The sequence below is a fragment of the Arthrobacter sp. 05T410 genome, assembly GCF_056396505.1.
On record NZ_JBFTLP010000002.1, the window covers coordinates 399,904 to 455,200 of the forward strand.

Here is a 55,297-nt window from a genome sequence, read left to right on the forward strand (position 1 = left end):
GACGTGCCCGACGGCGGCAGGGAACTGCGTGTCGTCGCGCCCGTCCCGGCCGGAGCCACACCGGCGGAACTGGCCGCCGGCACGGCCGCCCCGATCATGACCGGCGCGATGATGCCGGCCGGGGCCGACGCCGTCGTTCCCATCGAGCAGGCCGTGCCCGATTCCTTCCCGGTGCCGGGGGAGCCCGCCACGGTCCACTTGCCGGCCGCCGCCGCCGGAACGTTCGTGCGCGACGCCGGCAGCGACATCCGCTCCGGCGAGCTCGCCCTCAGCGCGGGGACCTTCCTCGGCCCCGGCCAGCTGGGACTGCTGGCGGCGATGGGCTACACGGAGGTGCCCGTCCGTCCCTCCCTCCGGGTCCTCCTGGTCACCACCGGCGACGAGGTGGTGGAACCGGGCAGCCCGCTCGGACCGGGCAAGATCTTCGACTCCAACGGCACGCTGCTCGAGTCCTCCATGCGCCAGGCCGGGCTCCAGGTCACACGGACCGGCGTCTCCACGGACCAGCCGGATGAGCTCGCCGCGTTGCTGCGCCGGCACGCCCCCGCCGCGGACCTGATCGTCACCACCGGCGGCGTCAGCAAAGGTGCCTACGAGGTGGTCCGGCAGGCAATGGCCGGACACGACGTCGAATTCGGCGCCGTGGCGATGCAGCCGGGCGGCCCGCAGGGGATCGGCAGCTTCGACGGCGTCCCTGTGCTGGGGTTCCCGGGCAATCCGGTGAGCTGCCTGGTGTCCTTTGAAATGTTCCTGCGCCCGGTCCTCACGGAACTGTTCGGCGCCCCGGCGCCCCGGCCCGCCGTCCGCGCGCGCCTCGCCGAACCGCTGACCTCCCCGGCGGGCAAGCACCAGGTGCGGCGCGGCACGCTGGCTCCGGACGGCACGGTCAGGCTGGAGGGCGGCGCGGGCTCCCACTTGGTCCATGCCTTGGCCCGTTCCAACGCCCTCGTCCACGTGCCAGAGGGAACAGCGGCGCTCGCAGCGGGCGACGAAGTGGAAGTATGGATCCTGTGAATGATGTAGAAAACCCTGAAGCGGATGCCGCACCGGCGGACAACGGCGAAGCGGGCAACGGCGAAGCGGACAAAAGAGCCGTGGGCAACACCCGCCTGACCCACCTCCGCCACGACGGCACGGCCCAGATGGTGGATGTGTCCAACAAGGCGCAGTCCACCCGGGAAGCCACGGCCACCGCGACCGTCCGCAGCACGCCCGAGGTCCTGTCCCTCCTCGGCGGCGGTGAGCTCCCGAAGGGCGACGCCCTGGCCGTGGCCCGCATCGCCGGGATCATGGCGGCCAAGAAGACGCCGGACCTGATCCCGCTCTGCCACCCGCTCCCGATCGCCAAGGTCACCATCGACTTTGAGCTCGACACCGACGCCGTGACAATTTTCGCCACGGTCAAGACACGCGGCGTCACCGGGGTCGAGATGGAAGCCCTGACTGCGGCGACGGTCGCGGCACTGAGCGTGTACGACATGATCAAGGCCGTGGACAAGCACGCGGTCCTGACCGATATCAAGGTGCTCGCCAAAAGCGGCGGCAAGAGCGGGGACTGGACCCTATGAACATGCCCGAACCCCACCGCCACGGCGAAGCCACGGGCCGCAAGGCCGGTGTCGTGATCGCCTCCACCCGGGCGGCCTCCGGCGTCTATGAGGACCTCACGGGCCCTGTCATCATCGATTGGCTCACCGAGCACGGCTTCGAGCCGTTCCCCGCCATGGTGGTGCCGGACGGGGCGCCGGTCGGGGCCGCGCTGAGGGCCCTGCTGAGCCAGCAGCCGGCCGTCATAATCACCAGCGGCGGCACCGGGCTGAGCCCCACCGACGCAACGCCGGAGCAGACGCTGCCCCTGCTGGACCGGGAAATCCCGGGCATCATGGAGGGCATCCGGAACGCCGGAACGGCCAAGACTCCGATGGCCATGCTCAGCCGGGGCCACGCGGGCGCAGCCGGACAGACGTTCATCGTGAACCTGCCCGGATCCCCGAAGGGTGTGATGGACGGCCTGGCCGTGCTGGATCCCATCGTTGGACACCTTTGCGACCAACTGGAAGGCAGCCATGGGCACTGATACCGGATTTGAAATCGTGCACGCCGTGCTGAGCGCCGAACCCATCTCGGTGGAGCAGGCCATCGCGGCGGTGGAGTCGGACACGGCAGGAGCGGTGGTCAGCTTCAGCGGCGTCGTCCGCAACCACGACGGCGGCAAGCAGGTCTCCCGGCTCAGCTACAGCGCCCACCCGACGGCGCACCAAGTGATGGCCGACGTCGTCGCCGGGCTTGTGGCGGAGCACTCGGTCCCGGCCGGGAGTGCCGCGCCCGGCGGATCTCCGGAGGAAGCCGCCGGCGGCGCCGGCGCCACCCGGGACGGGCGGCAGCCGGTGCGGATCTGGGCGGCCCACAGGATCGGCATGCTGGAGATCGGCGATCCGGCCCTGGTGTGCGCCGTCTCGGCGGCCCACCGCGGCCAGGCCTTCGCCGTATGTGCAGAACTCGTCGACCGGATCAAGGCCCAAGTGCCGATCTGGAAGGAACAGTTTTTCGCCGACGGCACCGTGGAGTGGGTCGGCGCCGGCGAGTAGACGCCGTGGTGACCGGCAGGAAGCCGGCTCCGGATCAGGAGGAAATAACCCTGCGCCGGACCCCCGCCCGGTCGACCCCCAGTTCCTTGAGCAGCACGGCTGCCGGATCGTGTTCCTGGCAGTCCAGCAGCGACAGCAGCAGATTCGCGGTGGTGATCTGTCGTGACTTCTGGTCCATGGCATACCGAAGCATGCCTTCCATTACCGACCGGGCGCCCGAGCTGAAGGGCGGCTTCTTCCCCCGGCTGGGCATGGGGACGCGCTCAAAGCCGTGGGCATCTATACCGATTGATGCGAGTGCCGTGCGGTCAAGCCTCGCCGCCGCGGCCCGTGCCTGATCGAGCGTGACACCCAGAAGGGCGGCGGGAGCAGGATCGTGGAGCGCCCCCAACAGCAGATGATCCGTGCCCAGCCGCTTGTCGCCGCTGCAGCGGGTCTCGTCCATGGCGAAGCCAACGATCTTTCGGGTGTCGTCGGCAAATCGTTCAAACATGGCTTGATCTCACTCTCGGTATTTTGCGTGGACGGACTGCCGCGAGACGCCCAGGGCGTCGCCGATCTGCTCCCAGGTCCATCCCCGCTGTCGGGCAGCTCTGACCTGCGCTGCCTCGACCTGTTCTGCCAGGCGATGGAGGGCTCCGACCGCCCGCAGGCCGACGGCGGGGTCGAGTGAATGAATATGCGCGGACAGGTCATCAGTCTCCATGCCTGTCAGTTTAGATTGACAGGCATAAGGGCGTCAATCCAGCCTGACAGGCCTGGGTCGGCGTGTGACCCATCGAGCCGGCGGGCCGGGCCTTGCGGAACGTTGCTCACGCCGCGTGGCCGTCAGGCTGTCGCCCCCGGCGGCGGCCCTGTAACCAAGCGCCGCCGGTTCCGGAACGCAGCGGCCCCGGCGGTAGGGTTGATGGCATGACCGAACAACTCTCCGTCGCCGTGCTGGGCGCCAGCGGGCGCATGGGCGCAGAGGCCGTGAAGGCCATCGACGCCGCCGCGGACCTGACGCTCGTCGCGGCCCTTGGCCGCAACGACCCCCTCGACTCCCTTGTCAGCTCCGGCGCGCAGGTCGTGGTGGACCTGACCGTCCCCGAAAGCACCGAGGCGAACGTTCGCTTCGCCGTCGAGCACGGCATGCACGCCGTGGTCGGCACCACCGGCTGGGATGCCGGCCGGCTCGCGGGGCTGGAAGAACTCCTCGCCAACCGGCCCGGCGTCGGCGTCCTGATCGCCCCGAACTTCGCCCTCGGCTCCGTCCTGGCCTCCGCCTTCGCCGCCAAGGCGTCCAAGTACTTCGAATCCGTTGAAATTATTGAGCTTCACCACCCGGACAAGGTCGACGCGCCCTCCGGCACGGCCGTGCGCACGGCACAGCTGATCTCGGCCGAGCGCACCGAGGCTGGCGTGCCGTCCAGCCCGGACGCCACCACCTCGGAACTCGCCGGTGCCCGCGGCACCGACGTCGACGGCATCCGGGTCCACAGTGTCCGGCTGGCCGGTCTTGTCGCGCACCAGGAGGTCCTGCTGGGCGGGCCGGGGGAGCAGCTGACCATCCGCCACGACTCCTTCGACCGTGCGTCCTTCATGCCCGGGGTGCTGCTGGGGATCCGCAGCGTCGCCGCTCACCCCGGTCTCACCGTGGGACTCGACGGCTACCTGGACCTGGGACTCTGAGTCAGATGTCCGCTGCCTTGACAGCCCTGAAAGCGAACCGCACCAAGATCTGGGTGGGGGCCGTCACCCTGCTGCTCGTGTTTTACCTGGTGGTGTCCCTTCAACGTTCCGTGCTCCTGATGTCCGACCCCAGCCTCGTGGCGAAGGCGATCGGCGTCGCCTACCTGGTGCTGCCGGTCATCGGGGCCTGGGCCCTGATCCGGGAACTGCTGTTTGGTGCCCGCACTGAGCGGTTGGCAAAGATCCTCGAAGCCGAGGGGGGCCTGCCGGAGGACACTCTGCCGCGCACGCCCGCCGGCCGGATCATCCGCGAAGCCGCCGACGCCGAATTTGAGAAGTACCGCGCTGAGGCCGAAGCTGCCCCCGAGGACTGGCGTTCCTGGTTCCGGCTCAGCTGTGCGTACGATGCTGCCGGCGACCGCAAGCGCGCCCGCGCCTCAATGCGCGACGCCGTGCGAATGTTCCGCGCCGGGGAGCAGAAGAACTAGCCGGACACCGTTTGCCGGGCCGCGCCGGGCCCGGCGGCGGAACTTAGTGCACGACCCGGCGGCGGAACTTAGCGTACGCGCCGAGGCCGGCGGACTTGGGCCGGCTGGTGCCGGCCCGCCTGGCTGGCCGCATGGGTCGCCCACTCCAGCGGCCCGCGCCACGCCATGGCCGCGAAGACTCCGCCGGCCACCAGCATCCCGACAGCCTGCGCGAAATACACACCCTCCACGGTCCAGCCCGGCATCAAGGGCTGGTCGTGCAGGGCGGCCATGATGCACAGGTGAGCCGTGTAGAGGCTCAACGTCATGGCCCCGGCTCCGCGCAGCGGCAGCAGCAGATCCAGTTCCAGCCAGTCGCCCAGCCGGCCCAGCAGCAGGCACAGGCCGATCACGGCGGCAGCGGCCCCCGAGGTGTGCAACAGATCCAGCGTGGTGCCGGAGTGCGGTGCACTCGTGGCCAGCCACCACACTGAGCCTGACTGGTCGATGCCGGCCAGGTTGACCTGCAGCAGGCTCTCCAGCGGGTAGGCGGGATCGCCGATGTGCGCCTGAAGGGCCTGCCTGCCGCCCCAGTCCTCCAGCATGAGCGTCCCCAGCCACTTGGACATGACGGCCACCACCGTGCCGGCAGCAACGAGCAGGAACGGCACGGCCGCTTTCCACAGCGCCATCCGGCCGATCGCCAGCCCTATCAGGAGATAAGCGATCCACTGCAGGACAGGGTAGTAGCCCGTGAGAAAGAGGTCGCCCAGCAGCCTGGCCGGGGTGGCCAGATCCTCCCAGCTTGGGTTGTGCCCCAGGCGCAGGGGCGGATCGGCGGACAGCAGCCACGGCCGCAGGAGGTAGGCCAGGGCGGGGGCAGCCAGTATCCAGAGGACCGCGAGTGCGGCCAGGCGTTTCAGCCCAAGCCCGACAAAGGGCAGCACGCACAGGAACAGCAGGGCGTAGTGAACCAGAATTATCGCGATGTTGACTTCCAGCCCGCCCAGGGAGAGCCCGACGGCACCGATTACGAGCGCCCGCAAGGCGATGCCTCTGCGGGCACCCCGCAGTTCGGCGCCCTCAAGCGGCTGCTGTTTCCCCGTGGACAAGGCGAGCCCGACTCCGGCCAGCACGGCGAACAGCGCGGCTGCCCGTCCGGAAAACGCCAGGCCGATCCAGGTGGGCGTGAGCTGCGGGTCCGGCTCAAAGGTTGCCAGCACGTGGGTGGCCATCATGGCCAGCAGGGCCAGGCCGCGCGCGGCGTCGATGCCGGCCAGCCGGACGCCGGGGGGAGTGCCCCGGACGGTCCGGGAAGCCGTAGTCATTCCGCGCGCCGTCATCATCTGATCGTCTCACGATCGGCCCGGTGACCGTCTCATCTTCGGCCTGCCCGCAGCCCCGGTCCTTCTCCGGGCATCCCTTGTATTCGAATATATGTTCGAATACGATGGGCGCATGAACGACGCCCCAGAGCCAGCCTTCCTGAAGCCCGAATTCACCGGCCGGGAATCCACAAGCCGACAATTTCCGGGCCCGGATCCGTCGGGCCCGCAACTGAACAGCGCGACGCCTGGCGGACGGACGAGCGGTGGCGAGGCGGCGGCCGGCGTCCTCAAGGCCATGAGCCCGGGCGTCGTGGACTTCCTCTTCCGGCGCTTGGTCGCCGGGGAGCCGGCCGAGGACGTTCAGTGGGGGAAGGAAGGTGCGGCGCTGGCCGCGGTGCCGCCGGGAGCTGAGCTGGCCCGGCGGCTGGCCGAGACGGACCTCGACGCCCTCACTCCAACCGAACTGTTCGACTACGTGCGGGCGGCCCAGCGTCTAGCCGCCTGGGCAGAGGCCCTTCGCGAAACCGCCGTCGGGCGTTACTGCTCGGCACCTTCGGCTCCCTCCGGCGAAAGACGGGGTGCATAGGATGGCAGGGTGACCACTGGCTCAATCACCGCGCTGACGCTGTCCGCCGTCCAATACCAGGCCCTGGATGGTGGCGTTGCCGCCAACGTGCCCGAGCACATCCGGCTGATCGAAGACGCCGAGTCGCACGGAGCCCGGCTTGTCATCTTTCCCGAACTCTCGCTGACGGGATACCGGCTGGACCTGCTGGACGGACCCGGGGAGTGGCTGAGCGCGGCTGACCGGCGGCTGGACGGCATCCGGGAAATCTGCCGGCGCACCGGAATAACCGCCGTGGTCGGTGCCGCGTTCAAAGACGCGGACGGTACGCCGCGGCTGGCCGCCCTCGCGGTCCATCCAACAGGCTCCATCGAGACCAGCTTCAAAACGCACCTGCACGGACCGGAGCAGGATCTCTTCGTGGCCGGCAGGAATCCAGCGGTCCTGGAGATCGACGGCTGGAAGGTCGCCCTGGCGATCTGCTTCGACGCAGCCCGCCCCGGCCATGCGGAATGGGCCGCGGACGCCGGGGCGGACATCTATGCCGTCTCGGCCCTCTACACGGCCGGCGAAGACCACCGGCTGGCACTGCATCTCGGCGCCCGGGCCATGGACAACCGGATGTTCTCCGTCCTGGCGAACCTGGCGGGCGCCACGCCGCTCGGCCCTTCGTGTGGCCTGAGCGGGTTCTGGGGTCCTGACGGGCTCCCGCTCCGGCAGGCGGCCGGCTCCGGCACCGAGGTGCTGACCGCGAGCCTCCAATACAGTGTGCTGGCGCGGTTTCGGCGGCCCTGAGTCCGGCCGGGCCGCCGAAACGTGACGCACGGCCGCCGAGTTTGACGTTCGTCACACCGCCGCCATTGTCCTAACATGCCGCAGACAAGGTAACGTTTTTCATATGGCTGACTCTGATATTCGCTCTTACACGTTCGGGACCCTCGTGACTGCCATGGTCACGCCTTTCACATCGGACGGTGAGGTCGACTACCGGCAGTCGGCGGAACTGGCGAGCAAGCTCGTAGACGACGGCAATGACGCCCTCGTGATCTCCGGCACCACGGGGGAGACCTCCACGCTCGAGGACGACGAAAAAGAGAAGCTCTTCCGCGTCATCGTCGAGGCCGTGGGCGACCGCGCCAAGGTCATCGCCGGAACCGGGACCAACCACACCTCGCACTCGATCGAGATGGCCAAGCGCGCCGCCAAGGCCGGAGCCCACGGCCAGCTGATCGTCACGCCGTATTACAACAAGCCCAGCCAGGCCGGTATCCAGGCGCACGTCGAGGCCGTGGCCGACGCCGCCGACCTCCCCGTCATGGTCTACGACATCCCCGGCCGCGCCGGCGTGCCCATCCTGCCCGAGACCATGATCCGGCTCGCCGACCACCCCAGGATCGTCGCCCTCAAGGATGCCAAGGCCGACTTCAACGCCCTCACGCGCGTCCTGGCGAACACCGATCTTGATGTCTACTCCGGCGACGACGGCCTCACGCTGCCGTGGATGGCCGCCGGTGCCGTCGGGCTGGTCAGCGTCTCCGCGCACGTCGCGACGCGGCAATTCCGTGCGCTGATCGATGCCGCACTTGCAGGCGATTTTGCTACCGCCCGCACCCTACATTTCGAACTGGACCCCGTGGTCCGCGCAGTGATGACCCACATTCAGGGTGCTGTCGCTGCCAAGCAGGTTCTTAAGTGGCAGGGAGTCCTGCCCAACTCGGTTGTCCGTTTGCCCCTCGTGGAGCCGGGCGAGGCCGAGATCGCAACCATCCGCGAGGATTTGGCGGAAGCGGGGATGGTCTTTTCCTGATCGGGAGCCAATCCTGATGGTTAAGAACCAGCCCGGCTTCAGCCTGGAAAGTAGTGCACTATGACCCAAACCGCCCTTCCCGGCCTTGTCACGCCGCCCCGCCTCCCGAAGAACACCCTGCGGATCGTACCGCTCGGCGGAATCGGGGAAATCGGTCGAAACATGACCGTTTTCGAGATCGATGGCAAGCTCCTCATCGTTGACTGCGGCGTCCTCTTCCCCGAGGAGACCCAGCCCGGCGTCGACCTCATCCTGCCGGACTTCTCCTACATCGAGAACCGTCTCCAGGACATCGTCGCGGTAGTCCTGACCCACGGTCACGAAGACCACATCGGCGCCGTCCCCTACCTCCTGCGCCTGCGCGCCGACATCCCCATCGTCGGTTCACAGCTGACACTGGCCCTCATCGAGGCCAAGCTGCAGGAACACCGGATCAAGCCGAACACGAAGATCGTCGTCGAGGGCCAGGTCGAGAAGTACGGGCCCTTCGAATGCGAGTTCATCGCCGTCAACCACTCCATCCCGGACGCCCTGGCCGTGTTCCTCCGCACCTCGGGCGGCACCGTCCTGCACACCGGTGACTTCAAGATGGACCAGCTGCCGCTGGATGGCCGCATCACCGACCTCCGGCACTTCGCCAAGCTGGGCGAAGAAGGCGTGGACCTGTTCATGTCGGATTCGACCAACGCCGACGTCCCGGGGTTCACCACCGCCGAGAAGGAAATCGGACCCACCCTGGACCGGCTGTTCGGGCAGGCCTCCAAGCGCATCATCGTCGCCTCCTTCTCCTCGCACGTGCACCGCGTCCAGCAGGTTCTCGACGCCGCCGCCAACCACAACCGCAAGGTTGCCTTCGTGGGCCGCTCCATGGTCCGGAACATGGCCATCGCCGCGAAACTGGGCTACCTGGAGGTCCCGGCCGGGATCCTGGTCGACATCAAGAACATCGACAACCTGCCGGACAACCGGGTTGTGCTGATGTCCACCGGCTCCCAGGGTGAGCCCATGGCCGCCCTGTCCCGCATGGCCAACGGCGACCACCGCGTCGTCGTCGGCGAGGGGGACACCGTCATCCTCGCGTCCAGCCTGATCCCGGGCAACGAAAACGCCGTCTTCCGCATCATCAACGGCCTGCTGAAGCTCGGCGCCGACGTCATCCACAAGGGCAACGCCAAGGTGCACGTCTCCGGCCACGCTGCCGCCGGCGAGCTGCTGTACTGCTACAACATCCTTGAGCCGCTCAACGCCATGCCGGTGCACGGCGAAACCCGCCACCTCATCGCCAACGGCAAGATCGCCCTCGAATCCGGAGTGCCGGAGGAAAGCATCCTGCTCGCGGACAACGGCACAGTGATCGATCTTCGCGACCACCAGGCCGACATCGTGGGCCAGGTCGAGGTTGGCTTCGTCTACGTCGACGGCTCCAGCGTCGGCGAGGTCACCGAAGCAGACCTCAAGGACCGTCAGACCCTCGGCGATGAGGGCTTCATCTCCATCATCACGGTCATCCACCGTGCCACCGGCAAGGTGGTGTCCGGGCCGGAAATCCACGCCCGCGGCGTGGCCGAGGACGATTCCGTCTTTGACGAGATCATCCCCAAGATCAATGAGGCCCTCGAAGAAGCCGTGCTGAACCGCACGGACCACACGACGCACCAGCTGCAGCAGGTCGTCCGCCGGGTCGTCGGCACGTGGGTCAACCGCAAGCTCCGCCGCAAGCCCATGATCATCCCGGTGGTCCTTGAGGCGTAGGCCTCAGTTGGTTCGCCGGGCGTAAGCCTCAGGTGGTTCACTGGGCGTAAGCCTCAGGTGGTTCACCGGGCGTAAGCCTCAGTTGGTTCGCCGGGCGTAAGCCTCAGGTGGTTCACCGGGCGTAAGTCCTTCACTCGCACCTGGCGCATGCCTGGTCAACGGCCTTCCCCGCCATCCCGCAGCCTAAGCGCCGCGGGAAGCGGGGGAGGCCGTTCCCGTTGGTGGTGGCGGCAACATGATCCCGGACGCCCGGAAATTCGGGGTTTTCGGTCCGGCATCCGGTACCGTGGCGAGTATGGCGACTCGTACTTCTTCCGCGCCTAGAGGAAACTCAAGCGGCAAATCAGGCAGTTCTCCCGGCCGGGGGTCCCGTCCCGCCGCATCCAAATCCGCCCGGCCGCGGGGAGCCGCAAGTGGGACCGCAGGTAGAAACACAGCCACCGCGCGGACCCGGCAGTCGGCCGTTGTTGAGCCGCACCAGCCCTGGGTGGTGAGGGTGCTGGCCGGTGCCTGGCTGGGCATCGCCCACGTGATCGGCGCCGGCATCCGGCGGGTCGGCCACGACGTCAGCGACCTCGCCCCCGAGGAGCGCCGCGACGGCGCCGCCCTGTTCAACCTGGCCCTGGGAGTCTTCGTTGCCACCTTCGCGTGGTGGGGGTTCCAGGGCTGGCTCCCTGACCTCGTGTTTGCGATCGTCAACGGCACGTTCGGCTGGATGGCCCTGCTGCTGCCGCTCATGCTGTTCGTGTGCGCCTTCCGCCTGTTCCGCCAGCCCGACGACGGCCGCGGCAACAACCGGGTCGGCATCGGTTTCCTCATCATGACGTTCGCCGGTTCCGGGCTGGCCCACATTATTGGCGGCCAGCCGACCGTCGCCGACGGCTTCGACGGCCTGCGCCGGGCCGGCGGCATGCTTGGCTACCTCGCCGCCGCCCCGCTCGCCGCCGTGCACACCGCCGTCCCCGTCGCGGTCTACGGCCTGCTGGCCTTCACCTCGCTGCTGATCGTCACCGCCACGCCCTTCGGCGCGATCCCGGGCCGCCTGCGCGACGCCTACGAGCACCTGATGGGCATCGACCTGCAGGACGACGACGGCGGCGACCGCCACGACCGCAGCTACCTTTACGAGAACGACGCGCCGGCCCCGCCCAGGAAGAAGCGCAAGCGCCTCTTCGGCAAGGACCACGACGACGAGTCCGGCCTGGAAGGCTACGTCGGCGACGAGGCCTTCGAACGCGCCCTCATCGCAGATGACGAAGCAGCGGACGCACCTCCGGCCAAGGGCACGAGGGGCAAGGCGCGCTCTGGCGTCGCAGCCGACGCCGCGCCCGATGTCGCGCCCGGCGTCCGCCGTCCCACCCAGGCCGAGATCGCCGTCGAAAAGATCAAAGCCGCCCAGGGGCTCGGGACGGCAGGATCAGCCGGCGCTGCGGCGGAGTCCAGCGGCGACGCCACCGAGGCCATCCCGCTGGTCACTCCGGGGATGGTGGCCGCGGGATCGCTCAATGCCGCCGCTGCGGCCGCCAAGGTCCCCTCCAACCCGGTCGCGCCCGCACCGCTGCCCACCCCCATTCCGCAGCGCACCGAGCAGCTTTCCCTGGCCGGCGACGTCACTTACACCCTGCCGGCGTCGGACGTGCTGACACCCGGTTCCATCCCCAAGGAACGCACCGAGGCCAACGACGCGATTGTCGCCTCGCTCACCGAGACCCTCAACCAGTTCAACGTGGAGGCGCAGGTCACCGGCTTCAGCCGCGGCCCCACCGTGACCCGCTACGAAATCGAACTGTCCCCGGGCACCAAGGTGGAACGGGTCACCGCCTTGTCCAAGAACATCTCCTATGCCGTGGCCAGCTCGGATGTGCGCATCCTGAGCCCCATCCCGGGCAAGTCGGCCATCGGCATCGAAATCCCCAACACGGACCGCGAAACCGTGTCCCTGGGCGACGTGCTCCGCAGCCAGAACGCCCGTCGCACCGACCACCCCATGGTCATGGGGGTCGGCAAGGACGTCGAGGGCGGGTACGTCGTGGCCAACCTGGCCAAGATGCCGCACCTGCTCGTGGCCGGCGCCACCGGTGCCGGTAAGTCCTCGTTCGTGAACTCGATGATCACCTCGATCCTGATGCGGGCCACCCCGGACGAGGTCCGGATGGTCATGGTGGACCCCAAGCGCGTGGAACTCACCGCCTACGAGGGGGTCCCGCACCTCATCACCCCGATCATCACCAACCCGAAAAAGGCGGCCGAGGCCCTGCAGTGGGTGGTCCGGGAAATGGATGCCCGCTATGACGACCTCGCCAATTACGGCTTCAAGCACATCGATGACTTCAACAAGGCTGTCCGGGCCGGCAAGGTCCACCCGCCGGTGGATTCCAAGCGCGTCATCAAGCCGTACCCATACCTGCTGGTCATCGTGGACGAACTTGCCGACCTCATGATGGTGGCCCCGCGCGACGTCGAAGACTCGATTGTCCGCATCACGCAGCTGGCCCGTGCGGCCGGCATCCACCTGGTCCTGGCCACCCAGCGCCCGTCGGTCGACGTCGTGACCGGCCTGATCAAGGCGAACGTGCCCTCCCGCATGGCCTTCGCCACCTCCTCTGTCACCGACTCCCGGGTGGTCCTGGACCAGCCGGGCGCCGAGAAACTCATCGGCCAGGGCGATGCTTTGTTCCTGCCGATGGGGGCCTCGAAGGCCATGCGTGTCCAGGGTGCCTGGGTCACCGAGTCCGAGATCCACAAGGTCGTCGAGCACGTCAAGGGCCAGCTCAAGGCCGTCTACCGCGACGACGTTGCGCCCGAGGCGCAGAAGAAGCAGATCGATGACGACATCGGGGACGATCTCGAGGTCCTGCTCCAGGCAACCGAGCTCGTGGTCACCACCCAGTTCGGCTCCACCTCGATGCTCCAGCGCAAGCTCCGCGTCGGCTTCGCGAAGGCCGGCCGTCTCATGGACCTGCTCGAGTCCAGGGGAGTGGTGGGGCCCTCCGAAGGTTCCAAGGCGCGCGACGTGCTGGTCAAGCCCGATGACCTCGCCGCAGTGCTGGCCGCGATGAAGGGACAGGACGGTCCGGTGTCCGCCGACTCGCAGACCGCGGCGCTGAGCGATAACGCCAACGCGAACATCGCCCAGGGCGGTTACGCCGAGGACCTCGTGGCGGCGGACCTGGAGAACCGCACCCAGGCGATCGACTACCACGACGGCGCCGACGGCGGTTCCGGCGACGAGGACGGCTCAGAGGACGCCTGGTCGCTCACCGGCCGGTAGCGCAGACGGTAGCCTAAGAAGGTGAATAGCGCCGAAGCCAACGCCGGATCCGCCTCGCAGATCTGGAACCTGCCGAATGTCCTCACGATGCTGCGGATAGTGCTGGTGCCGTTCTTCGTCTGGTTCCTCCTCCTCGACGCGCCGGGGCTGCAGGCCCAGAACGGCGTCTGGCGCTGGGCGGCCGCCTTCGTTTTCGCGGTGGCCATCTACACGGACAAGCTCGACGGCGACATCGCCCGGTCCCGCGGCCTCGTCACCGATTTTGGCAAGATTGCCGACCCGATCGCCGACAAGCTCCTGATCGGTTCCGCGCTGGTCATGCTCTCCTTGCTCCAGGAACTGCCCTGGTGGGTCACCATCCTGATCCTGGTCCGGGAGTGGGGCATCACCGCCCTGCGTTTCTTCGTCATCCGCTACGGCGTTATCCCGGCCTCGCGCGGCGGCAAGCTCAAGACGGTGGTGCAGACGGCGGCCATCTTCCTCTACGTCCTTCCGTTGGCATCCCTCGCCCCGTGGCTGGGCGTTGTGGCGTTCATCGTGATGATGGCCGCCCTGGCCATCACCCTGTGGACCGGCGGCGAATACGTCATTGAGGCGCTCAAACTGCGGGCCGCCGGCATCAAGGCAGAGAAACAACGTTCAAGGGAGAACAAGCCATGAACCAGCCGGACCCCGTTCCTCACCCGAACCTGCACCCCAATCTGCATCCCAATCTGCACCGCCTGGCTGAGCAGGCCGTCACCGGCGCCCTCGGCCGCGGCCTGACCGCCGCCACCGCCGAATCCCTCACCGCCGGGATGGTCACCGCCGTGCTGGCCGACACGCCCGGCGCCTCCGGGATGCTGCAGGGCGGCGTGGTGTCCTATGCCAACAGGGTCAAGTCCGACGTCCTCGGCGTCCCCGCTGAGCTGCTCGACGCCGTCGGCTCCGTGGACGGCCAGGTAGCCGCAGCCATGGCCGACGGGGCGCGCCGCATCTGCGGCGCCGATATCGGCGTGTCCACTACCGGCGTGGCCGGTCCCGAACCGCACGACGGCAAAGCGGTGGGCACGGTCTTTGTCGGCATCGCCACGGCGGAAGGATCGACGTCGTACCCCTATTCCTTTGACGGCAGCCGCGCCGAGATCCGCGCACTTGCCTGCGGCGCCGCGCTGGAACGTCTGCTGGAGGCCCTATCTTCCGAAGGCTACCGGGCGTAAAGTTGCCGGGAACAAAAGTTGATTCCGAATAGTTGTTACATTGTGTCGCTTCCAAATGAGGGAGGCGCCTAGGATGAAAACATCAGCAGAGTCCGCCCCCACCGGCGGACTCGACAGTACGAGGAGCAAGGCGATACAGATGGTAAAGCAGCCCGTATCCGTAAACGGCGTTGTCCGCTGGAAGGATGTGGGCCTCGCCGATCAGGCCAAGAGCGAACAGAAGGAGCGCAAGATGGTTGTACTACGTCACGAAATCGGTGATGTCCTGCGCGATGTCCGCCAGCGCCAGGGCCGTACGCTCCGCGAAGTCTCGCACAGTGCCCGCGTTTCCCTGGGCTACCTGAGCGAAGTGGAACGCGGCCAGAAGGAAGCCTCCTCGGAGTTGCTCTCCTCGATCTGCTCGGCCCTCGATGTTCCGCTTTCGAGCATGCTCCGCGAAGTCAGCGACCGCGTCGCGGTCGCCGAGGGCGTCGCGGTTCCGGACACCGTTCCCCAGGAGTTCGCGCAGCGCTATGGCCGCGACCTCGACCGGGAACTGAACTCCGATCTCTCCGACGAGCTGGCCAAGGGCCTCCTTTCCGGGGCGCGCTAGCAGCCAGCTCACCTAAGACCTAAGACACAAAAGAGGACCTCCGGCCCAGGCCGGAGGTCCTTTGTCGTGTTTCGGTGACCAGGGTTCCCGGTGGGGGAGTCAGGCGGGCTCGTCCCGGGGGAAACCGTCGCGCTCGTAGGTGGCATTGAGCTTGGCCATGTACATGGCCAAAGCCTGCAGATCCTCGGCCGGCCATTCCGCCAGGCGTTCCCGGAACACCTCACGCCGTGCGTCCTGGACCTGGTGCATCCTTTCCTCGCCTTCGGACGTCAGCCGGATGGCCTGCGCCCGGCCGTCCAGCGGGTCAGCCTCCTTCGACACCAGCCCGAGGCCCTCGAGGAAGGCGATCTGCCGGCTCACCGATGGCTTGCCGACGCCGATGCAGGAGGCTAGGTCGGTCAGCCGGATGGGGCCCTGCTGGCGGATCACGCTGAGCAGGCCGTAGGCGGCGGGTTCCATGTCCGGGTGGACCTGGCGCGAGAGCTGGTGGGAAATCGACCGGCCCCGGCGCCAGAGCAGACTCAGCTGGTTCTCGACGGCGTCCAGGGCGGCGTCCGCGCCGGCGGTATCGGGAGCGGGATCGCCCGCGGACTCAGTTGGGTTGCTCATGGCAACCATTCTAGAGTCCCCGGCCGTGAGAGACTTTACTCGTGCGAATCAGTGACTTTTGGCGGCTTATGGACGACGAGTTCGGCGCGGGATACTCCCGCGTCCTGAGCAGTTCGCTGGTCCTGGCCGGGGTCGGAGGCCGCACCGCGGACCAGGCGCTCAGCGCCGGCGTTCCGCCGCGCCAGGTGTGGCTTGCCATGTGCGACGTCCAGGACGTTCCGCCGGAACGCCGCCTGGGCCGCGACGTCAAACCCCGTGACACCACCGGGCCCCGCTGACGCCTGCGTCGTCGCGCTGACGCCAGCCGAGCTCCGCTGACGCCTGACACGCCGTCCGCTTGTTCGAATATCTGTTCGGATAGCGATATGCTTTTGTTCAGACCGTTTTCCACATAAGTGGTTCTCCCGACAACTTTGTCGGAGGGTGCCAGTAGCGTCAGTGATGACAGACAAAGGCCTCCACGGCCACTCCACAGCGAGAAAGTATTAGAGGTGTGAATCATGGCCGCAGCCCCGGATCGCCAGAAGGCGCTCGACGCAGCGCTTGCCCAGATTGACAAGCAGTTCGGCAAAGGCTCGGTCATGCGCCTCGGCGATGAAGTCCGTGCGCCCATCGAAGTCATCCCGACCGGGTCCATCGCACTGGACGTCGCCCTGGGAATTGGCGGCCTGCCCCGCGGCCGCGTCGTGGAAATCTACGGTCCGGAATCATCCGGTAAGACCACGGTCGCGCTGCACGCGGTTGCCAATGCCCAGCGCCAGGGCGGCATTGCCGCCTTCATCGACGCCGAGCACGCCCTCGATCCGGAATACGCCGCCAAGCTGGGCGTCGACACCGACGCGCTCCTGGTCTCCCAGCCGGACACCGGCGAGCAGGCGCTGGAAATCATGGACATGCTTATCGGATCCGGCTCCCTTGACGTCATAGTCATCGACTCCGTGGCCGCCCTCGTTCCCCGCGCGGAAATCGAAGGCGACATGGGCGACAGCCACGTGGGCCTGCAGGCCCGCCTGATGAGCCAGGCCCTGCGTAAGATCACCGGCCGCCTGAGCCAGACGAAGACCACGGCCATCTTCATCAACCAGCTGCGTGAAAAGATCGGTGTCTTCTTCGGCTCCCCGGAAACCACCACCGGTGGTAAGGCGCTGAAGTTCTATGCCTCCATCCGCATCGACGTCCGCCGCATCCAGACCCTGAAAGAGGGCGCCGATTCCGTCGGCAACCGCACCAAGGCCAAAATCGTCAAGAACAAGATGGCCCCGCCCTTCAAGATCGCCGAGTTCGACATCATCTACGGCCAGGGCATTTCCCGTGAGGGCGGCATCATCGACATGGGTGTCGAGCACGGCCTGATCAAGAAGTCGGGCTCCTGGTTCACCTACGATGGCGACCAGCTGGGCCAGGGCATGGAGAACTCCCGCCGCTTCCTGCGCGACAACCCGGAGCTGGCGGCCGAACTCGAGCGCCTGATCAAGGAAAAGCTCGGCGTTGGCGTCAAGGCCCCGGCTGAGACCGAAGAATCTCCGAAGCTGAAGGCCGTTGACGGCTTCTAACAGCCGGCGGCGCAAAGGGGCAGGATTTCCATCACGGAATCCTGCCCCCGGCTTTGCCGGCCCGGATCAGCCGGCGGACCGCACCGATGGCGCGGATTCGCCGGCCGGGCAGGACCGGGACGCGGACCCCGCGGCGGTGGCGCGTGCCATCGTGCTGCGGCAGCTGACGACTTCGCCCAAGAGCCGGCTGCAGCTCTCGCGCAAGCTGGCCGAGCGCAACGTCCCTGAGGACGTCGCGGAGGCCGTGCTGGACCGCTTCGAGGAAGTGCGGCTGGTTGACGACGCCGAGTTCGCCGACATGTGGGTCCGCAGCAGGTCCCAGACGCGCAAGCTCGCCAAAGGGGCCTTGCGGCGCGAACTTGCGGACAAGGGCATCGACCCGGAGATCGCTGCCGGTGCACTGGACCAGCTCAGCGACGCCGACGAGGAAACGGCCGCCCGGGAGCTCGTGGAGCGCAAGCTGCGGGGATTCACCGGCGGCGAAGACCGGGCCGAACGCGACAAAGTTACGCGCCGCCTCGCGTCAATGCTGGCCCGCAAGGGATACCAGCCGTCGCTCGCCTTCCGGGTGGTGGGTGAGGTGCTCGATGCCGCCGCCGGCCAAGCGGGGGACGGGGATTAGGACCGCCGGGCCGGGGTCTGCGCTGGCCCAGCCGCTGCCCACTACCCTTACCCGTTACCCTTAACAGGTGAGTTTTACCATTCCCTCCCCAACGGCCGGCACGACTTCTCCGACAGCGCCACTGGCGGTGCAGCCGGCAGGGCCCCAGACATTCGGTGCGGACCCCGTTTCCGCACCGGAAAGTCCCGCCCCGGCCCAGCCCCGCACCTACCAGGTGCGCACTTTCGGCTGCCAGATGAACGTGCACGATTCCGAGCGGATGGCCGGCATGCTGGAAGCCGCAGGCTACGTCCCCTCCTCCGGCGAGCTGGCCGACGTCGTGGTCTTCAACACCTGCGCGGTCCGGGAAAACGCCGACAACAAGCTGTACGGCAACCTCGGCATCCTCGCCCCGGTCAAGGCAGCCAACCCGGGCATGCAGATCGCCGTCGGCGGCTGTCTCGCGCAAAAAGACCGCGAGACCATCCTCAAGAAGGCCCCGTGGGTGGATGCCGTGTTCGGCACCCACAATGTCGGTGCCCTGCCGGCGCTGCTGGACCGGGCCCGCCACAACAATGAGGCCCAGCTGGAGATCCTCGAATCGCTGGACGTCTTTCCGTCCACCCTCCCCACCAAGCGGGACTCCGTCTACTCGGGCTGGGTATCGATCTCGGTGGGCTGCAACAACACCTGCACCTTCTGCATCGTCCCGGCCCTGCGGGGCAAGGAAAAGGACCGCCGCCCCGGCGAGATCCTGGCCGAAATCCAGGCGCTCGTGGACGACGGTGCCATCGAGGTAACCCTGCTGGGCCAGAACGTGAACTCCTACGGCGTCGAATTCGGCGACCGGCAGGCCTTCTCCAAGCTCCTGCGCGCGTGCGGCGACATCCCGGGCCTGGAGCGGGTCCGGTTCACCAGCCCGCACCCGGCCGCCTTTACCGACGACGTCATCGACGCCATGGCCGAGACGCCCAACGTCATGCCGCAGCTGCACATGCCCCTGCAGTCCGGCTCGGACAAGGTCCTCAAGGACATGAAGCGGTCCTACCGCTCGACCAAGTTCCTCGGCATCCTGGACAAGGTCCGCGAGAAGATCCCGCACGCCGCCATCTCCACCGACATCATCGTCGGGTTCCCCGGCGAGACAGAGGAGGACTTCCAAGCCACCCTCGACGTCGTGGCGAAGTCCCGGTTCGCCACCGCCTTCACCTTCCAGTACTCCAAGCGGCCGGGCACGCCCGCCGCGGACCTGCCGGACCAGCTGCCCAAGGCCGTGGTCCAGGAACGCTTCGAACGCCTCACGGCCCTGCAGGACCGGATTGCCGCCGAGGAAAACGCCCGGCAGCTTGGCCGCCGCGTCGAGGTCATGGTGACGGCCCAGTCGGGCCGTAAGGCTGGGGAAACCCACCGCCTCTCCGGCCGGTCCCAGGACCAGCGGCTGGTGCACTTCTCCGTGCCCGCCGGAGCCGAAGTGCCCCGGCCCGGCGATCTGGTGACTGTCACCATCACAGAGGCGGCGGCGTTCCACCTCGTCTCCGACCCCGCCTCGGCCGAGGACTACAGCCTGCGCCGGTCCCGTGCCGGCGATGCCTGGGACCGGTCGCAGGCAGATTCCTGCGGCGCCCCGGCCAGCCCGGCGGGCACCTCCGGCGTGTCGCTGGGCATGCCCAGCCTCCCGGTCCGCGGCCGTTAGCGCCGTGCCCGGCCCTCAGGGCGCTCCCCGGAACGAAGCAGTCCAGAACCCAGCAGCCCGGGCCACAGCGGTCGAGGACACAGCCCGGGCCTTGGCGGTCGAGGCCACGGCGGTCGAGGACACGGCCCAGCAGGACGTTGCCCAAAATGCGGCGGCGCAGGGGGCACGGCCAGCCGCGCCGCCTGTGATCGCCGTCGTCGGGCCGACGGGATCCGGCAAATCAGACCTGGCAGTCTCCCTCGCCCTTGAGCTCGACGGTGAAGTCATCAACGCCGACTCGATGCAGTTCTACCGCGGCATGGATATCGGCACCGCCAAGATCACCGAGGCGGAGCGCCGCGGTGTGCCGCATCACCTGCTGGACATTCTGGACGTGACCGAGGAAGCGAGCGTCTCGGACTTCCAGCAGCAGGCCCGTGCGTTGATCGCCGACATCCACGGCCGGGGTAAGCGGGCCATCCTGGCCGGCGGCTCCGGACTCTACGTCCGCGCCGCCCTCGACGTCCTGGAATTCCCCGGCACGGATCCGGAGATCCGCGGCCGGCTTGAGGCGGAACTGGCTACCGCGGGCCCCGCGCCCCTGCGGCAACGGCTCGAGGCAGTGGACCCCGTCTCCGCGGGCAGGCTCGGCGATGAGCGCAGGATCATCCGCGCCCTGGAAGTCTTCGAGCTCACCGGGCGGCCATTCAGCTCCTTCATGCCGGCCCGCCAATACTTCCAGCCCGCCGTCCAGATCGGACTCGAGGTGGACCGGGAACTGCTCCGGCAGCGCCTGGCCGACCGGGTCCACGCGATGGTGGACCGCGGGCTCCTGGACGAAGTCCGTCGGCTGGACGCAGCAGGGCTCCGCAGCGGCCGGACCGCGCCGCGGGCCCTCGGCTACGCCCAGTTCCTCCGGGTGCTCGACGGTGCCTCCAGCGTGGAGCAGGCCGCGGACGAAACCATCATCGCCACCCGGCAGTTCGCGCGCCGCCAGCTGACCTGGTTCCGTGCGGATCCCCGGGTCACCTGGCTGGGCTGGCACGATCCTGACCTCGTGGCCGAGGCCGCCGGCCTCTGCCGGACGACGCCGGTTCTGCCTCCGGCGTAGCGCTTGGGTCACGGTGCCGGAGCGGTCGGGGCGGAACGGTAACCTTGGAGCATGGACGAATCCCAAGCCGTAGCCGCTGACCGTACTGCCGGCGATACCGCCCCGCTGAGCGGCCTGAAGTTTTCCAAAGGCCACGGAACGGGCAACGACTTTGTCCTGATCGCAGACCCCAACGGCGCGCTCGAGTTGAGCCCGGAGCACGTCGCGGCGCTCTGTGACCGGCACCGTGGCATCGGCGGCGACGGCCTGATCCGGGCCGTGCCTTCCCGGCTCCTGCCCGAGGGGCAGCAATTGCTGACCGCGCACCCCGATGCCGAGTGGTTCATGGACTACCGCAACGGCGACGGCTCGCTCTCTGAGATGTGCGGAAACGGAGTCCGCGTCTTTGTGCACTTCCTCATCGCCGAAGGCCTCGTGGACCTGCCGGCCGGCGAATCGCTCGTCATTGGAACCCGGGGCGGTGCCAAGACGATCGTCCGGACGGCTGCGGGCTACGCCGTGGACATGGGCCCCTGGGAATTCATTTTCCCGGGCGAGGCGACCGCGCGGGCCATGGACTCGCTGGTCAGCGCCGACGGGCTCGAAGTCGCACGGCCCGCCCTCTCCGTCAGCATGGGCAACCCGCACACTGTCGTGGCCCTGGCCGAAACAGCCGAACTGGAGGCCACGCAGCTGTTCACGGCCCCCCGGGTGGACCCGACGCCGCCGCACGGCACCAACGTCGAATTCGTTGTGCCCTCCGAACCACTGGTCCACGACGGCACCGGCACCATCACCATGCGGGTCCACGAGCGCGGAGTGGGGGAGACCCAGTCATGCGGCACGGGCGCCTGCGCCGCCGCCGTCGCGATTCGCCACTGGGCCGGCCAGGGCGCACCGGACGCGTGGAACGTCCACGTCCCCGGCGGCGTCGTCGGCGTGAAATTCTTCCTGGGCCCGGAGGGGCACGAACACGTCGAACTCAGCGGCCCGGCCGTGATCGTCGCTAGCGGGACGCTTTCCTGATTCGAAGGATCCGGAACGACTTCGACGTGCTCTCCCGGGTCACGCTGAAGCTGGCGTCGAGCTCCGCCGAGAGCCAGCGCTGCAGCGAGTCCGAGCCGAGGTTCTTCTGGACCACGAGCCAGGCCGATCCGCCCGGCGCCAGCCTGGGAATCCACAGGCGAAGGAGGGCATGAAGTTCATCCTTGCCGATCCTGATCGGCGGGTTGGACCAGATGGTGTCAAAGCGCAGGTCGGGGTCCACGGCGTCCGGCGTGCTGGCGGATACGTTGTGCAGCCCCAACAGCCCGGCGTTTTCATTGGTCAGGGTCACGCAGCGTTCGTTCACGTCCACCGCGTAGACCTGGGCGTGCGGTGCCCGCAGGGCCATGGTCAGGGCGATCGGTCCCCAGCCGCAGCCGATATCCAGCAGGTTGCCCTGCGGCGACGGCGCCGGGACGTCGGCCAGCAGCACGGCCGTTCCCTTGTCGATCCCGTCCGGGCTGAAGATCCCGGAGGACGTCTGCAGCCGGCGCGTCTCACCGGCAAGATCCACAGTGAGCGGCTTACGGGTAAAGGGCCCGGCCGGCTGGGCGCTGAAATAGTGTGCAGACTCCATAATGGGCCAGATTAGTTCGCGGCCAGTCCGTATGGGAAACCGGGTGGGAGCGCCGGCGTCTGCTACGCTACAAAACATGATCTTGATCTCCAAGTAGCCGGCACGGGTCCCGTCCCGTCCTTGTCAGGGACGCCGGGGGGCTCCGTAGCGACGCAGGTAAACGCCTTCCGCTGAGTGCGCCATTGCACGGGTGAGTTTTCTCACCCGCGGGCGCCCGCACCACTTGGAATCCAGCCATCTTCCCAGGCACCGTGTCTTGCTGGCACCGTTTTTCGGGCACCGTGCTCCCGGTCCCGCTCCCGGGCCCGGCGTGGCGGAGGCACCTACCTCAACGTGTTTGCACCGGCACCGCCCACACAGCCAGTGTCCCCGCAGCCAGGCGCCCTAGCCGCCTCTACGTTCACCCAGCCACCGCTCCGCACAGAACCAGCCCCGCCCCGGCGCCGTTGCCGCAGGCATTCCAGGAGGCCCGCATGACCCCCCGCCGTCAGCCCAGCGCGAATACCGCCCCACAGAGCAACAATCGGCACTATTCTGAAAGAGCCGAACCTTTAAAGGAGACCATGACCAGCCACCCCAACACCGGACCCGATTCAGCAGCCCAGGACATGAGCCCTGAAGAGATTCAAGCTGTAATCGACCGGATCCTTTCCAAGGACACCCCCGCCCCAGGCCGCGGCGGCGGCACCGGCCATGGCACCGCCGCCGGTGCTGGCACCAGCAGCCCGACGTCGGTGCTCGGCAAGGCGCAGGCCATCTCCCGCCTGGACGAGGTGTACACCAACTTCGACGGCGACCAGCAGGACCTTGAGGAACGGCACGCACTGCGCCGCAAGGCCGGCCTGTCCACCGAGCTCGAAGACGTCACCGAGGTCGAATACCGGCAGTTGCGCCTTGAGCGCGTCGTCCTGGCCGGCCTCTGGACTGAGGGCACCCTCGCGGACGCCGAGAACTCCCTGCGCGAACTTGCCGCCCTCGCTGAGACGGCCGGCTCCGAGGTCCTCGACGGGCTCGTCCAGCGGCGCGCCAAGCCCGACCCCGGGACTTTCCTCGGCTCCGGCAAGGCACAGGAACTGAAAGCCATCGTGATGTCCACCGGCGCCGACACCGTCGTCGTCGACGCCGAATTGGCCCCGTCCCAGCGGCGCGGGCTGGAGGACATCGTCAAGGTCAAGGTCATTGACCGTACAGCGCTGATCCTGGACATCTTCGCCCAGCACGCCAAGAGCCGTGAAGGCAAGGCCCAGGTGGAGCTCGCCCAGCTCGAATACCTGCTTCCGCGCCTGCGCGGCTGGGGTGAATCGATGTCCCGCCAGGCCGGTGGCCAGGTGGGCGGAGCCGGTGCCGGCATGGGCTCGCGTGGTCCGGGTGAGACCAAGATCGAACTGGACCGCCGCCGGATCCGCACCCGGATGGCCAAGCTGCGGCGCGAAATCGCCGCCATGAAGCCTGCCCGGGAAACGAAGCGCGCCAACCGCCGTCGTAATGCCGTGCCCTCTGTCGCGATCGCCGGGTACACCAACGCCGGGAAGTCCTCGCTGCTGAACCGGCTGACCGACGCGGGGGTGCTGGTGGAAAACGCCCTGTTCGCCACCCTGGACCCCACCGTCCGCAAGGCCGAAACCGCTGACGGGCTGGGATACACCCTGGCCGACACCGTGGGCTTTGTCCGTTCCCTGCCCACCCAGCTCGTGGAGGCATTCCGCTCTACGCTGGAAGAGGTCGCCGACTCTGACCTGATCCTGCATGTCGTGGACGTCTCGCACCCGGATCCGGAAGGCCAGATCGCGGCTGTCCGGACGGTCTTCAGCGAAGTCGACGCGCGCAAGGTTCCGGAAATCATTGTCCTGAACAAGGCCGACGCCGCTGACCCGTTCGTGGTCGAACGGCTCAAGCAGCGCGAGCCGCGCCACGTGGTGGTCTCGGCCCGCACCGGCGAAGGCATTCCGGAACTGCTCAAGGCCATCAGTGACGGCATTCCGCGGCCCAGCGTGAAGCTTGAACTGCTCATCCCGTACAACCGCGGGGATCTGATTAGCAAGCTCCACGAGAGCGACGCCGAGATCCTCAGCCTCGACCACGAGGAAACCGGGACCCGTGCCGTGGTGATGGTGCGTGAAGGACTCGCCGCCGAACTGGATCCCTTCATCAGCAATGACTGAGGCTGCGGTGACCAGGACCGACGCCGATCCAGCTGACGCCGAACCAGCCGACGCTGGGCCGGCCGACGCCGACACCGGCGCCGGTTCGGTTGCCGGCGCGGCCGGCGAGGAGTTTGTTGTTAAGCTGCTCGACCGTGCCGTGTCCGGCATGGGCGGGCAGAGCCGCGATGGCCAGCACGAAATGGCCCGGCAGGTGGCGCGCGCGATAGACAGCGGCGATCACCTGCTGGTCCAGGCCGGCACCGGCACCGGGAAGTCGCTGGCCTACCTGATTCCGCTGATCGCGCATTCGCTGACCAGCAACAAGCCCACGCTGGTCTCCACCGCCACCCTGGCGCTGCAAACGCAGATTGTGGGCCGTGACCTGCCCAGGCTGCTTAAGACCATCACCCCTGCCCTGGAGCGGCCCGTCAAGGTCGCCCTGGTCAAGGGCCGGTCCAACTACGTCTGCCGGCACAAACTCGAGGGCGGCTTCCCGTCCGAAGAACCTTCCGAGGGACAGCTGTTTTCCCTCGGCGAGGACACGTCCGTGCCGCACTTCGCCGCCGCACTTGGCGGGCCGTCCTCCCAGCTGGGCAAGGAAGTTGTCCGGCTGCGCGAATGGGCCGAGGAGACCGCCACGGGGGACCGCGACGAGCTCATGCCGGGCGTCACGGACCGGGCCTGGCGCCAGGTCTCGGTCACCTCCATGGAGTGCCTCGGCGCGCAGAAATGCCCGCTCGCGGCCGAATGCTTCAGCGAGCTGGCACGGCAGAACGCCGCCGATGCCGACGTCGTGGTCACCAACCACGCCATGCTCGCCGTCAGTGCCTTCGAAGGCCTGGCGGTCCTGCCGGAGTACGACGTCGTCGTGGTGGATGAAGCACACGAACTTCAGGACCGCGTCACGGGCGCGGTCTCGGGCCAGCTCTCCGTGGCGATGGTGCACGCCGCCGCGTCCGGGGCCCGGAAGCACACGGGCATCACCGTGGATGCGCTGAACAATGCCGCCGCCCACCTGGAGCTCGCCATCGACGGCGTCCCCAGCGGGCTGATGCCCAACGGCCTGAACAGCGAGCAGCTGGACTGCATCGACCAACTGCGCGACGCGTGCCGCGCCGCCCTGTCCGATTCCAAGGGGGACAGCTCCGTGTCGGCGGACGGCGGACGGCAGCTGGCCCGCTCGCGCCTCATGGTCATCCTGGAGCTCTGTGAACGCCTCCTGGCCGCGCGCGAAAACCGCGAAGTCGTGTGGTTCTCCCGCAACAGCAGCTTCGACCCGGCGCAGGGCTACTCCCAGCCGGACGAGAGCGCGCCGGCGTTGATCAATGTTGCCCCGCTGAGCGTCGCAGGGCGCTTGCGCGAGGGCCTGTTCGCGGACCACACCGTCATCCTGACCTCGGCCACACTGGCCATCGGCGCTGCCTTCGAACCCGCCGCCGGCGGCCTGGGCCTGGTTGGCAACGGCGCCCCGAGCTGGACCGGCGTCGACGTCGGCTCCCCGTTCGACTACCCGAAGCAGGGCATCCTCTACGTAGCCCGGCACCTGCCCAAACCCGGCCGCGGAACGTCCCCCGAGGCCCTGGACGAACTCGAGAAGCTGATCCGCGCCTCCGGCGGAGGCGCCCTGTGCCTGTTCTCCTCGCGGCGCGCCGCAGAGGAAGCAGCCGAGGCCATGCGGCCCCGGCTGGGCCTCAGCATCCTGTGCCAGGGGGAGTCGACCATGACGGCGCTCGTGCGGCAGTTTGCCGACGAACCTGACACGTGTTTGTTCGGCACCATGTCCCTCTGGCAGGGCGTCGACGTCCCTGGCGTGTCCTGCCGGCTGGTGGTCATCGACCGGATTCCCTTCCCGCGGCCGGACGACCCGCTGATGACGGCACGTTCGCGGGCCGTGGCCCAGTCCGGCGGCAATGGCTTCATGGCCGTCTCGGCCACGCATGCCGCCATCCGCCTCGCGCAGGGCGCCGGACGGCTGATCCGCTCGACCTCGGATAAGGGCGTGGTGGCAGTGCTGGATTCGCGGCTCTCCACGGAGCGTTACGGCGGCTTCCTGCGCGCCGCGCTGCCGCCGTTCTGGCCCACCACCGATTCATCGATAGCCATGGCAGCCCTGAAGCGCCTGGCGAAAGACTCCGCGAAAGCTTAAGTCCCAAACCGGGGCCGTCACCCTGCGCCGGAAATCGGCCGCGGGGTGGCCGCTCCGAACTGGCGGCATGGCCCGGGATGGCTAAGGGGAGCGCAGTTTAGAGTGAGCGCAGTTTAGAGGGAGCGCAGTACCGATACGACCTTGCCCATGATGACGGCGTGGTCGCCCAGGATGGGCTCGTACTGGGTGTTTTGCGGCAACAGCCACGTGTGGCCGTCCCGCTGGCGGAAGGTCTTGACCGTGGCTTCGTCGTCCAGCAGGGCGGCGACGATATCGCCGTTCACGGCATCACCCTGGCGGCGGACAACCACCCAGTCGCCGTCGCAGATGGCGGCGTCGATCATCGAGTCGCCGGCCACCTTGAGCATGAAGAGTTCGCCATGGCCCACGAGTTGGCGGGGCAGCGGCATGACGTCCTCCACCACCTGGTCCGCGAGGATCGGCCCGCCGGCGGCGATGCGTCCGACGAACGGCACCATTGCCGTGTCAGTGGCGCTGGCGAGCTCGGTTACCGACAGGCCGCCGACGGCCCGCAAGGGGCTGGACTTCTCGATACCAGATATCGGTGTGGCCCCCTCGTCCAGGGTCAGCGGCATGAGTACTTCCATGGCCCGGGGCCGCTTCGGATCGCGCCGCAGGTAGCCGAGCTTTTCCAGTTGGGAGAGCTGGTGGGTCACGCTCGACAGGCTGGCGAGACCGACGGTGTCGCCGATTTCGCGCATGGACGGCGGGTAGCCCTTGTCCGTGACGGACCGCTGGATGGTCTCCAGGATTTTCTTTTGCCGGACGGTGAGGCTCTTGGGGGCCCGGGCGGGCTGCGGGCTCCGTGGGGTGGCCCTGCCGCCGGTGGCTTGTGCTGCCATGTTCGCCAACGCCTTTCCGTTCCGCCCGGCTGCCGTGGCTGCTGTCACCGGGAACTTCCGGCCTGAAATGTCAGACCCTGCTGATCAACTACGAATGAATTCCCACTGTTAGTTCGAAAGTGGGAGTTCGAAAGTGGTTGTCCTGTCCCTCAAAAATAGGCCAGCCGCAGACCTTTTTCAAACATTTGTTCTAGCGAGTCTCGACATCGTTCGTTAGTAAGTGCTAAAACAGAACCAGCAAGATTCGAATATGTGTTCGATTCCGACGATCTGGGTTCGCAGGCAATGTTCGGTTCTATGTTCGAAGGTTCGGCCGGTTGGCGGCGAGTACGTGAGTACGCCGGGCGGCAACTTATGGTCCAGGAGGGCTCAGTTCATGTCAGTTTCAAGCGCGTTTGACGGCACTAACATTCAGGGCGTCACGACCCGCCACCGTGGTGTTGGTCCGGGTGGCGCAGCGGATAGCCGCAGCATCGGACGCGGCAGCCTCGCCCAAAGCGGTTCCAGTCACGGCAACGTGTACCCGCTCAACGCCAGGCGCCGCGGCTCCGCGCAGTCGCGGGCGCAGCAAGGAGCCGCCGCCGCGGTTTCCGGCGGCCGGACCAAGCAGCCGCCGCTTCGGCTCACCCGGCGCGGACGCTTCGTCTTTTTCGGCGTCCCCCTGATTCTGCTGGCGGCGTTCATCCTGTCCTTCAGCGGATTCCTCAACGCTCCCGCGAAAGCGGCAGATTCCGCAGACCAGCTCTCGGTGACGCCGACCGTATCCGTCACAGTCCAACCGGGGGAGTCCCTCTGGGCCATTGCCGGGTCGGTGGCCCCGGAGCGCGATCCCCGCGATGTTGTGGCCGATATCGTGCAGTTGAACAATCTGGACGCCGCGCGTGTGATGCCGGGCCAGCAACTGTTTGTTCCGTCCAAGTAGCCACCCCCGGGTGCCGTCGCGGGCGTCACAGTTTCAGCGCCCGTCCCGCTACCACTTAAACTGGTCACGTGACTGACCAGCTTGAGCGCCTCAACCGACTGCCCCTCCGAACCAATCTGCGTGGCCTGCGTCCGTATGGCGCGCCGCAGCTGGACGTCCCCATCCTGCTCAACGTCAACGAGAACACCCATGGGGTCCCGGCCGATGTCCGCGCCGCGATTACCGAAGCCGTGAGCGCCGCCGCTGCCGGGCTGAACCGCTATCCGGACCGCGAATTCACCGAATTGCGCGAAGCCCTCGCCGAATACCTTGGCCATGGGCTGGACGCGGAGAACATCTGGGCCGCGAATGGTTCCAACGAAGTCCTTCAGCAAATCCTCCAGGCCTTCGGAGGCCCTGGCCGGACGGCCCTCGGGTTCCCTCCCACGTATTCGATGTACCCGCTGCTGGCCTCCGGCACGGATACGGAGTACGTCGTCGGGGTCCGCGCGTCCGACTATGGGCTCAGCGCGGAATCGGCGGCACAGCAAGTCCGCGAGCTTCAGCCCAACATTGTCTTCCTCTGTTCCCCGAACAACCCGACCGGCACGGGGCTGGGCCTTGATGTGGTCGAGGCTGTTTATGAGGCCGGCGAGGCCAGCCAGACCATCGTGATCGTTGACGAGGCCTATCACGAGTTCGCCCACGACGGCACGCCCAGTGCCCTCACCCTGCTGCCTGGCCGGGAGCGGCTCATCGTCTCGCGCACCATGAGCAAGGCCTTCGCCCTCGCGGGTGCGCGGCTCGGCTACATGGCCGCGGCCCCGGAGGTCGCGGATGCCCTGCGCCTGGTGCGTCTCCCGTACCACCTCTCCGCCATCACCCAGGCTGCGGCCCTGGCTGCCCTGCGCCACCGGGAGGCGCTCATGGCGGACGTCGAGGACATCAAGCGCCAGCGCGACCGGATCGTGTCGGAACTGACGCGGTTGGGCTTGACCCCGGCCGCGTCTGATTCCAACTACGTGTTCTTCGGCGGCCTCGAGAACCCCCATGAGGTTTGGCAGCGCATGCTGGACGCCGGTGTCCTCATCCGCGACGTCGGTATTCCGGGGCACCTGCGCGTCACCGCCGGCACTGAGACAGAAACCACAGCCTTCCTGGAGGCACTTGAACTCATCCTGGCCGGCTCCGCAAAGCCGCAGGCCTAGACTTGGTGGGGAGCCCAATCGTCCCCGCCAGATTGCCCAACACCCTGCCTTCTTCCAAAGGACACATCTACATGAGCACCACCGGATCCACCGCCGCCGAGGGCCGGACCGCACGCATGGAACGGACCACCAGCGAGTCCTCGGTCCTGGTCGAGATCAACCTGGACGGCACCGGCGTTTCAGACATCAGCACGTCGGTCCCGTTCTACGACCACATGCTGACGGCCCTCAGCAAGCACTCCTTGATCGACATGACCGTCAAGGCCACCGGCGACACCCACATCGATGTCCACCACACTGTCGAGGACGTGGCCATCACTTTCGGCGAGGTTCTGCGGACCGCTCTGGGCAACAAAGCCGGGATCCGCCGCTTTGGCGAGGCGACCGTTCCCCTCGATGAGGCCCTCGCGCAAGCTGTCGTGGACGTCTCCGGCCGTCCCTACCTGGTCCACGCCGGCGAGCCGGCAGGCCAGGAATACCACCTGATCGGCGGCCACTTTACGGGCTCCCTGACCCGCCACGTCTTCGAGGCGATCACCCTTCACGCCGGGATCTGCCTGCACATGAACGTCACTGCCGGGCGTGACCCCCACCACATCGTCGAGGCCCAGTTCAAGGCCTTTGCCCGTGCCCTGCGCGCAGCCGTCGAGCCGGATCCCCGCGTCGAGGGCATCCCGTCGACAAAGGGTGCTTTGTGACCGGCCCGGTGCTCCGCGACGGGGCCATCATCGACCCCGCCGCCGCGGCCAAGCCGGTCTCCCCGCAGGGAAAGCCCACAGTTACGGTGCTGGACTACGGCTCCGGGAATGTCCGGTCCGCCGTCCGCGCGCTGGAGCGGGCCGGCGCCGAAGTCATCCTCAGCTCCAAGCCTGAGGATGTCCTCAATGCCGACGGCCTCGTCGTCCCCGGTGTCGGCGCCTTCGAAACCGTCATGCGCGAACTCAAGGCCGTTGACGCCATCCGCATGATCGGCCGCCGTGTCGCCGGAGGCCGCCCCGTGCTGGCCATCTGCGTCGGGCTCCAAGTGCTGTTCGAGGCCGGCGTCGAACACGGCACCGAAGCCGAGGGCATGGGGGAGTGGCCCGGCAAGGTGGAACTGTTGCCTGCCGACGTCGTGCCCCACATGGGCTGGAACACCGTCGCCGTCCCCGAAGGGTCCAGGCTCTTCGCCGGGGTTGAGGACGAGCGCTTCTACTTCGTGCACTCCTACGGTGTCCAGAAGTGGGACTTCGACGTCATCCAGCCGCGGATGGCTGCGCCGCTGGTGACCTGGTCCGACCACGGTGCCCCGTTCATCGCGGCCGTGGAAAACGGCCCGCTGTGTGCCACCCAGTTCCACCCGGAGAAGTCCGGCGACGCCGGCGCCCGGCTGCTGCGCAACTGGGTCCAAAGCCTGCGCCCCGCAGCCCCGGACCGTACCGCAGCCCCGGAAGGGACCGCCTAGATGTGGTCCCTGGTGCTCATGGGCGTGGCCGGCCTGCTGGTTGGCGGCGGGATCTCCTTCCGCCAGCAGAAAAGTCCGCTCTGGGTGCAGATCGTTTTCTACATCCTCGCCGGCATGTCACTGCTGGCCGCCTACCTCCTGACCCTGCCGGCGTCCTGACCGCCCCTCCCACCCCCATCCCCAAGCTGAGGACTCCACGATGACCACCGAAACCCCGCTGCCCGTACTCGAGCTCCTGCCCGCCGTCGACGTCGTCAACGGACAGGCCGTCCGGCTCGTACAGGGCGAAGCCGGCAGCGAGACGAGCTACGGCACCCCGCTGGAGGCCGCCCTCAACTGGCAGCAGCAGGGGGCTGAGTGGGTGCATCTGGTCGACCTGGACGCCGCGTTCGGGCGCGGCTCCAACGCCGAGCTCCTGCGCGAGGTCGTCGGCCGGCTCGATATCAAGGTGGAGCTCTCCGGCGGCCTTCGCGACGACGAATCCCTTGAGAAGGCCCTCGACCTCGGCGTCGCACGCGTCAACCTGGGCACGGCGGCACTGGAAAACCCGGAATGGACGGCCCGGGTGATCGAGCGCTTCGGCGACAAGATTGCCGTCGGCCTGGATGTCCGCGGCACCACCCTCGCCGGCCGGGGCTGGACCAAGGAAGGCGGGGACCTCTGGGACGTGCTCGGCCGCCTCGAGGACGCCGGCTGCGCCCGGTACGTCGTGACCGATGTGACCAAGGACGGCACGCTCCAGGGCCCCAACGTCGAACTCCTGCGCCAGATGGTCGAGAAAACGGGCAAGCCGGTGGTCGCCTCCGGCGGCATTTCCAGCCTCGAGGATCTCAAGGTCCTGCGCTCCCTGGTGCCGCTCGGCGTCGAAGGCGCCATCGTCGGCAAGGCCCTCTACAATGGCAACTTCACCCTGCCCGAGGCCCTCGACGTCGCCGGCCGCCGCTAGCGGCGAAGGCGCCCATGACGCACTCCCACGACACCCACGACCCCAATAACCCCCACGAGACAGTGCAGGCAGGGACCGGGGCCGGTCCCATCCGGCATCTGCCCGGGCATATCGCGGCGGCCCTTGCCGGCGCCGGCGGGGCCACGGACTCCGCCGGCCAACCCTGGGCTGGGCGCAGCCTGTCCGGCAATGACGCCAAGATCCATAATTTCGACGACGACGACGGCACCGCCGACGCCGGCTATCTGGCGGCTTTGTCCGACCTCGCCGCGGGCACTGGCGACGAGGCGGCCGTGGTGGCCGCGCTGGCCACCGCCCGGGTGTTCGTGCCAATTCTCGCCCAGCTCGCCGAAGAGGGCGAGGCCGCGGCCGGGCCCAACGGGGATCCGCTGCACTCGGACAAGCAGGCCGACATGGCCCTGGTGACGCTCAAGGCGCCGGACGGGCGGACGGCCATGCCGGTGTTCACCTCGGCGGCGTCACTGACGGCGTGGCACCCGGAGGCCAGGCCGGTCGCCGTGTACGCGGCCCGGGCCGCCTTGTCAGCGGTCGCGGAAGGCGCGGAGCTGCTCGTGCTCGATCCCGGCTCGGAAGTGACGTTCGTGGTCCGCCGGCCGGCAGTCTGGGCCCTCGCCCAGCAGCAGCCATGGACGCCGTCATACGCCGATCCCGATCTCGCGGGGGCACTCGGGGAAAGCGCGGTTGGCTTTCCGGCGGTCCGCCGTGTTGAAATTCATCTGGGGGGTGGAGTTGCCTCGGCCACGGCCGATGGCAGGCGGCTCCCCGGTGGGGGAGCCGGCCCGGAACTCCGTGTGGTCCTCTACCTTGAAGACGGTCTCGACGCCGCCGGCGTGCAGTCGATCGTCGCCGGCCTCAATAACGCCTGGGCCCGGAATGAAATCTTTGCCGAGCGGGTTGATTCGATCGAGGTCAAGCTGCAGCGCGCAGCACCATAGCTGACGGCCCAACGGGGGGACCTCCCGGTGCTGCCGTGGGCAGTACCAGAAGGATATAGTCCGTGAATTTCGCGCTTTACCGTCAGCTGCTGGCGATCCGGCCCATCAGGCGCCTCCTGTTGGTCGGCATGATCGCCCGCATACCGCACTCGGCGGCCGGCGTCCTGCTGACCCTGCACATCGTCCTGACCCTCGGCCAGGGCTACGCCGCCGCCGGAGCGGCCGCCGCCGTGATGACGATCGGTATCGCCGTCGGCGCGCCCTGGCGCGGACGCCGGGTCGACACCGTGGGGCTGCGAAAGGCGCTGATTCCGTCTGTGGTCTCCGAGGCCGTGATCTGGTCGATCGTGCCGCACGTGTCCTACGAGGCCCTGTTGCCCCTGGTCTTCATCGGGGGCCTGCTGACCCTGCCCATCTTCAGCGTGGTGCGGCAGTCGCTGGGCGTTCTGGCCCCCGGGGAACAGCGCCGGACTGCCTTTGCGCTCGACGCCATCGCCACCGAGCTGGTCTTCATGATCGGCCCGGCCGTCGGAGCCGTCGTCGCCACCAGCGGCCAGTCCGTCCTGGGCCTGACAGTCGTGGGAGTGGCCACATCCGTCTCCGGGCTCTTCCTCATGTGGTTCAACCCGCCCACCCGGAGTGCTTCCCCGGACGCCGGGCTTGAGGCGCAGGAGCTGGAGTGCGCGGAAGCCGCAGTGGTCGCCGCCGCGCCGGCCCACCTGCAGGAGGCAGCAGCCGAACTGGCACCCCTGGCGGCCGCCGCCGAGGAGCGCCGCCGGCGGGGATCCGGCCTGCGCCACAGGGTCATCCACAACTTCAGCTGGTTCACCGCCGCCGTAGCCGCCGTGTTTGCCGTCGGCGCCGGTGCCGGCATGGTCCTCAGCGGCACCGACGTCGGCATCGTCGCGGCGCTCCAGACCGGCGGCCACCAGGCCGAAATCGGCATCGTGTTCCTCTTCTGGTGCGCGGCCTCGGTGGTGGGCGGCGTCCTCTACGGTGCCATGCACCGGGCCGTTTCCCCGATCCTCCTGTTGCTGGGGATGTCAGCGCTGACGGTCCCGATGGCCTTCGCGACCGACGTCTGGACGCTCAGCCTGCTCGCGTTGCTGCCGGGTCTGCTGTGCGCGCCGGTGTTGTCCGCGGCCTCGGAAAAGGTGGCCGAACTGGTGGATGAAAGCCGGCGTGGCGAGGCGATGGGCTGGTACGGGTCATCGCTCACCGGCGGAGTGGCCCTGGGCGCGCCGCTTGCCGGGCTGTTCATTGACCTCATCGGCCCGTCGGCCGGCTTCGTCTCAGTGGGGTTGGCGGGCGTGGCCCTCTGCCTGGTGGGACTGGCCCTGCAACAGGTCCGGCGCAGCCGCCTGGCCCGCGTCTGAACGCGGGCCTGCCGCCATTGCGCCACTCCGGGCACGCGCCCGGGCTTTGTGAACGGCAAATCCTGCGGACGGAAAATAACGACGCCGGCGGGCGGACCTGGGTGGTCCGCACGCCGGCGTTGTCCTGGCTGACGGGTGCTTAGTTGACGGGGCCGGTGTACTTCTCGCCCGGGCCCTTGCCCGGAGCGTCCGGGATGATCGATTCTTCGCGGAAGGCCAGCTGAAGCGAACGGAGTCCGTCGCGCAACGGTCCAGCGTGCTGTGAGCCGATTTCGGGCGCCGCCGCGGTCACCAGACCGGCGAGGGCGGTGATCAGCTTGCGGGCCTCGTCCAGGTCCTTGAGGTCCTGGGCATTTTCCTCGGCGGCGAGGCCGAGCTTTACCGCGGCGGCGCTCATCAGGTGCACGGCGGCCGTGGTGATGACCTCGATCGAGGGGACTTCCGAGATGTCGCGGATCTGCTGCGAGACGTCCGTCTGGGCTGCCGCGGGCTCGAAGACGTGGGAATTACTATCTGAAGTGCTCATGCTGGTAAGCTTGTCACAGACCGACTAAATGTCGTTATTCTCAAGCTTTTATAGAATGCAGTGTTCTGACTGGCAGTGCTTGTCACTGAAGTTGGCGCCCGGCGACGCATACGTGCGTTGAACGGGTGTCTTTCTGTAGAGTTGGCTTTAGTTTGCAAGCGGAGTTCTCTCCCACCCGCGTCAGCCGCGAAACTTCCTTCGGGAAGCCCCTCCTGTCAAGGAGTCAAGGTTGCCGGGTACCTGGTCGGGCACTACCTCGGACTCCGGTCCGCAGGAAGTGCATGTTGCCCCATTGAGGGCGGCAGTTCCGATCTCGAGGCCTTCGATTGCTCCGGCAATTGGGGGCCTTCTCTTTTTGCCGGTGGAATACCCCTCACGAACACAGGAGCTTTAACATTAGCGAGCCAAGAATCAATGAGCGTATCCGCGTCCCCGAGGTGCGGCTGGTCGGCCCTGCAGGCGAACAAGTAGGAATTGTCCGTATTGAGGATGCCCTGCGTTTGGCTGCCGAGTCCGATCTTGATCTCGTTGAAGTTGCACCGCAGGCGAAGCCTCCGGTGTGCAAGCTGATGGACTTCGGCAAGTACAAGTACGAAGCCGCTGTCAAGGCACGCGAGGCCCGGAAGAACCAGACCAACACGGTCCTGAAGGAAATCCGTTTCCGCCTGAAGATCGACACCCACGACTACGAAACGAAGCGCGGACACGCGCTCCGCTTCCTCGGTGCCGGCGACAAGGTCAAGGCCATGATCCAGTTCCGCGGCCGCGAGCAGCAGCGCCCCGAGATGGGCATCCGCCTGCTCCAGCGCTTCGCCGACGACGTCTCCGAAGTTGGTGTGGTGGAGTCCAGCCCGCGCATCGATGGCCGCAACATGGTCATGGTGGTTGGCCCGCTGAAGAACAAGGCCGAAGCCAAGGCGGAGGCCCGCCGCGCAACGCAGCGCGCAGAAGCCAAGGCTGAGAACGAAGCCAAGGCTTCGGGACGCGTCGATGTCTCCGGTGGCAACGCCCCGCTGACCCAGACGCTGTCGGACCTCCTGCCGGAAGGCTACGTCGTATCGCCGGAGGCACCCGCAGCGGAGGCACCCGTCGAAGAAGCCAAGGTTGAAGAGACCAAGGTCGAAGAGACCAAGGTTGAAGAAGCCAAGGTTGAAGCGGCTCCGGTCGAAGAGACCAAGGCCGACGAGTCCCCCGCCCAGGACGTGCCGGCGGAAGCCGCACCGAAGGCAGCCGAGGAGCCGGCAGCAGCGAAGGCTTCGGCGGCTCCGAAGGCGGCCGAGAAGCCGGCAGCAGCGAAGGCTTCGGCGGCTCCGAAGGCCGCCGAGAAGCCGGCAGCAGCCAAGGCTCCTGCGACTCCGAAGGCCGCTCCGGCCCCGGCAGCAGCGAAGGCTCCCGAGGAAAAGGCAGCCGCTCCGGCAGCAGCACCGAAGCCGGTTGCTGCTCCGAAGCCGGTACCCAGGCCCGCAGCGCCGAAGCCCGCCGCACGGCCGGCCGCCCCCCGGGCAGCCGCCAAGCCTGGCACCAAGAAGACCAACTAGTTCACGGCTGGCGGACAGCAATGTCCGGCAGCAGGCAACCAGCACGCCGCCCGCAGGGGTGGCTGCACGAAAGAGCTGCAGACTTTTCTGCGGATACGTAAGGAGATCGGTTCCCATGCCGAAGATGAAGACCCACAGCGGTGCTAAGAAGCGCTTCAAGCTGACCGGTACCGGCAAGCTGCGCCGCCAGCAGGCCAACCGCCGCCACTACCTCGAGCACAAGTCCTCCCGGCTGACCCGTCGCCTTGCCGGCGACAAGATCGTCTTCAAGGGCGACGCCAAGGTCATCCGGAAGATGCTCGGCATCTAAGTTCCAAGTTCTCTGACTGTTCGCCGCCTGGCAGCAGTCAACTACCAAAAAGGCTTCTCAGGCCAGCCGGACCGTTCCGGCAGTAGACGCTTGGGATCAGAAATTTTCTAAGGAGTACGCACGTGGCACGTGTGAAGAGGGCGGTTAACGCCCACAAGAAGCGCCGGGTTATCCTCGAACGCGCAAAGGGTTACCGCGGACAGCGTTCACGCCTGTACCGCAAGGCAAAAGAGCAGCTGCTGCACTCGTTTGTGTACAGCTATGGTGACCGTAAGAAGAAGAAGGGCGACTTCCGCCGTCTTTGGATCCAGCGCATCAACGCTGCATCCCGCGCCAACGGCCTGACCTACAACCGCCTGATCCAGGGCCTGAAGGCCGCTGAGGTTGAGGTTGACCGCCGTATGCTGGCCGAGCTGGCCGTTTCCGACGCCAACGCCTTCGCCGCGCTGGTCAAGGTCGCCAAGGACTCGCTGCCTGCCGACACGTCCGCTCCGGCCGTCCAGGCTGAGGCTGCTCCGGCTCCCAAGGCTGCCAAGAAGGCTCCCGCGAAGAAGCCTGCTGCCAAGAAGGCCGCCGACGAGGCTGCAAAGTAGTTCCTCCCGCAGTTGAAAGACTGTCTCGTTCAAGAGCCGGCTGGAATAGCCACTAAGGTTCTTATATGAACGAAACCGGGCGCCCGCAAGACTTTCCACTCTCCAACCCCCGAGCTGATCGGATGAGGAAGGTGGCACAGCTTGCCGGGCGCCCGGCCCGTTTAAAGCGTCGCGAGTTCCTGGCCGAAGGCCCGCAGGCGGTCCGTGAGGCCTTGGTCCTGCACCGGAAGAGGATCGCTGCGGGGGAGCCCGGCATCGTCTATGAGGTGTACGCCACCGAGGCCTGCCTGGATCGCCACCCGGAGCTGGAGCAGCTGGCCGAGGGAACCCACGCGCACCTCGCAACCGACGAAGTGATCGCTGCGATGGCGGACACCGTCACCCCACAGGGCATCATTGCCGTCTGCGGCTTCCTGGACGTCAGCCTTGAGCACGTGCTCGACACCGGCCCGCGGCTGATTGCCGTCCTGTGCCAGGTCCGGGACCCCGGCAACGCCGGCACCGTGTTGCGGGCGGCCGACGCCGCCGGCGCCGACGCCGTCATCCTGACCGGCTCGAGCGTGGACATCTACAACCCCAAGGCCGTGCGGTCGACGGCGGGTTCCCTGTTCCATCTGCCCGTTGTCCTCGGCGCGGAGGTCGAGGAAGTCGTGGCCCGCTGCCGGGAGCGTGGCGTCGGCGTGCTGGCCGCGGACGGCAAGGGACAACTGGACCTGGACCGTCTCCAGGACGAGAACGCGGCCCGCCGCCTGGGGGCATCCGCCGCCGAATCGGAGTACGCGTTGGAACAGCCGACCGCCTGGCTCTTCGGCAACGAGGCCCAAGGCCTGTCCGAGGACGAGATCGCGCTGGCCGACCACCGGGTGGCCGTGCCGGTGTACGGGGAAGCGGAAAGCCTGAACCTCGGCACCGCAGCCACTGTCTGCCTGTACGCCAGCGCCCGCTCCCAGCAAACCCCCTAGCCGCTCAGCAGGAAACCAGCGGGTCCGGCAGGAATTCCTGTCCGAAAAACGCAGGCCAAACGAAAGGCGGGGCCCACCGAATGGTGAGCCCCGCCGTCGTAGTGTCACTGCCGCCCCCACACAAAGTGTGCGGCCAGTGCCTTGAAGAATTAGGTGGTGGTCTTGTTGCGCCCTGTGATGGCGCCGTAGATGAACGCGGCCGCGAGGCCACCGACGATGGCCAGGAGCCAGGAACCGAGATTCCAGAATTCCATCTTGCCGCCGCCGAACAGCAGGTCCCCGATCCAGCCGCCAACAATCGCGCCGACGACGCCGAGCACGAGGCTGGTAACCCAGCCGCCACCGACCCTGCCGGGCAAGAGTGCCTTGACGATTGCACCCACTATGAGTCCGAGAATGATCCAGCCAAGAAAGCCCATGTCTCCTCCTACATATTTTTCGGCATCCAAATTGTGAATACCGAATATGGCTTCAAGCTAACATAGGGCGGATTGCTTGTCAGCAGGGGACTACCCAATCGTTACGTGGCAGCGTTGGTCCCCGCCGCGGTTCGGCGCCGGCCGGAAACCGGTACGGTATTCCTTGTGGGCGCTGGGTTCTTCCGGTGTTCGCATACACCCCGGAAGAACCCCATAAGGAGAAGCTCACGTGGCTGCAAATGGCGGTACCAAGGCGATTCTCGCGGCGCTGGCCGCAAACCTGACCATCGCCGTTTTGAAGTTCGTCGCCTACTTTCTGACGCTGTCCTCGTCCATGCTGGCCGAGGCGATTCACTCCCTCGCAGACTCCGGCAACCAGCTGCTGCTCCTGCTCGGCGGCAAACGCGCAAAGCGGGAAGCCAGCCCCGAGCACCCCTTCGGCTACGGCCGCGAGCGTTACATCTACGCCTTCATCGTTTCGATTGTGCTTTTCAGCGTCGGCGGCCTGTTCGCACTGTACGAGGCCTGGGGAAAAATCCAGCACCCGCACGCCATCGAAGGTGACTTCTGGTGGGTGCCGCTGGCCGTCCTGATCGGCGCGATCATTGCCGAGTCGTTCTCGTTCCGGACAGCGATCATCGAATCCAACCCCCTGCGTGGGAAGCAGAGCTGGGTTAAGTTCATCCGCAACGCCAAGCAGCCGGAACTCCCGGTGATCCTGCTCGAGGACTTCGGCGCCCTCGTGGGCCTGGTGTTCGCGCTCTTCGGCGTGGGCCTGACGCTCCTGACCGGGAACGGCATCTGGGACGCCCTCGGTACCGCGATGATCGGTCTGCTGCTCGTGGCGATCGCCGTGGTGCTGGCCATGGAAACCAAGTCCCTGCTGCTGGGCGAGTCGGCCACCCGCGATGACGTCGCCAAGATCCGCAGCGCGATCGAGGCCGGCGGCACCAGCATCATTCACCTCAAGACCATGCACCTTGGCCCCGAGGAGCTGCTGGTGGCGGCCAAGATCAGCATCGGCCGCTCGGACTCGGGCCAGGACATTGCGAAGGCGATTGATGACGCGGAGGTCCGGGTTCGGGAAGCCGTCCCGATTGCCCGGGTCATCTATCTGGAACCGGATGTGCAGCGCGTCAGCGCCCCCTGAGCCGCCCAGCCCACAGGGAGAACGGAAGCCCATAGGGAGAACGGCAGCCGCCAGATGGAACGGCAGCCCCTCAACAGAACAGCAGTCCTGCCCAGTGCATCACTGGACAGGACTGCTGTTCTTTTTGGAGCATCTGCACCCTGCTGCCTCGGCCTCTTCCTCTGCCGTTGGCGGGGTACCGCGGCCGAGGCTGTTCGGCCGCGGCTGTTCTGGCGGGTGGCGGGTGGCGGGGTGGCTAGGAGGCCAGCGGCCGCCGGCGTTCCACGGCGCCGCTGAAGGCGGCGACCCCGAGACCCAGCACGGCCAGGAGGGCGCCCACGAGCGCGGGGGCGACGTAGCCCCAGCCCCAGGCGATCACCAGGCCGCCCAGGAAGGCACCGAGGGCGTTGGCGACGTTGAGCGCAGCATGGTTCAGCGAGGAGGCCAGCGACGGTGCATCAGGGGACGCATCGAGCAGCCTGGTCTGCAGGGCGGGAACGAGCATGGACCCGGCGGCGCCAACGACGAACACCATGACCAGCGCGGACCAGGCCCAGTGGACGCCCACGGCATAAACCACGAGTGCCACCGCCGTGCCGGGCAGGACCCAGTAAATCGTGCCCATGACGGATTTGTCGGCGATCCGGCCGCCAACGATGTTGCCCACCACCATGCCCACGCCGTACAGGGCCACGACCAGCGGCAGCCAGGCCGCCGGGAGGCCGGCGACGGAGGTCATGGTGTGCGAAATGTAGGTGTAGGTCGCGAAGAACCCGCCGAAGCCGACGATGCCGACCAGGATGGCAAGCCACACCTGCAGCCGCTTGAGCGCGCCGAGCTCCCTGCGGAAGCTGGCATCGGCGTGCGGTTTCTGGAACGGGACGAACTTCCACAGCATGAACAGCGTAATGATGCCGATCAGGCCCACCAGCAGGAACAGCAGCCGCCACCCGTAGCTCTGGCCCAGCCAGGTGGCGAAGGGGACGCCAATGACGTTGGACACCGTCAGCCCGGCCATGACCATCGAAATGGCCCAGCCCCGCTTGGTCGGCGCCACCAGGGAAGCGGCAATCACGGCCGCGACCCCGAAGAAGGCGCCGTGGGGGAGTCCCGCGGCGAACCGGGACACCAGCATGGAGCCGTAGTCCGGGGCGAGGAAGGAACTGAGGTTGGCGATGCTGAAGAAGAGCATGAGCCCGAGGGCCAGATACTTCCGCGGGAGTTTGGCCCCGACCGCGGCCAGCACCGGCGCGCCAATCACGACGCCGAGGGCGTAGGCCGAAATCAGGTGACCCGCCTCGGGCGTGCTGATGTTCAGGCCCTGTTCGATCTCCTTGAGCAGGCCCATCATGGTGAATTCCGTGGTGCCGATGCCAAAGCCGCCCATCGCGAGGGCAATGATTGCCAGGGCAACGTGACGGGTGCCGGACTTGGTCGGCGCCGGGGCGTGTGTGGTGGTTGTCATTCGTCTTTTCGGAGAGATTTTCCGGGAGAGGCCGGATGGATCGGACAGATAAATATGCTTTTAAGAACCGGGAGGGGACGCCGAATATTCCGGAAGGTGTCGTGGCGGCCGCCTCCACCATTGTCCCCTACCTGGGCTGGCCCTGGCCCTGGCCCTGGCCCCGGCCCCCGGGCGCCGGACCCTGCGCCCGCCTTAGACTTGAGGGCGTGACTGGACTCATAGGCGTCGTTGGCGGCGCAGTAGTGGACTCCCTGGCCGACCCGGGCATGCTCCTTGTGGCCCGGCGCACGGCGCCGCCGCAGTTTGCCGGAATGTGGGAGTTCCCGGGCGGAAAAGTCGAACCAGGCGAGGCCGCCGAGGACGCCCTGCACCGCGAGCTCCGGGAAGAACTGGGCGTGCTGGTGCGGCTCGGGGCGGAGCTGCCCGCGGAAACTGCCGCGGGCTGGCCGCTCAACGCGAAGGCGGCGATGAGGGTCTGGTTCGCGGAGCTCGCGCAGGGAGAACCCCGGCCGCTGGAGGACCATGACGAATTGCGCTGGCTCGACCTCCGCAATCCGGCAGGGGTCCTGGACCTGCCGTGGATCCCGGCGGACCTCCCCATCGTCGAGGCCCTCCTGGCGGCTGTGCAGGCCACAGGGCCGCGCGGAGTGGAAGCGGGCCTGGGCCGCTGACCGGACTCGCCGCCGCGCTTCGGGAGCCCGCCTCTCGCCAAACGGTCAGGCATGTGCCTACTCTGATCCCAACCGAGAGGAGTGGCCCGTGCAGGTCGGTGTCGGACGAGAGCAGCGAGCCGGAGAACGCCGCGTCGCGGCCACACCGGAGACGGCCCGGCAGCTGACGGCGCTCGGGCTCCATCTCCTGGTCGAGAGCGGTGCCGGCACCGAAGCCGGCTTCGCCGACGCCGCATTCAAGGAGGCCGGCGCGACGGTCATCTCCGAGCTCCCGTTGGAGGCCCTGGACGTCCTGCTGCATGTCCGCCCGCTCACCCCGGAGGCCGCGGCCCGGCTGCGGCCTGGCACCGTCACCATCGGGCTGGCATCGCCGTCCTCGGAGCTGCCGACCGTCCGGACACTCGCCGCTGCCAGGATCACCTCGTTCGCCCTGGAGCTGCTTCCGCGGATCTCCCGGGCGCAGTCCATGGATGCGCTCAGCTCCCAGTCCCTGGTCACGGGCTACCGCGCCGTGCTGGAAGCCGCCGTCCGCTACCCGCGGTTCTTCCCGCTCTACATGACCGCCGCCGGTACCATCCCGCCGGCGAGGGTGCTCGTCCTTGGGGCCGGCGTCGCCGGGCTGCAGGCGATCGGCACGGCAAAGCGGCTCGGCGCCCGGGTCTCGGCCAACGACATCCGGGCCGCCTCCGCCGAGGAAGTCGCCTCGATGGGCGGCACGTTCATCAACCTTGACATCGATGCGGCGGCAGACGGAACCGGAGGCTACGCCCGTGCCCTCGGCGAGGACCGGGCGCAACGCCAACGCAGCCTCCTGGCCCCGCATGTCGCGGCGGCGGACGTCCTGATCACGACGGCCGCCATCCCCGGCCGGGCCGCTCCCTTGCTGGTGACCACCGCCATGGTGGCCGGCATGCGGGCAGGGTCTGTCGTCGTCGACCTCGCCGCGGAATCCGGAGGCAACGTCGAAGGCGTGATCGCCGGCCAGGACGTGCAGGTGCCGGTCGACGGCGGATCGGTCACGCTCGTGGGTTTGCAGGACGCGGCATCCGCCATGCCCTCGGACGCGTCCCGGCTTTTCGCCCGGAACGTCAGCAACTTCCTCGCGCTCATGACCGACTGCGGCTCGGTGGCCCCGGACTTCGACGACGACGTGGTCGCCGGAACGTGCCTGACCCACGGCGGCACGGTGCGGCACGCCCCCACCGCGGAAGCATTGGAAAGGGAGGCGTGATGGGCCCCGTCGTGTTGCTGACCGTGGTGGTGCTCGCGGTGTTCGTTGGCTTCGAAGTCGTCTCCAAGGTCACCAGCAAACTGCACACACCGCTCATGTCCGGCGCCAACGCCATCCACGGCATCATCCTGGTCGGCGCCATCATCGTGGCCGGACAGGCCAGTGACCCGTGGGTCCTCGGCATCGCGCTCCTGGCAGTCGTCCTGGCCACCGTCAACCTGGTGGGTGGCTTTGTGGTCACGGACCGGATGCTGGAGATGTTCAGCGCCCACAAACGGACACGCATCCCCGCCCCAAGCGGCGCCGCCACAGCTGGCGGAACCGCGGGCGAAGGACACCCCGGCGAGGGGAGCTCCGCCGACTCGGCGGGGGAGTCCAAATGAGCCTCCTGAGCCCCGAATGGACAGCCCTGCTCTACCTTGTGGCCGCCGTCTGCTTCATCCTGGCGCTCAAGGGCCTCAGCTCGCCACGAACTGCCCGCCGCGGCAACGCCATCGGCGCGGCCGGGGCGCTCCTCGCCGTCGTCACCGTCTTCCTCTCCGCGCGGCTGGAAAATGTTCCACTCATCCTCGCGGCCATCGCCGTGGGCTCCGCGATAGCCTTCCCCGTGGCGCGACGGGTGCAGATGACCCAGATGCCCCAACTCGTGGCGCTCTTCAACGGCGTCGGAGGCGGGGCCGCGGCGCTCGTCGCCGTACTGGAACTTGGCCACCAGGAAGATCCCTGGGTCCGCCTGGCCGTCGTCTTCACCATGCTGGTTGGCGCGGTGTCCTTCGCCGGCTCCGCGGTGACCGTGGGCAAGCTGCAGGAGCTCATCAGCACCCGTCCGCTGCTGTTTCCCGGCATGCCCTGGGTGATGGGGGCCGTCCTGCTGGGGGCGGTCATCTCAGGAGCTCTGGTGGTCCTGACCGGGTCGCTGGGCTGGTCGCTCGCATTGCTGGGCCTGGGCCTCGCCGCCGGGCTGCTCCTGGTGCTGCCCGTGGGCGGGGCGGACGTGCCGATCGTGATCTCCCTGCTCAATGCGTTCACGGGGCTGGCGGTGGCAGCGTCCGGCGTGGTCCTGGGCAATGTCCTGCTCCTGGTCGCCGGGACGCTCGTGGGCGCGAGCGGCACCATCCTGACCAAGGTCATGGCCTCGGCCATGGGGCGCGGAGTCGGCGGAATCATGTTCGGGGCGTTCAAGGGCGGCTCGACGGCGGGTTCGACCGCCCTGAGCGACCGGCCAGTGCGTTCCTCGTCCCCGGAGGACATTGCCGTCCAGCTCGGCTACGCCCAGCGGGTGGTGATCGTTCCCGGTTATGGGCTCGCCGTGGCCCAGGGCCAGCACACTGTGGCGGAGCTTGCCACGGCACTGGGCGCCCGCGGAGTGGACGTCGTGTTCGCCATCCATCCCGTGGCGGGACGCATGCCGGGCCACATGAACGTGCTGCTGGCAGAGGCCAACGTGCCGTACGAGTCACTGCGGGAGCTCGCGGAAGTCAATCCCGAATTCGCGACCACGGACATCGTTCTGGTAGTCGGGGCCAATGACGTCGTCAACCCGGCGGCCAAGTCCTCGCCGGGTTCGCCGATTTACGGGATGCCGATCCTGGAAGTGGTGCAGGCCCAGCAGGTCGTGTTCCTGAAGCGGTCTATGCGCCCGGGGTTTGCCGGCATCGAGAATGAGCTCCTGCACGATCCCAAGACCACGCTCCTGTTCGGGGACGCCAAGGATTCGCTGGCCAGGGTGCTCGGCGCAGTCAAGGCACTTTAGGCATCCTGCGCCCGGCGGCTCAGGGCATTTTCCGCTCCGGCTGACTGCGCAGGGGAGCACATGGCTCTGTGTGCTTGAGGTGGAGCTGGCTTCAAAACAGTGTGGGCTGGGCCGCGTCGGAACGGATGGCGCCGGCGTGGCGTGGGTTTGCGTGCCCCGCGGTGTCCGGGATGCTCCCGGCCGGGTACTGGGCTTCTTCCTCCCGGGCGTTGTCATGGTCGCTGCCCCCGTCCAGGTCCCGGTGGCTGAAGCCCTGCGAGCCGGAGAAGCCGTGCAGGTCCTTGAAATACCGGACCCGCCCTGCCAGCCAGGCGCGGTATTCCTTGGATGCGTACGACCCGCTGCCGTACAGGCGGCGGTACTTTCCCGCCAGGTGCGGATGTTCCCGGGCGATCCACTGCATGAACCATTCACGGGTGCCCGGCTTCAGGTACAGCGCACCGGCCGTGACCCCTGTGGCACCGGCCGCCGCGAGGGCCCCGAAGAGGGAGTCGAGGGCGTCGTCGCTGTCGGAGAGCCACGGCAGGATGGGCATGGCCATGACGCCGCAGGGCAGGCCCGCTTCCCGCAGACGGGAGATGAGCTTCAGCCGGGCACGTGGCCCAGGCGTGCCCGGTTCCACGGCTTCCGACAGCTGCTCGTTGGTCATGGCCAGCGAGATGCCCACGCCCACCGGCACCTGGGCCGCGGCATGCTTCAGCAGCGGGATGTCCCGGGCAAGGAGCGTGCCCTTGGTGAGGATGGACAGGGGAGTGCCGGAATCGGCGAGGGCACCGATGATGCCGGGCATGAGCTGGTAGCGGCCCTCGGCGCGCTGGTACGGGTCCGTGTTGGTGCCGAGGGCCACGTGCTCGTGCCGCCAGGAGGGCTTGGCCAGCTCCTTGCGCAGGATCTCGGCGGCGTTGATCTTGACTACCACCTGGCTGTCGAAGTCCAGTCCGGCGTCGAAGTCCAGATAGGTGTGGCTCTTGCGCGCGAAGCAGTAGACGCAGGCGTGGCTGCAGCCGCGGTAGGGGTTGACGGTCCAGTCGAACGGCATCCGCGAACCGGCGACCACCTTGTTGAGCACCGATTTGGCGGTGACCTCATGGAAGGTGACCCCGGCAAACTCCGGGGTGGAAACCGTCCGCACGAGTCCGGCCAGGGGCAGCAGGGCAGCCGTGGGCGAAGCGGCGGCCGGGGAATCGCCGCGCTCAAGTGCTTGTGCGTCCCATCTCATGCCTACATTCGAATATATGTTCGACTGAATGTCAAGGATGCTGACGGGCGAGGCGGCGGCCGGTTGCAGCATGGGGCGGCCTGCGCAGCTGCGGGATCGAGGCTTACGAAGCCAGCCGCTCACGGGCGTTGTGATCAGGGCCGGTTGGTTCAGTGGCGCGTTTGGTCTGGTTGACCTCGGCCCACACCGCATCGAGGGAGAGTCCGAGGACGCCGGCGATAGCGGCGATGGTCGGGAAGGCGGGGGTCGCTACGCGGCCCGTCTCGATCTTCCGGAGGGTTTCCGGTGAGACGCGTGCATCGAGCGCGATGTCGAGCATCGAACGTTCCCCCCTGGCGCGGCGCAACAGGGCGCCGAGGCGCTGTCCGCGCTCGATCTCTGCGAATGTGAGGGGCAACCTGACCATGGCTTCGATTATACCGGGATAATATGACCGGTATAGTTATTGGACGCGTGAGAAAGGCGCCGCATGATCGAGATCCTGAATCCCACCGAACTTGCCCGGGCCAAAGAAGCAGGCGCCCTTGTCGCTGACATCCTGCAGACGCTGAAGAACCGCAGCACGGTCGGCGCGAACCTCCTGGACCTCGACCGATGGGCGCAGGCCATGATCGCCGAGACTGGTGCGCAGTCCTGTTACGTCGACTACGAGCCGTCCTTCGGCCGCGGGCCGTTCGGACACTACATCTGCACGGCCGTCAACGATGCCGTGCTCCACGGACTCCCACGCGACTACACGCTGGCCGACGGCGACCTGCTGACACTCGACCTCGCCGTCTCCAAGCGGGGAGTCGCAGCAGACTCCGCCATCAGCTTCATCGTGGGCGGCTCAAAGCCCCCGGAAGGCGTCGCGATGATCAGCGCGACCGAGCGCGCGTTGAGCGCAGGGATAGCCGCTGCCCGGCCCGGAGCCAGGATCGGCGACATCTCCCATGCCATCGGCTCAGTCCTTGGCGAGGCGGGGTACCCGATCAACACCGAGTTCGGGGGCCATGGCATCGGATCGACCATGCACCAGGACCCGCACATTCCCAACACCGGACGGCCAGGCCGTGGCTACAAGCTGCGCCCCGGGCTGCTGCTCGCCCTGGAGCCATGGGTCATGGCCGACACCGCTGAACTCATCACCGACGCCGACGGGTGGACGCTCCGAAGTGCGACCGGCTGCCGGACTGCACACAGTGAGCACACGATCGCCATCACCAACGACGGGGCCGAAATCCTCACCCTGCCGACGCGGACAGACGCGTGAGGCCGGAGCGACACCTGCCCTGGCGGCCAAGTGTGGACGGGGCCGGGTTAAGGGTGCCGCGGGGGTGGCGCCTTGCCGGGCAGTGGGGCGGCGGATTGTTAGGCTGGGGCGATGATTCTCCTGACCGGGTTCGAGCCATTTGGCGGCGATACGGCCAATCCGTCGTGGGCAGCGGCCCGTTCGGCGGCACGGCTGCTCCAATCCGAAGGGCTGGATGTCCAGGCGGTGGAATTGCCATGCGTCTTCGGCGAGTCGGCCCAGGTGCTGGCGGAGGCCCTCGAGCGTTTCACGCCGGAGCTTGTGCTGTGCGCCGGCCAGGCCGGCGGGAGGGCGCGCATCTCGCTGGAACGGGTGGCCATCAATTGTGACGACGCCCGGATTCCGGACAATGCCGGCAATCAGCCCGTGGACGAACCCGTAGTCCCGGGCGGACCGGCAGCCTATTTCACGTCGCTGCCCGTCAAGGCGGCGCTCGCGGCGTTGACCGCAGAGCAGATCCCGGCCGAAGTGTCCCAAAGTGCCGGGACCTATGTCTGCAACCACGTCTTCTACACGCTCATGCACGCCCTGCGGCTACGTCCGGGCACCAGGGGAGGCTTTGTCCACGTCCCCTACCAGGACACGCAGCTTCCGGCCGGAAGCAGTGCCCCCTCGCTGCCGGCCGCCCAGATGGCGGCGGCGCTCGCCGTCGTCGTGCGCACTGCGCTGGCGACGACGGCGGATCTCAAGCTCCCTGCCGGCGCAACCCACTAGCCCAAACCGGTCATCCGCCGCCCGAGCCCGTGGCGGCCGCCGTCGGCGACGCGAAACAACTGCTTCCACAATTACTGGACAATCATTCCAGCAGTTCCCAGACGACGCCGATGGTGGCGGTGACGCCCGACTCACCGGCCTCGACGGTGAGTGAGGCCACCGCCGCTTCCCGCTGCATCTTCGCCACGGGGATCGGCGCCTGGAAGCCGGTGTGCTGGGTGAGGGACAGGACCCTGCCCAGCCCGGTTCCCGCGAGGGCGGCGTAATGCTCGGCAGTGGTGCGGGCGTCCTGCCAGGCGGCCTCCCGGGCCCGGGCCTCCACGGCCGAGGGGTCGGCGAAGCCGAGGGTCAGCCCGTTCAGCCGGACGGCGTCGCCGCCGGCAGCAACCGCCGCGGCAAGGATCTGCGAGGACGCGGACAACTCGCGGATCCTGACGGTGAGCGTGCTGGAGGCCAGATAGCCGGTCACGGTCTGGCCCCGGCCATCCTGCCAGTTCAGCTCGGCCCGGACGTTCAGCCCCGAGGTGGACAAGTCCGCGCTGTCCACGCCGTGCTGCCGGAGCTCCGACGTGATGGCGGCCGACCGTGTTCCGGCCTCGCCGTAGGCCTCGGCCACGGTCTCGCGGCGGCATTCAACGCCGATCGACACGGTCAGCAGGTCCGGCGCCGCCTCGGCGCTGCCGGTTCCTGCAACGGAGATGCTTCGGGGGTTGTCTGTCATGTCAGGCCTCGTAACGTTCGGGGGCGGTGCCCATTCTGCGGTGCGTGCGTGGTCTGGTTCCGGGCAGGCCGGGCCGGGGGTAGCCGCCCGCTTCCAGGCCGGCGTGCCGCTCGAAGATGTTGGCGCTGCCCGGGTTGCCCGTGCGCCAGAGGGACCAGCCGGCGGCCATGAAGTACAGCGGAAGGAAGGGCAGCCCGAGGCACCAGGCGTATTGGGTGCTGTGGCGCTCCTCGTGGCCCAGCAGCACTGGATTGGCGCGGGCGGATTCCGGTCCGGCCCGGAAGAGGATCACGTTGCCCACCGTGAAGGCCGCAGCAAACGGCAACCGCCAGCGGTAGCGGCCAGCGATCAGCAATCCGCGCGGACCGGAGCTGACGGTTGTCCGCGCACAGGCTGCCAGCAGCAGGCCCAGCAGGGTGGAGCCGTTGAGCAGGTTGGCGATCTGGCGAAGCCGTTGTCCGGGCGTCATGAGGCCATGGTAGCCGGGGGTGTGCCCGGCGGTCAGGGGTCCGCCGGGATGTCCCGTGCCCTTGGAATCCCGGCGTTGGCGTGCCCAGGTGCAGCCGGCACCGCTGCGTCACGTGCGGGGCGGCCGTGCCATGCCGCCGACGGCCGTCTACTAGACTGGGGACAGTGACCACAAGCCTTGCCGAGAACCTGCGCCGTGCCCTGTGCCCGGCGCACGCTGTTGGCATGATCCGACTCGTAGCTAAGAACAGTAGATGACTGAAACTTTGCCGGACGCAGCCGTCCCGAATCCTCTGGATGAAGCCGCTATTACCGCCGCCGTAGACCAGGCCGTTGCCGCCATCGCCGCCGCCGCGACCCTCGATGAACTCAAGGCCGTGCGCCTCGCCCACACGGGCGAGAAGTCCGCCCTGAGCCTCGCCAACCGTGAGATCGGCGCGCTGCCCAAGGACCAGAAGGCCGCCGCCGGCAAGCTCATGGGCGCCTCGAGGGGACGGGTCAACAAGGCGCTCGCGGACCGCACGGTCGCGCTCGAGGCCGAGAACGACGCGCGGATCCTCGTCGAAGAGACCGTGGATGTCACGGCAGCGCCGCGCCGGCGCACGGCCGGTGCACGGCACCCGCTGTCCACGCTGCAGGACCGCGTGGCGGACATCTTTGTCGGCATGGGTTGGGAAATCGCCGAAGGGCCCGAGGTCGAGTCCGAATGGTTTAACTTCGATGCCCTGAACTTCAAGCCGGACCACCCCGCCCGCGACATGCAGGACACGTTCTTCGTCGAGCCGCCCGAGGCCCACCTGCTCATGCGCACGCACACCTCGCCGGTGCAGGTCCGCTCCATGCTGGAACGGGAGCTGCCCATCTATGTGCTGTGCCCGGGCAAGGTGTTCCGCACGGACGAGCTCGACGCGACGCACACCCCCGTGTTCCACCAGTTCGAGGGCCTGGCCATCGACAAGAACCTGAGCATGGCGGACCTCCGCGGCACCCTGGAGCACTTCGCACGCCAGATGTTCGGCGCGGAAGCCCAGATCCGGCTGCGGCCCAACTACTTTCCGTTCACCGAGCCCTCCGCGGAGCTGGACATCTGGCACCCGGGCGCCAAGGGCGGCCCCAGCTGGATCGAGTGGGGCGGTTGCGGCATGGTCAACGCCAATGTCCTGCGCGCGGCCGGGATCGACCCGGACATCTATTCAGGCTTTGCCTTCGGCATGGGCATCGAACGCACCCTCATGTTCCGCAACGAGGTTGGCGACATGCGCGACATGATTGAAGGCGACGTACGTTTCAGCGAGCACTTCGGGATGGAGATCTAACAGTGCGTATCCCACTTTCATGGCTGCGCGAATTCGCGCAGGTACCGGCCGAAGCGACGGCCGAAGACGTCATGGCCGAGCTCGTCAAGGTCGGGCTCGAAGAAGAAGCAGTCCACCGGCCCACGGACGCCGTCCAGGGTCCGATCGTGGTGGGCCAGGTGCTCAGCATCGTCAAGGAACCCCAGTCCAACGGCAAGACCATCAACTGGTGCCAGGTCCGGGTTGTCCCCGAGGGCAGTGAGCAGACCCTGACGGGCGCCGGCATCGATCCCTCCGGCGTGCAGGGCATCATCTGCGGCGCCCACAACTTCGTCGAAGGCGACAAGGTGGTGGTCACCCTCCCGGGCGCCGTGCTGCCGGGCGACTTCCGGATCTCCGCGCGCAAGACCTACGGGCACCTCTCTGCCGGCATGATCGCCTCCGTCCGCGAACTCGGCATCGGGGAGGACCACGACGGCATCCTGGTGCTGTCCCGGATCGGCCTCGACCCGGAACTGGGCACCGACGCGATGGAACTGCTCGGCCTCTACGACCAGGCCGCCGAAATCAACGTCACCCCTGACCGCAGCTACTGCTTCTCCATCCGCGGTGCGGCCCGTGAATACGCGCACGCCACCGGCACCGTGTTCACGGACCCGGTCTCCAAGGTCCAGGTTCCGCAGTCGCTCTCCGGCGGCTATGGCGTCAAGCTCAACGACGACGCCCCCATCTACGGCAAGCCCGGCTGCGACCGTTTCGTGGCACGCACCGTGCGCGGTGTCGATGCCACCCGGCCCACCCCGCCGTGGATGACCTCCCGTCTCCGGCTCGCCGGCATTCGGTCCATCTCCCTGCCGGTGGACATCTCCAACTACGTCATGCTCGAGCTCGGGCAGCCGAACCACTGCTATGACCTGGACAAGCTGGCCGGCGACATCGTGGTCCGGCGGGCCACGGCGGGGGAGAAGATCACCACCCTGGACGACAAGGAGCGCACGCTCGACGTCGAGGATCTGCTGATCACGGACGAATCCGGGCCCATCGGAATCGCCGGTGTCATGGGCGGTGCCCACACCGAAGTCTCGGACACCACCACGAACGTCCTGGTCGAGGCCGCGCACTTCGACGAGGTCTCGATCGCCCGTGCCCGCCGCCGGCACAAGCTGCCCTCCGAGGCGTCCAAGCGCTTCGAACGCGGCGTGGACTGGCAGGTGGCCGACGTGGCCGCCCAGCGTGTGGTGGACCTGCTGGTCGAACTCGCCGGCGGAACGGCCGACGAGGCCGGGACCGACGTCGGGACCGCGCCGGACGCCGTCACCATCGAACTGCCGGCAGAGTACGCGGCAGCCCGGATCGGGATCGACTTCACCGAGGAACAGATCCTGACCTCGCTCGAGGACCTCGGCGCCGTCGTTGCCAAGACCGGCAACGGCTACACGGTGACCGCCCCGAGCTGGCGCCAGGACCTCGAGACCAAGGACGACCTCACCGAGGAAATCGCCCGGCTGGTCGGCTACGACAAGATCCCGGCGACCCTGCCTGTGGCGCCCCCGGGCCGTGGCCTGACCCGCGTCCAGCAGCAGCGCCGCCGCCTGATCCAGGCCCTCGCCGACGCCGGACTCACCGAGGTGCTGGCGTATCCGTTCGTCTCGAAGGCCGCCAATGACACCTTTGGCGTCCCCGCCGAAGGTGCGGAGCGCAAGGCCCTCAAGCTGGCCAACCCGATCAGCGAGGAGCACGGCTTCCTGCGGACCTCCGTCCTGCCGGGCCTGATCGAGGTTGCCAAGCGCAACCACTCCCGCGGCTTCCGCGACCTCGCCCTTTTCGAGGCCGGGCTCGTGTTCCTGCCGGGCGAGAAGCTTGGCACCTCCGCGATTCCGCCGCTCGGCGTCAAGCCCGGCGACGACGTGCTCGATGCCCTGTACGACGGCGTCCCGGACCAGCCGCTGCACCTCGCCGCCGTGCTCACGGGGCACGACTCTCCCGCTGCCCCGGGCCACGCCCCGCGGGCCTGGGACTGGGCGGACGCGGTGGACATCGCCCGGATCGCCGGCGACGTGATCGGCGTCGAGCTCCTGGTCACGCAGGGCCGGCATCAGGCCTTCCACCCGGGCCGGGCGGCGCAGCTTGAACTGCGCACCGGCGAAGTGGTGGGCTACGCCGGCGAGCTGCACCCGAAGCTGCTGGCGGCGCACGACATGCCGGCCCGTTCCGTGGCACTGGAACTGAACGCCGACGCCCTCTTCGAGGCAGCCGCCGACGTGATCGTGGCCCGGCACATCTCGACGTACCCGGTGGCCACGCAGGACGTGGCCCTGGTGGTGGCGCAGGACGTCCCGGCCGGGGAGGTGCTGGCTGCGCTGCGTGAAGGCGCCGGCGAACTGCTCGAGGACGTCGCGTTGTTCGATGTCTACGCGGGCAAGGGCATCGAAGAAGGAAAGAAGTCGCTGGCGTTCAGCCTGCGCTTCCGCGCCGACGACCGCACCCTGACGGCGGACGAGGCCTCGGAGGCCCGTGAAGGTGCCGTGGCCGCCGCCCACGAACGATTCGGAGCGGTGCAGCGCTGAGGACTGCGCTGGTCACAGCGCAGACGTTTCTGAAAGGGGCGGGTCATGGCATCACACCTTGTTGTGCGTGCCTGCCCGCCCTTTCGCGTTCCCGGCGACCCCCGTGTTCCCAGGGACCTGGGGGCGACAGTGGACGCGGCACCAGCCCTTTACCCGGAACCGGAGCTGGAACGCGACTCCCGCTCCCTGCTGGACGGGGCCGAACTCGTCCGGGCCCGGGCCATGACCCCGCGGACCCGGGAGGACTTCCTGCACGGGCGGCTCGCGCAGCGCCGGTTCGCCGCCGGCCTGCTCGGCGTTCCGGCGTCGGACCTCACCGCCTGGTACAGCTGCCCTCGGTGCGGCACCGGCGCGGACATCTCACACGGCCGGCCCGGCTACCTGCTCCGGGGCCTCGCGGCGCCGCTGCTGCTGAGCCTGTCCCGTGCGGCCGGCTGGACGCTTCTGGCCGGGGTCGTGGACCCGGACCCGGGCGAGCACCTGGGCATCGACGTCGAGAATCCTGCCCGGGCGGACTTCGACGGGTTCGACGACGTCGTGTTGACCCCGGCGGAACAACGGCACCTCGCCGGGCTGGCCGGCATCGCGCTGCTGCAGGGCAGGGCGCGCCTGTGGGCGCGCAAGGAGGCCTGGCTCAAAATGCTGGGCACCGGGCTGCAGACGGCCCCGGACACCCTGGACGTGCTGGCGCCAACAGTGAACGGCCGCGCAGGGCTCCGGGACCTGCCGCCGGCAGAGACGGGCCTGCCCGCTGACCTCGTGGCAGCCGTCGCCCTGGCGGTCCTTCCCTAGTCAGGGCTCCGGCCCCTGATCAGATCTTGGGCGGCGTTGCCTGCGGGAGCGGCGGCAGGGCGTCGGCGAACAGCCAGGGGTGCAACAGGGCCTCTGCGTCCAGGCCCGTCGTGTGGGCGGCCGCGACGATGAAGTCGGCGGTGGTCACGGTGCCGTGCCGGAAGCGGTCCGTCCAGTCGTGCAGCAGGGCGAAGAACGCCAGGTCGCCGCAGCGTACCCGCAGGGCGTGCAGCGCCAGGGCGCCGCGTTTGTAGACCCGGTCGTCAAACATCAGTTCGGGGCCGGGGTCGCCCACCATCAGGTCCTGCGGGGCAGCGGCGAGCTTGCGCCAGGCGGCGCGCGCGCGGGCCGCCGCCGACATGATGCCGGCCTCTTCAGACCAGATCCATTCCGCGTAGCAGGCAAAGCCCTCGTGCAGCCAGATGTCCTTCCAGGTCGCAGTAGTCAGGGAGTTCCCGAACCACTGGTGGGCGAGTTCGTGGGCGATCATCCGCTGTGATTCCCAGTCCTGCCGCAGATGGTTGGGCCCCAGGATGGACAGTGTCTGCGCTTCCAGCGGGATTTCCAGGACGTCGTCGGTGACCACCACCGTGTACTCCGGGAACGGGTACGGCCCAAAGCAGTTCGTGAAGGTCCGCATCATGTCGGGCTGGCGGGCCAGGGCGGCCCGGGCGCCCGCCTGCAGCGACGCCGGCACGGCCACATACTGCGGAACGTGCCCTGAGGGCCGGTCGGCATTGAGCGTCAGGAGCCCGTAGCGGCCGATCTGGACCGTGGCCAGGTAGGTGGCCATGGGTTCGGCCTGCTCAAAGACCCAGGTCTCGCGGCTGGCCCTGCTGGTGCGGGAGAGCAGCACCCCGTTGCACACGGCCCGGTAGTTCGCGTCGGTGGTCACGGTGATGAGGTAACTCGCTTTGTCCCGCGGGTGGTCATTGCACGGAAACCAGGAGGCTGCCCCGTTGGGCTGCCCGGCGACCAGCACCCCATCGGAGAGCTCCTCCCAGCCCACTTCGCCCCACACACCGCGGCGCGGCGCGGGGTACCCCTCATAGCGGATGTCCAGCGTGAAGGCCTCGGTGGCGAGCAGCGGGTTGTCGGGGTAGACAACGAGCTGCTCGGCCCGCTGCGTGAACCGGCGTACCCTGCGCCCGTTGAGCTGGATCTTCGTGGCCCGCAAGCCGGCCAGGTCCAGGACGATCGCCGACGTCGGGAGCTGCGTGATGGCGTGCAGGACGGCGTGCCCGGCAAGGCGGTTGCTGCTGA

Annotated in this window: 58 protein-coding genes (2 of these 58 running past the window's edge); 44 read left to right on the forward strand and 14 right to left on the reverse strand. The window is 68.0% G+C overall.

The window, feature by feature from the left end; genetic code table 11:
• The 4 genes in view from AC1DFR_RS04240 to AC1DFR_RS04255 are tightly spaced (each overlapping or abutting the next) and all read left to right on the forward strand, a layout consistent with a single transcriptional unit that may run on beyond the window.
• Positions 1–1,014, forward strand: partial view of a molybdopterin molybdotransferase MoeA gene (locus tag AC1DFR_RS04240; protein WP_476872793.1) — the 3' portion only. 210 nt of this gene lie to the left of the window's left edge; only the last 1,014 of its 1,224 coding nucleotides appear in the window; the start codon falls outside the window, past its left edge; it ends in the stop codon at positions 1,012–1,014.
• A complete protein-coding gene (gene moaC, locus AC1DFR_RS04245; protein WP_476872794.1) occupies positions 1,011–1,568 on the forward strand; it encodes a cyclic pyranopterin monophosphate synthase MoaC in 558 nt (185 codons plus the stop codon). The genes AC1DFR_RS04240 and moaC overlap by 4 nt, the downstream gene beginning before the upstream one ends.
• Positions 1,565–2,077: a MogA/MoaB family molybdenum cofactor biosynthesis protein gene (locus tag AC1DFR_RS04250; RefSeq protein WP_476849444.1), complete on the forward strand. Its 513-nt coding sequence runs from the start codon at positions 1,565–1,567 to the stop codon at positions 2,075–2,077. The genes moaC and AC1DFR_RS04250 overlap by 4 nt, the downstream gene beginning before the upstream one ends.
• Positions 2,067–2,588 carry a molybdenum cofactor biosynthesis protein MoaE gene (locus AC1DFR_RS04255; RefSeq protein WP_476872795.1) on the forward strand — a complete coding sequence of 174 codons (522 nt, stop codon included), beginning with the start codon at positions 2,067–2,069 and terminating at the stop codon, positions 2,586–2,588. The genes AC1DFR_RS04250 and AC1DFR_RS04255 overlap by 11 nt, the downstream gene beginning before the upstream one ends.
• 34 nt (positions 2,589–2,622) lie before the next feature.
• Here the strand turns inward: AC1DFR_RS04255 and AC1DFR_RS04260 are convergent, their stop codons facing one another.
• Positions 2,623–3,081, reverse strand: a complete 459-nt coding sequence (locus AC1DFR_RS04260) for a Clp protease N-terminal domain-containing protein (RefSeq protein WP_476872796.1) — start codon at positions 3,079–3,081, stop codon at positions 2,623–2,625.
• 9 nt (positions 3,082–3,090) lie between these two features.
• Positions 3,091–3,294, reverse strand: a complete 204-nt coding sequence (locus AC1DFR_RS04265; RefSeq protein WP_223914000.1) for a helix-turn-helix domain-containing protein — start codon at positions 3,292–3,294, stop codon at positions 3,091–3,093.
• Between the two features lie 206 nt (positions 3,295–3,500).
• Between AC1DFR_RS04265 and dapB the strand changes: the two genes are divergently transcribed.
• Entirely contained in the window at positions 3,501–4,259 is a 759-nt protein-coding gene (gene dapB, locus AC1DFR_RS04270; protein WP_476872797.1) for a 4-hydroxy-tetrahydrodipicolinate reductase, read from the forward strand.
• A gap of 5 nt (positions 4,260–4,264) precedes the next feature.
• Positions 4,265–4,747, forward strand: coding sequence for a hypothetical protein (locus AC1DFR_RS04275; RefSeq protein ID WP_223913998.1), 483 nt, complete (start codon positions 4,265–4,267; stop codon positions 4,745–4,747).
• Positions 4,748–4,815: 68 nt separating this feature from the next.
• Here AC1DFR_RS04275 and AC1DFR_RS04280 read toward each other — a convergent pair whose 3' ends face one another.
• Positions 4,816–6,069: a heparan-alpha-glucosaminide N-acetyltransferase domain-containing protein gene (locus AC1DFR_RS04280; protein ID WP_476872798.1), complete on the reverse strand. Its 1,254-nt coding sequence runs from the start codon at positions 6,067–6,069 to the stop codon at positions 4,816–4,818.
• 115 nt (positions 6,070–6,184) lie between these two features.
• Between AC1DFR_RS04280 and AC1DFR_RS04285 the strand changes: the two genes are divergently transcribed.
• From AC1DFR_RS04285 to AC1DFR_RS04320, 8 genes are all read left to right on the forward strand, one after another.
• Complete coding sequence (locus tag AC1DFR_RS04285; protein WP_476872799.1) at positions 6,185–6,640, forward strand: hypothetical protein; 456 nt, start codon at positions 6,185–6,187, stop codon at positions 6,638–6,640.
• A 9-nt stretch (positions 6,641–6,649) separates the two neighbouring features.
• On the forward strand, positions 6,650–7,414 hold the full coding sequence (locus AC1DFR_RS04290) for a carbon-nitrogen hydrolase family protein (protein ID WP_476872800.1): 765 nt from the start codon (positions 6,650–6,652) through the stop codon (positions 7,412–7,414).
• Between the two features lie 103 nt (positions 7,415–7,517).
• Positions 7,518–8,426, forward strand: coding sequence for a 4-hydroxy-tetrahydrodipicolinate synthase (dapA, locus tag AC1DFR_RS04295; protein WP_223913994.1), 909 nt, complete (start codon positions 7,518–7,520; stop codon positions 8,424–8,426).
• 60 nt (positions 8,427–8,486) lie between these two features.
• Positions 8,487–10,178 (forward strand): ribonuclease J, encoded by a 1,692-nt coding sequence (locus AC1DFR_RS04300; protein WP_476849451.1) that lies wholly within the window; start codon positions 8,487–8,489, stop codon positions 10,176–10,178.
• A gap of 295 nt (positions 10,179–10,473) precedes the next feature.
• On the forward strand, positions 10,474–13,449 hold the full coding sequence (locus AC1DFR_RS04305) for an FtsK/SpoIIIE family DNA translocase (protein WP_476872801.1): 2,976 nt from the start codon (positions 10,474–10,476) through the stop codon (positions 13,447–13,449).
• A gap of 21 nt (positions 13,450–13,470) precedes the next feature.
• Positions 13,471–14,109, forward strand: coding sequence for a CDP-diacylglycerol--glycerol-3-phosphate 3-phosphatidyltransferase (pgsA, locus tag AC1DFR_RS04310; RefSeq protein WP_476849453.1), 639 nt, complete (start codon positions 13,471–13,473; stop codon positions 14,107–14,109).
• Positions 14,106–14,648 (forward strand): CinA family protein, encoded by a 543-nt coding sequence (locus AC1DFR_RS04315; RefSeq protein ID WP_476856427.1) that lies wholly within the window; start codon positions 14,106–14,108, stop codon positions 14,646–14,648. The genes pgsA and AC1DFR_RS04315 overlap by 4 nt, the downstream gene beginning before the upstream one ends.
• A gap of 139 nt (positions 14,649–14,787) precedes the next feature.
• Complete coding sequence (locus tag AC1DFR_RS04320) at positions 14,788–15,240, forward strand: helix-turn-helix domain-containing protein (protein ID WP_018774460.1); 453 nt, start codon at positions 14,788–14,790, stop codon at positions 15,238–15,240.
• Between the two features lie 99 nt (positions 15,241–15,339).
• Here the strand turns inward: AC1DFR_RS04320 and AC1DFR_RS04325 are convergent, their stop codons facing one another.
• Entirely contained in the window at positions 15,340–15,849 is a 510-nt protein-coding gene (locus AC1DFR_RS04325) for a MarR family winged helix-turn-helix transcriptional regulator (protein ID WP_223913991.1), read from the reverse strand.
• A 41-nt stretch (positions 15,850–15,890) separates the two neighbouring features.
• Between AC1DFR_RS04325 and AC1DFR_RS04330 the strand changes: the two genes are divergently transcribed.
• The 6 genes from AC1DFR_RS04330 (at position 15,891) to dapF (ending at position 21,791) form a co-directional block, all read left to right on the forward strand.
• Positions 15,891–16,127, forward strand: a complete 237-nt coding sequence (locus tag AC1DFR_RS04330; RefSeq protein ID WP_223913990.1) for a DUF3046 domain-containing protein — start codon at positions 15,891–15,893, stop codon at positions 16,125–16,127.
• 222 nt (positions 16,128–16,349) lie between these two features.
• The gene (gene recA, locus AC1DFR_RS04335) at positions 16,350–17,402 is read left to right on the forward strand and encodes a recombinase RecA (RefSeq protein WP_018774457.1); all 1,053 of its coding nucleotides are present in this window, start codon (positions 16,350–16,352) and stop codon (positions 17,400–17,402) included.
• Positions 17,389–18,024 (forward strand): regulatory protein RecX, encoded by a 636-nt coding sequence (locus tag AC1DFR_RS04340; protein WP_476872802.1) that lies wholly within the window; start codon positions 17,389–17,391, stop codon positions 18,022–18,024. The genes recA and AC1DFR_RS04340 overlap by 14 nt, the downstream gene beginning before the upstream one ends.
• A 214-nt stretch (positions 18,025–18,238) precedes the next feature.
• Complete coding sequence (gene miaB / locus AC1DFR_RS04345; RefSeq protein WP_476872829.1) at positions 18,239–19,696, forward strand: tRNA (N6-isopentenyl adenosine(37)-C2)-methylthiotransferase MiaB; 1,458 nt, start codon at positions 18,239–18,241, stop codon at positions 19,694–19,696.
• A gap of 184 nt (positions 19,697–19,880) precedes the next feature.
• Positions 19,881–20,786 carry a tRNA (adenosine(37)-N6)-dimethylallyltransferase MiaA gene (miaA, locus tag AC1DFR_RS04350; protein WP_476872830.1) on the forward strand — a complete coding sequence of 302 codons (906 nt, stop codon included), beginning with the start codon at positions 19,881–19,883 and terminating at the stop codon, positions 20,784–20,786.
• Positions 20,787–20,837: 51 nt separating this feature from the next.
• Positions 20,838–21,791, forward strand: coding sequence for a diaminopimelate epimerase (dapF, locus tag AC1DFR_RS04355; RefSeq protein ID WP_028277231.1), 954 nt, complete (start codon positions 20,838–20,840; stop codon positions 21,789–21,791).
• Here the strand turns inward: dapF and AC1DFR_RS04360 are convergent.
• Complete coding sequence (locus AC1DFR_RS04360; RefSeq protein ID WP_230008613.1) at positions 21,772–22,386, reverse strand: class I SAM-dependent methyltransferase; 615 nt, start codon at positions 22,384–22,386, stop codon at positions 21,772–21,774. The two genes, dapF and AC1DFR_RS04360, sit on opposite strands and share 20 nt — an antisense overlap.
• A 563-nt stretch (positions 22,387–22,949) precedes the next feature.
• Here AC1DFR_RS04360 and hflX point away from each other — a divergent pair.
• Together hflX and AC1DFR_RS04370 are read left to right on the forward strand one after the other, a co-directional pair.
• Entirely contained in the window at positions 22,950–24,548 is a 1,599-nt protein-coding gene (gene hflX, locus AC1DFR_RS04365; protein ID WP_223913986.1) for a GTPase HflX, read from the forward strand.
• A complete protein-coding gene (locus AC1DFR_RS04370; RefSeq protein WP_476872803.1) occupies positions 24,541–26,676 on the forward strand; it encodes an ATP-dependent DNA helicase in 2,136 nt (711 codons plus the stop codon). The genes hflX and AC1DFR_RS04370 overlap by 8 nt, the downstream gene beginning before the upstream one ends.
• Before the next feature lie 113 nt (positions 26,677–26,789).
• Here AC1DFR_RS04370 and lexA read toward each other — a convergent pair whose 3' ends face one another.
• Positions 26,790–27,539, reverse strand: a complete 750-nt coding sequence (gene lexA / locus AC1DFR_RS04375; protein ID WP_230008558.1) for a transcriptional repressor LexA — start codon at positions 27,537–27,539, stop codon at positions 26,790–26,792.
• Positions 27,540–28,056: 517 nt separating this feature from the next.
• Here lexA and AC1DFR_RS04380 point away from each other — a divergent pair.
• The 8 genes from AC1DFR_RS04380 to AC1DFR_RS04415 all read left to right on the forward strand — a co-directional run bounded on the left by AC1DFR_RS04380 (position 28,057) and on the right by AC1DFR_RS04415 (position 34,370).
• Entirely contained in the window at positions 28,057–28,461 is a 405-nt protein-coding gene (locus AC1DFR_RS04380; RefSeq protein WP_476849495.1) for a LysM peptidoglycan-binding domain-containing protein, read from the forward strand.
• A 68-nt stretch (positions 28,462–28,529) separates the two neighbouring features.
• A complete protein-coding gene (locus AC1DFR_RS04385) occupies positions 28,530–29,648 on the forward strand; it encodes a histidinol-phosphate transaminase (RefSeq protein ID WP_476872015.1) in 1,119 nt (372 codons plus the stop codon).
• 71 nt (positions 29,649–29,719) lie between these two features.
• Complete coding sequence (gene hisB / locus AC1DFR_RS04390) at positions 29,720–30,346, forward strand: imidazoleglycerol-phosphate dehydratase HisB (RefSeq protein ID WP_476849457.1); 627 nt, start codon at positions 29,720–29,722, stop codon at positions 30,344–30,346.
• Complete coding sequence (hisH, locus tag AC1DFR_RS04395) at positions 30,343–31,092, forward strand: imidazole glycerol phosphate synthase subunit HisH (protein WP_476849458.1); 750 nt, start codon at positions 30,343–30,345, stop codon at positions 31,090–31,092. The genes hisB and hisH overlap by 4 nt, the downstream gene beginning before the upstream one ends.
• A complete protein-coding gene (locus AC1DFR_RS04400; RefSeq protein WP_164468561.1) occupies positions 31,093–31,251 on the forward strand; it encodes a hypothetical protein in 159 nt (52 codons plus the stop codon).
• 40 nt (positions 31,252–31,291) lie between these two features.
• Positions 31,292–32,038: a bifunctional 1-(5-phosphoribosyl)-5-((5-phosphoribosylamino)methylideneamino)imidazole-4-carboxamide isomerase/phosphoribosylanthranilate isomerase PriA gene (gene priA / locus AC1DFR_RS04405; protein WP_079551296.1), complete on the forward strand. Its 747-nt coding sequence runs from the start codon at positions 31,292–31,294 to the stop codon at positions 32,036–32,038.
• Positions 32,039–32,052: 14 nt separating this feature from the next.
• Entirely contained in the window at positions 32,053–32,994 is a 942-nt protein-coding gene (locus tag AC1DFR_RS04410) for an SseB family protein (protein ID WP_476872804.1), read from the forward strand.
• A 62-nt stretch (positions 32,995–33,056) separates the two neighbouring features.
• Positions 33,057–34,370 (forward strand): MFS transporter, encoded by a 1,314-nt coding sequence (locus AC1DFR_RS04415; protein WP_028277241.1) that lies wholly within the window; start codon positions 33,057–33,059, stop codon positions 34,368–34,370.
• A 139-nt stretch (positions 34,371–34,509) separates the two neighbouring features.
• Here the strand turns inward: AC1DFR_RS04415 and AC1DFR_RS04420 are convergent, their stop codons facing one another.
• Positions 34,510–34,896, reverse strand: coding sequence for a DUF1844 domain-containing protein (locus AC1DFR_RS04420; protein WP_476872805.1), 387 nt, complete (start codon positions 34,894–34,896; stop codon positions 34,510–34,512).
• A 437-nt stretch (positions 34,897–35,333) separates the two neighbouring features.
• Between AC1DFR_RS04420 and infC the strand changes: the two genes are divergently transcribed.
• The 4 genes from infC (at position 35,334) to AC1DFR_RS04440 (ending at position 38,299) form a co-directional block, all read left to right on the forward strand.
• Positions 35,334–36,434, forward strand: a complete 1,101-nt coding sequence (gene infC / locus AC1DFR_RS04425; protein WP_476872806.1) for a translation initiation factor IF-3 — start codon at positions 35,334–35,336, stop codon at positions 36,432–36,434.
• Between the two features lie 115 nt (positions 36,435–36,549).
• Positions 36,550–36,744, forward strand: a complete 195-nt coding sequence (gene rpmI / locus AC1DFR_RS04430) for a 50S ribosomal protein L35 (RefSeq protein WP_003798720.1) — start codon at positions 36,550–36,552, stop codon at positions 36,742–36,744.
• A 122-nt stretch (positions 36,745–36,866) separates the two neighbouring features.
• Positions 36,867–37,337, forward strand: coding sequence for a 50S ribosomal protein L20 (gene rplT / locus AC1DFR_RS04435; protein WP_028277244.1), 471 nt, complete (start codon positions 36,867–36,869; stop codon positions 37,335–37,337).
• Between the two features lie 65 nt (positions 37,338–37,402).
• Complete coding sequence (locus AC1DFR_RS04440) at positions 37,403–38,299, forward strand: TrmH family RNA methyltransferase (RefSeq protein ID WP_476872807.1); 897 nt, start codon at positions 37,403–37,405, stop codon at positions 38,297–38,299.
• Positions 38,300–38,448: 149 nt separating this feature from the next.
• On the opposite strand, the gene AC1DFR_RS04445 is transcribed toward AC1DFR_RS04440, so the two are convergent.
• Entirely contained in the window at positions 38,449–38,718 is a 270-nt protein-coding gene (locus AC1DFR_RS04445; RefSeq protein ID WP_230010760.1) for a GlsB/YeaQ/YmgE family stress response membrane protein, read from the reverse strand.
• Positions 38,719–38,947: 229 nt separating this feature from the next.
• Between AC1DFR_RS04445 and AC1DFR_RS04450 the strand changes: the two genes are divergently transcribed.
• The gene (locus AC1DFR_RS04450; RefSeq protein WP_079551287.1) at positions 38,948–39,868 is read left to right on the forward strand and encodes a cation diffusion facilitator family transporter; all 921 of its coding nucleotides are present in this window, start codon (positions 38,948–38,950) and stop codon (positions 39,866–39,868) included.
• Between the two features lie 235 nt (positions 39,869–40,103).
• Here AC1DFR_RS04450 and AC1DFR_RS04455 read toward each other — a convergent pair whose 3' ends face one another.
• The gene (locus tag AC1DFR_RS04455) at positions 40,104–41,312 is read right to left on the reverse strand and encodes an MFS transporter (RefSeq protein WP_476872808.1); all 1,209 of its coding nucleotides are present in this window, start codon (positions 41,310–41,312) and stop codon (positions 40,104–40,106) included.
• Between the two features lie 206 nt (positions 41,313–41,518).
• Here AC1DFR_RS04455 and AC1DFR_RS04460 point away from each other — a divergent pair, with 206 nt between their 5' ends.
• From AC1DFR_RS04460 to AC1DFR_RS04475, 4 genes are all read left to right on the forward strand, one after another.
• Positions 41,519–41,983: a (deoxy)nucleoside triphosphate pyrophosphohydrolase gene (locus tag AC1DFR_RS04460; RefSeq protein ID WP_290370340.1), complete on the forward strand. Its 465-nt coding sequence runs from the start codon at positions 41,519–41,521 to the stop codon at positions 41,981–41,983.
• Between the two features lie 88 nt (positions 41,984–42,071).
• Positions 42,072–43,214, forward strand: coding sequence for a Re/Si-specific NAD(P)(+) transhydrogenase subunit alpha (locus AC1DFR_RS04465; protein WP_476872809.1), 1,143 nt, complete (start codon positions 42,072–42,074; stop codon positions 43,212–43,214).
• On the forward strand, positions 43,214–43,597 hold the full coding sequence (locus tag AC1DFR_RS04470) for an NAD(P) transhydrogenase subunit alpha part 2 (RefSeq protein WP_476872810.1): 384 nt from the start codon (positions 43,214–43,216) through the stop codon (positions 43,595–43,597). Before AC1DFR_RS04465 ends, AC1DFR_RS04470 begins: the two co-directional genes overlap by 1 nt.
• Entirely contained in the window at positions 43,594–44,967 is a 1,374-nt protein-coding gene (locus AC1DFR_RS04475) for an NAD(P)(+) transhydrogenase (Re/Si-specific) subunit beta (protein WP_223917215.1), read from the forward strand. The genes AC1DFR_RS04470 and AC1DFR_RS04475 overlap by 4 nt, the downstream gene beginning before the upstream one ends.
• Before the next feature lie 91 nt (positions 44,968–45,058).
• Here the strand turns inward: AC1DFR_RS04475 and AC1DFR_RS04480 are convergent, their stop codons facing one another.
• Both AC1DFR_RS04480 and AC1DFR_RS04485 read right to left on the reverse strand, forming a co-directional pair.
• On the reverse strand, positions 45,059–46,186 hold the full coding sequence (locus tag AC1DFR_RS04480; protein ID WP_476872811.1) for an Rv2578c family radical SAM protein: 1,128 nt from the start codon (positions 46,184–46,186) through the stop codon (positions 45,059–45,061).
• A gap of 103 nt (positions 46,187–46,289) precedes the next feature.
• Positions 46,290–46,592 (reverse strand): helix-turn-helix domain-containing protein, encoded by a 303-nt coding sequence (locus AC1DFR_RS04485; RefSeq protein ID WP_028277253.1) that lies wholly within the window; start codon positions 46,590–46,592, stop codon positions 46,290–46,292.
• Between the two features lie 63 nt (positions 46,593–46,655).
• Between AC1DFR_RS04485 and map the strand changes: the two genes are divergently transcribed.
• Together map and pcp are read left to right on the forward strand one after the other, a co-directional pair.
• Complete coding sequence (gene map, locus AC1DFR_RS04490) at positions 46,656–47,438, forward strand: type I methionyl aminopeptidase (protein ID WP_476872812.1); 783 nt, start codon at positions 46,656–46,658, stop codon at positions 47,436–47,438.
• Positions 47,439–47,549: 111 nt separating this feature from the next.
• Positions 47,550–48,191: a pyroglutamyl-peptidase I gene (gene pcp, locus AC1DFR_RS04495; RefSeq protein WP_476872813.1), complete on the forward strand. Its 642-nt coding sequence runs from the start codon at positions 47,550–47,552 to the stop codon at positions 48,189–48,191.
• An 82-nt stretch (positions 48,192–48,273) separates the two neighbouring features.
• Here pcp and AC1DFR_RS04500 read toward each other — a convergent pair whose 3' ends face one another.
• On the reverse strand, positions 48,274–48,912 hold the full coding sequence (locus AC1DFR_RS04500) for an SIMPL domain-containing protein (protein WP_476872814.1): 639 nt from the start codon (positions 48,910–48,912) through the stop codon (positions 48,274–48,276).
• Between the two features lies 1 nt (position 48,913).
• Positions 48,914–49,381, reverse strand: a complete 468-nt coding sequence (locus AC1DFR_RS04505; RefSeq protein ID WP_476872815.1) for a hypothetical protein — start codon at positions 49,379–49,381, stop codon at positions 48,914–48,916.
• A gap of 253 nt (positions 49,382–49,634) precedes the next feature.
• On the opposite strand from AC1DFR_RS04505, the gene pheS reads away from it, so the two are divergent.
• From pheS to AC1DFR_RS04520, 3 genes are read left to right on the forward strand one after another with little or no spacing between them, the layout of a single operon-like run.
• Positions 49,635–50,696 (forward strand): phenylalanine--tRNA ligase subunit alpha, encoded by a 1,062-nt coding sequence (gene pheS, locus AC1DFR_RS04510; protein WP_028277258.1) that lies wholly within the window; start codon positions 49,635–49,637, stop codon positions 50,694–50,696.
• Between the two features lie 2 nt (positions 50,697–50,698).
• Entirely contained in the window at positions 50,699–53,242 is a 2,544-nt protein-coding gene (gene pheT / locus AC1DFR_RS04515; protein WP_476856413.1) for a phenylalanine--tRNA ligase subunit beta, read from the forward strand.
• A 45-nt stretch (positions 53,243–53,287) separates the two neighbouring features.
• On the forward strand, positions 53,288–54,034 hold the full coding sequence (locus tag AC1DFR_RS04520; RefSeq protein WP_476872816.1) for a 4'-phosphopantetheinyl transferase family protein: 747 nt from the start codon (positions 53,288–53,290) through the stop codon (positions 54,032–54,034).
• A gap of 19 nt (positions 54,035–54,053) precedes the next feature.
• Here the strand turns inward: AC1DFR_RS04520 and AC1DFR_RS04525 are convergent, their stop codons facing one another.
• Positions 54,054–55,297: the 3' portion of a M1 family metallopeptidase gene (locus AC1DFR_RS04525; RefSeq protein ID WP_476872004.1), read on the reverse strand. Its footprint extends 181 nt past the window's final position; 1,244 of the gene's 1,425 nt are visible here — the last part of the coding sequence; the start codon falls outside the window, past its right edge; it ends in the stop codon at positions 54,054–54,056.

What these genes read in the sequence shown, in the direction of transcription:
- AC1DFR_RS04265 (WP_223914000.1), bottom strand. Translation starts at nt 3,294, where the DNA reads ATGGAGACTGATGACCTGTCCGCGCATATTCATTCACTCGACCCCGCC.
- AC1DFR_RS04300 (WP_476849451.1), top strand. Translation starts at nt 8,487, where the DNA reads ATGACCCAAACCGCCCTTCCCGGCCTTGTCACGCCGCCCCGCCTCCCG.
- AC1DFR_RS04260 (WP_476872796.1), bottom strand. Translation starts at nt 3,081, where the DNA reads ATGTTTGAACGATTTGCCGACGACACCCGAAAGATCGTTGGCTTCGCC.
- AC1DFR_RS04485 (WP_028277253.1), bottom strand. Translation starts at nt 46,592, where the DNA reads ATGGTCAGGTTGCCCCTCACATTCGCAGAGATCGAGCGCGGACAGCGC.
- AC1DFR_RS04285 (WP_476872799.1), top strand. Translation starts at nt 6,185, where the DNA reads ATGAACGACGCCCCAGAGCCAGCCTTCCTGAAGCCCGAATTCACCGGC.
- AC1DFR_RS04320 (WP_018774460.1), top strand. Translation starts at nt 14,788, where the DNA reads ATGGTAAAGCAGCCCGTATCCGTAAACGGCGTTGTCCGCTGGAAGGAT.
- AC1DFR_RS04480 (WP_476872811.1), bottom strand. Translation starts at nt 46,186, where the DNA reads ATGAGATGGGACGCACAAGCACTTGAGCGCGGCGATTCCCCGGCCGCC.
- AC1DFR_RS04275 (WP_223913998.1), top strand. Translation starts at nt 4,265, where the DNA reads ATGTCCGCTGCCTTGACAGCCCTGAAAGCGAACCGCACCAAGATCTGG.
- AC1DFR_RS04255 (WP_476872795.1), top strand. Translation starts at nt 2,067, where the DNA reads ATGGGCACTGATACCGGATTTGAAATCGTGCACGCCGTGCTGAGCGCC.
- pheS (WP_028277258.1), top strand. Translation starts at nt 49,635, where the DNA reads ATGACTGAAACTTTGCCGGACGCAGCCGTCCCGAATCCTCTGGATGAA.
- AC1DFR_RS04370 (WP_476872803.1), top strand. Translation starts at nt 24,541, where the DNA reads ATGACTGAGGCTGCGGTGACCAGGACCGACGCCGATCCAGCTGACGCC.
- AC1DFR_RS04325 (WP_223913991.1), bottom strand. Translation starts at nt 15,849, where the DNA reads ATGAGCAACCCAACTGAGTCCGCGGGCGATCCCGCTCCCGATACCGCC.
- AC1DFR_RS04280 (WP_476872798.1), bottom strand. Translation starts at nt 6,069, where the DNA reads ATGACGGCGCGCGGAATGACTACGGCTTCCCGGACCGTCCGGGGCACT.
- priA (WP_079551296.1), top strand. Translation starts at nt 31,292, where the DNA reads ATGACCACCGAAACCCCGCTGCCCGTACTCGAGCTCCTGCCCGCCGTC.
- AC1DFR_RS04500 (WP_476872814.1), bottom strand. Translation starts at nt 48,912, where the DNA reads ATGACAGACAACCCCCGAAGCATCTCCGTTGCAGGAACCGGCAGCGCC.
- AC1DFR_RS04440 (WP_476872807.1), top strand. Translation starts at nt 37,403, where the DNA reads ATGAACGAAACCGGGCGCCCGCAAGACTTTCCACTCTCCAACCCCCGA.
- AC1DFR_RS04475 (WP_223917215.1), top strand. Translation starts at nt 43,594, where the DNA reads ATGAGCCTCCTGAGCCCCGAATGGACAGCCCTGCTCTACCTTGTGGCC.
- lexA (WP_230008558.1), bottom strand. Translation starts at nt 27,539, where the DNA reads ATGGCAGCACAAGCCACCGGCGGCAGGGCCACCCCACGGAGCCCGCAG.
- recA (WP_018774457.1), top strand. Translation starts at nt 16,350, where the DNA reads ATGGCCGCAGCCCCGGATCGCCAGAAGGCGCTCGACGCAGCGCTTGCC.
- AC1DFR_RS04445 (WP_230010760.1), bottom strand. Translation starts at nt 38,718, where the DNA reads ATGGGCTTTCTTGGCTGGATCATTCTCGGACTCATAGTGGGTGCAATC.
- AC1DFR_RS04410 (WP_476872804.1), top strand. Translation starts at nt 32,053, where the DNA reads ATGACGCACTCCCACGACACCCACGACCCCAATAACCCCCACGAGACA.
- AC1DFR_RS04470 (WP_476872810.1), top strand. Translation starts at nt 43,214, where the DNA reads ATGGGCCCCGTCGTGTTGCTGACCGTGGTGGTGCTCGCGGTGTTCGTT.
- map (WP_476872812.1), top strand. Translation starts at nt 46,656, where the DNA reads ATGATCGAGATCCTGAATCCCACCGAACTTGCCCGGGCCAAAGAAGCA.
- AC1DFR_RS04400 (WP_164468561.1), top strand. Translation starts at nt 31,093, where the DNA reads ATGTGGTCCCTGGTGCTCATGGGCGTGGCCGGCCTGCTGGTTGGCGGC.
- dapA (WP_223913994.1), top strand. Translation starts at nt 7,518, where the DNA reads ATGGCTGACTCTGATATTCGCTCTTACACGTTCGGGACCCTCGTGACT.
- hisB (WP_476849457.1), top strand. Translation starts at nt 29,720, where the DNA reads ATGAGCACCACCGGATCCACCGCCGCCGAGGGCCGGACCGCACGCATG.
- AC1DFR_RS04360 (WP_230008613.1), bottom strand. Translation starts at nt 22,386, where the DNA reads ATGGAGTCTGCACACTATTTCAGCGCCCAGCCGGCCGGGCCCTTTACC.
- AC1DFR_RS04505 (WP_476872815.1), bottom strand. Translation starts at nt 49,381, where the DNA reads ATGACGCCCGGACAACGGCTTCGCCAGATCGCCAACCTGCTCAACGGC.
- pcp (WP_476872813.1), top strand. Translation starts at nt 47,550, where the DNA reads ATGATTCTCCTGACCGGGTTCGAGCCATTTGGCGGCGATACGGCCAAT.
- AC1DFR_RS04250 (WP_476849444.1), top strand. Translation starts at nt 1,565, where the DNA reads ATGAACATGCCCGAACCCCACCGCCACGGCGAAGCCACGGGCCGCAAG.
- hflX (WP_223913986.1), top strand. Translation starts at nt 22,950, where the DNA reads ATGACCAGCCACCCCAACACCGGACCCGATTCAGCAGCCCAGGACATG.
- AC1DFR_RS04520 (WP_476872816.1), top strand. Translation starts at nt 53,288, where the DNA reads ATGGCATCACACCTTGTTGTGCGTGCCTGCCCGCCCTTTCGCGTTCCC.
- dapF (WP_028277231.1), top strand. Translation starts at nt 20,838, where the DNA reads ATGGACGAATCCCAAGCCGTAGCCGCTGACCGTACTGCCGGCGATACC.
- AC1DFR_RS04305 (WP_476872801.1), top strand. Translation starts at nt 10,474, where the DNA reads ATGGCGACTCGTACTTCTTCCGCGCCTAGAGGAAACTCAAGCGGCAAA.
- dapB (WP_476872797.1), top strand. Translation starts at nt 3,501, where the DNA reads ATGACCGAACAACTCTCCGTCGCCGTGCTGGGCGCCAGCGGGCGCATG.
- AC1DFR_RS04420 (WP_476872805.1), bottom strand. Translation starts at nt 34,896, where the DNA reads ATGAGCACTTCAGATAGTAATTCCCACGTCTTCGAGCCCGCGGCAGCC.
- rpmI (WP_003798720.1), top strand. Translation starts at nt 36,550, where the DNA reads ATGCCGAAGATGAAGACCCACAGCGGTGCTAAGAAGCGCTTCAAGCTG.
- AC1DFR_RS04455 (WP_476872808.1), bottom strand. Translation starts at nt 41,312, where the DNA reads ATGACAACCACCACACACGCCCCGGCGCCGACCAAGTCCGGCACCCGT.
- AC1DFR_RS04315 (WP_476856427.1), top strand. Translation starts at nt 14,106, where the DNA reads ATGAACCAGCCGGACCCCGTTCCTCACCCGAACCTGCACCCCAATCTG.